Consider the following 57,671-nt stretch of genomic DNA (forward strand, 5'->3'; position numbering starts at 1 on the left):
CATGGTAAGACATTTTTCATACATAAATTTAGAAGTATGAAGGTAGATACTGAAAGAATGAGTCAACTAACCATTGGTGATGATGAAAGAATCACTCGTTCAGGAAAATTTATCCGTAAATATAAGCTTGATGAACTTGCTCAGCTTATCGATGTTTTGTATGGGGATATGAGCCTTGTTGGGCCAAGGCCTGAAGTACCTAAATATATGGAGAAATATCCACCTGAAACAAGAGAAATAATTCTATCTATTAAACCTGGAATTACTGACTTAGCATCAATCGCAATGATAAACGAAAATGATATTCTTGCTAAATATGCTGACCCACATCAAGCATATATCGATATTATCATGCCTATTAAAGCCCGCTATTATTTAGATTATGTTAAAAATAAATCAATAGTTTTAGATATTAAAATTATTTTTTTAACCATATTGAAAATATTCAAAAACTAAAGCTATCATTATGACAATGAGTAAACCAAGTACTAATAGACTTATAAAGTCAATTATTTTAATGTTTTTTGACATTACTATAATCTATTTTTCATATTGGGCAGCATTCTGGTTAAGACTCGATAGAGAAACGCCTATAACAAGTTATAGTCATTGGCTAGGGAAGTTGCGATTAAGTGGTCCGCAGCTCCCGATATGACGCCCCAAACCGTCCTTTATCGACGTCCTGTGGCTCAATTTTCCAATTTTCAGCCCAAAATCGTCTCTTCGTGGCTGATTTTGGCCCTGTTTCAGGCCAATTTCCTCATTTCAGGTAGATCTCGCCTGTGCCCGTATCAATTGGTCAACTCGAACCAGGTTCGCCAGGGTGAATAACATCGCCAGTTGACTGTCATTTTTAGCCAGCCCCTTGTACCTGGCTTTGACGAAACCAAACTGACATTTTACTATCCGAAATGGATGCTCAACCTTCGCTCGGATACTCGCTTTCAGGTATTCGTAACGGATGGCCAGCTTGTTCTTGCGCGGGTGTTGCTTCAATGCATTCACTTTGCCGGGACGCTTGGCGATAAGCCAGTCTGCGCTGACATCGCTGAGCTCATCGCGCTTTTCGGCCCCCTGATAACCAGCATCGGCTGAGATAAATTCCTCATCGCCATGCAGTAACTTGCCAACCTGATTGAGGTCGTGCTCGTTAGCCGCCGTGGTCACCAGACTGTGGGTCAGGCCACTTTTGGCGTCCACGCCAATGTGCGCTTTCATGCCGAAGTACCACTGGTTACCTTTCTTGGTCTGGTGCATGTCTTCATCACGGCTGTTGTGTTTGTTTTTGGTAGAGCTGGGGGCTTGAATGATGGTGGCATCCACCAAGGTGCCCTGGGTCATTAGAACGCCACACTCTGCTAGCCAGTGATTAACGGTACTGAAGATTTTGCGGGCCAGTTCATGCTGCTCCAGCAAATGCCGGAAATTCATGATGGTAGTGCGGTCTGGAATGGCTTTATCCAGTGACAGGCGAGCAAATTGGCGCATGGAGGCGATTTCATAGAGGGCATCTTCCATGGCCTCATCGCTCAGGTTGTACCATTGCTGCATGCAGTGAATACGCAGCATGGTTTCCAGCGGATAGGGCCTGCGACCATTACCGGCCTTGGGATACACAGGCTCGATAACGCCAAGTAATTTGTCCCAGGGAAGCAAGTCATCCATTCTGCCAAGGAAAACTTCTTTGCGGGTCTGGCGGCGTTTACTGGAAAACTCACTGTCGGCAAAAGTCAGTTGCTGGCTCATCCGGTTACTCATTCTGGGTTCAGGTTACAACACGATGATCTCACATCTCGGACTTATTCGCACCTTCCCTAGTAATTTCAGTTATTGCCTTTATTTCTATTTTATTTTTCATTCGCATTGGCTTTTATCGAGCAGTGATACGATATGTAAATATCAGCATATTACGATGGGCTATAATTGGTGCTTTTGCATCCTCATTTTTATTAATTATATTATCTTGGTATCACCAAGCCTTTTTACCGCGAACGGTTCCAATACTCTATTTTTTCCTCTTGGCTGTATTCTTGGCTGGATCACGTATATTTTATCGTAATTTTCTACATCATTTAAAAAATAAGGGAATCCCAATCATTATTTATGGTGCGGGTGAAACAGGACGGCAACTTGTTCCTATATTAAAAGAACATAAAGAATTAAACCCTGTTTGCTATATAGATGATGACCCTATAAAAAACAAACATATTATTCAAGGAATTAAAGTTTACTCATCCGAATCTATTGAGGAATTAATTGCTAAATATCATGTAAAAAAAATCTTACTCGCAATGCCTAGATTAAATTCCCATAGAAAAAAAGAAATTCTCCAAAGGCTAGAAGAGTCTAATTGTGAAATTCTAACGACGCCTGATTTCAATGATATTGTCAATGGTGTTGCTAAACTTAGCTCCCTCAAGCGAGTTTCAATAACTGACCTGCTAGGGCGAAAACAAGTATCTCCTATCCCTGAGTTACTAGAAAAAAACATCCATGGAAAAAATGTGTTAATCACAGGGGCTGGAGGCTCTATAGGCTCTGAACTTTGTAGGCAAATAAAGTCACAAAGTCCTCAATTAATGGTTCTTTATGAGATGTCTGAGTTTGCTTTATATTCTATACATAAAGAGCTATCAGCAGTGGTTAATCCAAATACCGTACTTATCCCTATTTTAGGTGATGTTAAAAATAAAAGTAAAATACGCCAGATAATTTCAAAGTATTGTATAAATACAATTTATCATGCTGCTGCATATAAACATGTCCCCTTGGTTGAATACAATATTATTGAAGGTATTAAAAATAATATTTTCGGTACCCTATCTGTTGCGGAAGCAGCGGATGAGTGCAACATAGAAAAATTTGTTCTAATATCAACCGATAAAGCCGTTCGACCTACAAATATTATGGGAGCAACTAAACGCTTTGCAGAATTGATATTACAAGCGTTGGCAAATCGAGGTTCCAATACTCAATTTTCAATGGTGCGATTTGGAAATGTTCTAGGTTCTTCTGGATCCGTTGTTCCTTTGTTTGAAAAGCAAATTGCTAACGGCGGCCCTATTACGCTAACTCATAGAGATATTACCCGATATTTTATGACTATTCCGGAAGCAGCATCACTCGTAATCCAAGCAGGAGCTATGGGTAAAAATGGTGATGTTTTTGTTCTTGATATGGGTGACCCTGTTAGAATTATTGATTTAGCAGCTAAAATGATCAAACTTTCAGGTCTTACTTTGAAGGATGAACTGCACCAAGACGGTGATATTGAAATTAAAATTACCGGATTACGACCGGGTGAAAAACTCTATGAGGAACTTTTAATCACCGATAATATACTCAAAACAACGCATCCATTAATCATGAGTGCAAATGAAAAATATTTAAAATGGAGTGACTTAGAGCAAATAATCAATGAATTATTTTCTCATTGTGAATCTAATAATTTAGTTGCTCTTAGAGATTTGTTAATCTCATCTCCTTTAGACTTTATACCTAAAGATGATATCTGTGATTTTCTAAAATAAATATCGTATTGGAATAAAAAATGAAATATCCCAGCGTTCTAGTCACCGGCGGTCTTGGCTATATTGGCAGCCATACCTGTGTACAAATGATCCAGCAAGGTATCCAACCAATTATTTTGGATAATCTGCATAATGCCAATCTTGAAGTACTTAACCGCATTGAAACTATCACGGGGACTAAACCTACGTTCTACCAAGGGGATGTTCGTGATAAAGCAATTTTGGATACCATTTTTGCCGAGCATCCGATTAGCTCAGTCATTCATTTTGCGGGTCTAAAAGCGGTTGGTGAGTCAGTTGAAAAGCCAATTGAATACTATGATGTGAATGTAAATGGCACCTTAGTTTTAGTTCAAAGCATGCAGCAAGCGGGGGTGAAAAGCTTAATTTTCAGCTCCTCAGCGACAGTATATGGAGAACCAGAACACACTCCGTTAACTGAAGAGTCCTCAGTTGGAAATACCAATAGTCCATATGGTACCAGTAAATATATGGTTGAACGTATTTTGACTGATCTCAGCATCTCCGATAGCTCTTGGTCAATCTCTTTACTACGTTACTTTAATCCTGTCGGTGCTCATAACTCAGGTTTGATGGGGGAAGATCCTAATGGCATACCTAATAACCTGACGCCATTTATTGCTCAAGTCGCTGTCGGCCGCCGTAAAGAGTTAGCTGTATTTGGTGGCGATTATGCAACTAAAGATGGTACTGGCGTACGTGATTATATCCATGTTATGGATCTAGCGGATGGTCATATTGCTGCTCTAAATCATATGAACAAAGGTACTGACCTCTATATTTATAATCTGGGTACTGGTACAGGTACCAGTGTACTGGAAGTCATCGCAGCATTTGAGAAAGCGGTCGGAAAACCAATCCCGTATAAAATCGTAGAACGTCGTTCTGGCGATATTGCTGAATATTGGTCTACGCCAGCGAAAGCGGAACGTGAACTTGGCTGGAAAGCAAAATATTCTATTCAAGATATGGCTGATGACGTCTGGCGTTGGCAGTCTATGAATCCGAATGGATATCAAAGTTAAGCGCATTTAAATATCTATCTGAATAGGCGAGCCACCAGCTCGCTTTTTTTATATCCCCCAACTCCCCGCCCCACGCAATGGATGCATATTGACAAAATTGCGCGTAAACTCTGCACCATCTTTTTATTCCGAAAAATATCTAATTAACGCTATGCCACATATTGTTTTATTCGAACCAGAGATCCCACCAAATACCGGGAATATCATCCGCTTATGCGCTAATACGGGTTTTAGTTTACACCTTATTCATCCACTTGGATTTACTTGGGATGATAAACGGCTACGTCGTGCAGGGCTGGATTACAGTGAATTTGCTGATATCAAGCACCATCATGACTACTATGCTTTTTTAGAAAGCGAAGGTTTAAATCCGGATAATAATCAGTCAGAAAGCGGTGCTCGCGTGTTTGCATTAACCACCAAAGGCAAACCGAGCCATAGTAATGTCAGCTATCGCGAAGATGACTATTTGATGTTTGGTCCAGAAACTCGAGGCTTACCGCCTTATGTGCTCGACAATATGCCGATGGAGCAGAAAATTCGCATTCCAATGCTGGCAGAAAGCCGCAGTATGAATTTATCGAACTCTGTTGCGGTAGTGGTTTTTGAGGCATGGCGCCAGTTGGGATATCCGGGCGCATTACTGAAAGATTAGAAAATAATAAAGGAGCTAATTAAGCTCCTTTAATTTATCTTCTGAATGGCCAATCTCTATAGGGCTAGCTTGGATGAAAATATCTGAATGGCTATTATATACATTGAGGTTTTCAAGTAAGGACACTTCAGTTATATACGATACTCTCTTGTGATTTATAGCAATATCACATTGCTGCAAAGACTCAATAATACATACTTTCTCTACCACTCTATCTCCTTACCTAAATCCCATCCCCATCTTCAAAACCATCAATGTTCCCATTAAAGTTTTGATCCATTTCCAGAGATGGCTTATCGCTGGTTGGTTTACCTACAATGCGAGCAGGGACTCCAGCAACGGTTGTATGAGGCGGAACTGGATGTAACACCACGGAGCCAGCACCAATTTTTGCGCCACGGCCGATTTCGATATTGCCTAAAATCTTTGCACCTGCACCAATCATGACCCCTTCACGCACTTTAGGATGACGATCGCCGCAAGTTTTACCGGTACCGCCGAGAGTGACCGACTGTAAAATCGAAACATCATTCTCAACAATCGCCGTTTCACCAATCACAATGCCCGTTGCATGGTCGAGCATAATGCCACAACCAATTTGGGCTGCGGGATGAATATCAACACCAAAAGAAACCGAAATTTGATTTTGCAGGTATACAGCTAACGCCTTACGCCCTTCGCCCCATAGCCAATGACCGATCCGATAAGCTTGTAAGGCATGAAAACCTTTTAAATACAGCAGTGGAGTGGAATATTTATCAACGGCGGGGTCACGCAGGCGAACAGCGGAAAGATCCATCGCAGCGGAGAAAATCATCTGCTCATCATTGCGATAAGCTTCCTCAACAATTTCACGCACTTCCATGGCAGGCATAATCGGCGAACTGAGTTTATTGGCTAACATATAGCTGAGAGCGCTGCCGAGGTTTTCATGTTTCAGCAGTGTCGCATTAAAAAAACTGGCAAGTAACGGTTCACAGTCAGCAAGCGCTTTGGCTTCTTCCTTTATATATCCCCAAATTCTATCCAGTTCTTCACGCGACATAATGGCTCTCTTCTATTTTTTATTTAGCTCGATAACTTAGGCATATCCGCAATTTCATCTTTTGTTGCACGCCCAAGCAGTGCTTGTGCGGCCTCTAACACATCTTTATGGCAATAGAGAATTTGATAAATTTGCTCAGTAATTGGCATCTCAACACCTGCACGCTCTGCTAGCGCTTTCACTTCTTTGGTATTGCGATAACCTTCAACCACTTGCCCAATGTCTTTTTCCGCATCTTCAACACTGACGCCATTACCGAGCATCATACCGAATCGACGGTTACGAGATTGGTTATCTGTGCAGGTTAACACTAAATCCCCTAGACCAGCCATACCCATAAATGTGGAAGGGTCTGCCCCGAGTGATACCCCTAGGCGGCTCATTTCAGCTAGCCCGCGGGTGATTAATGCTGTACGTGCATTCGCACCAAACCCCATGCCATCGGAGATACCCGCGCCAATCGCAATCACGTTTTTCACGGCACCACCAAGCTGAACACCAATCATGTCGGGGTTTTTATACACACGGAAACTTTTACCACAATGGAATAGCTTCTGTAAGTCATCACCAAATTGGCTATCAGATGCCGCCACAGAAATGGCGGTAGGCAAGCCTGCGGCTAGCTCTTTCGCAAATGTCGGTCCCGACAGTACCGCCAGAGGAATTTCGTTACCTAATACCTCACGCGCTACATCTTGCAATAAGCGCCCCGTATCTCTTTCCAAGCCTTTGGTTGCCCAAATAATACGGGAACCCGCCTGTAGATAAGGTTGGATTTGCTTGAGTACATCGCCAAATACATGGCTCGGTACGACTATCAAGATATTCAGACTCGCTTCGACGGCTTTTTTTAAGTCTGTCTCGAGAAATAAACTATCAGGGAAAGAAACGCCAGGCAAAAATGCCTGATTGCTACGTTCTTGGTTTAATTTCTGGATATGTGCAGGATCATGCCCCCACAACACCACCTCATGGCCATTACGCGCTAAAGTAATGGCTAAAGCGGTGCCGTACGAGCCGGCACCGATAACTGTCATTGAAGCAGTTTTCATTAAGAGACCTTATTGAACTTCAGGGGTCTGCTCTTGTTCACCTTGTTGCTGCTGTAAATAGTTCATGAACAGCGCATCAAAGTTAACTGGAGCTAAGTTCAATTGTGGGAAAGTACCACGACCCACCATGTTAGTAATGGCTTCACGCGCATATGGGAACAGGATGTTCGGGCAGTATGCACCTAAACAATGCGCCATTTGAGTCCCTTCGATGCCTTCAATTGAGAACACACCCGCTTGCTGAACTTCACACAGGAATGCAGTTTCTTCACCAAGAGTCGCGGTAGTGGTTACACGCAGAACAACTTCATAAACCCCTTCACCTAATTGAGTTGAAGACGTATCTAAATCCAGTTTGATCTCTGGTTGCCACTCTTTCTGAAAGATTTGTGGTGCATTAGGTGCTTCAAATGAAACGTCTTTTGCATAAATGCGTTGAATTTGAAATACCATTTCTGAGTTGTTTTGTTCTGACATAATAATTACCTTACTTCCATATTAGAGTTTCGAGATATATTCAATTGCCGACATATATTCAGTGACTGATGTAATGTCGAATAATTACTTCTTACCGCGAGCCAGTGGTAGGTTTTCACCTGCCCAACCAGCGATCCCTTCTTTCAGGACAAAGACTTTTTCAAAACCGTGTTGTGCAAGATGTTCAGCTGGTTTCCCAGATTCCATTCCACTTGCAGAAACGACAATAACAGGTTTCTGTTTATGTTTTTCCAGCTCACCTAAATTATTATCTTTAATTTCAGATGGTGTTAAGTTAATTGAATCAATGATGTGCCCTTTACGGAATTCTTCTCGTGAACGTAGGTCCACAACTACCGCGTCTTCTTTATTAATCATTGTAATCGCTTGAGAACGCACAATGACTTTAGTTTTAGACAATAGGCCTCTGAAGGTCATAACGATTACAGCAACAAATAACACTACCCAGGTCAGACTAACAAAGGTGTTACGACTGACAAATTGCATGATTTCTTGGATCATGGGGGGCAATTACTCCCGTTAGTTAAAAACGAATATCAAAGGGTTCAGAGTATACCTTTGTGTTGAGCTAATTACAGCCAATTAGCGCAAACTAGAATGTCTTTTTTGCGAAAAGACTCGCAGAGTTAACACCTTTTTACTGAAAAAAGGATTCTTTTCTCGAAGCTGTACGCAAACATTTTATCATAAACACGCTCAGACAAAGCTTTGACGGTAAATTAATTACTGGCGAAATCAGAAAAAGCACATCAAAACTAGCTATACGCCAAAAATCAGTAATAATACCCCCTGAAATTTAACTTAGTTGCATACGGTATAATAGTAACTCTCTTAATTTTTAAGGCTTTTAGTACTATTTTTAAGAGAGTACTGGAAAGCATGACTAGCAGATGAAATAATCAGTTATTGTATTTAATTGAGGTGATCTATCACAATGGCCCATACATCCAATCGAATAAAAACTCTTTTTGTTCGTCAGGCTATGATTCCCGCCCTGCTTGGTTTGGGATTATTTGCTTTTGTGCCCTACCCAACGGCACAAGCAAATCAGATCACTGAAAATAAAGGTCAGTTAAACGACCTTCTAAAAAGTATTGCTGAAAAAGAGAAAAGTGTTAGAGAACAACAAGCCCAAAAAAATAATCTTCTCGAACAACTCAAGCAGCAAGAACAAAGTATTTCAACGGCTAGCCGTGGGTTACACCAAACTCAAAATCAATTAAAACAACTAGAAAAAGAGATTTCATCCCTATCTGGCAATATCAGCCAATTAAAAAAGAAAAAAATTGAGCAAGAAAAATTACTCGCTGAACAACTTGATGCCGCTTTTCGCCTTGGAAAACATCAAGGTTTATCACTACTCTTAAAGGGTGAAGAAGGTCAGCGTGAAGAGCGAATTCTTGCCTATTACGGTTATCTGAACCAAGCCCGTGAAAAAACAATTATTGGTCTGGAAGAAACCACCCAAGAGTTACACCAACAAAAACAGTTAGAGCAACAAAAACAAGCTGAACAAAAAGCGGCGCTTGCACGACTGCAACAAGAAAAACAAAAACTGGATAATGCCAAAGCTTCTCGACAAAAAACACTCACCGCGTTAGACAGTGCGCTAAAAGAAGATCAAAAAAATCTGGCTGTACTGAGACAAAACGAATCAAGATTACGCGATAAAATTGCCAGAGCTGAACGTGAAGCAAAAGCTAGAGCGGAACGAGAAGCCCGGGAAGCTGCTAAGATTCGTGCTCAAGTGGCGGAAAAAGAACGCCAAGCGAAACAAAAAGGTTCCACTTATAAGCCATCAGACAGTGAGCAATCATTGATGTCCAGAACTGGAGGTTTAGGTCGTCCAGCAGGGCAAGCAATCTGGCCAGTGCGCGGTTCAACACTGCATAATTATGGGGATGTTATCTCCAGTGAGTTACGCTGGAAAGGCATGGTGATCGCGGCCAACGAAGGTACCCAAGTTAAAGCCATTGCTGACGGTCGAGTGTTACTTGCCGATTGGTTACAAGGCTATGGATTAGTGGTCGTCGTGGAACACGGTAAAGGGGATATGAGCCTTTACGGTTATAACCAGAGCGCATTAGTGAACGTCGGGCAAGAAGTCCGAGCAGGGCAGCCGATTGCTTTAGTGGGTAGCAGTGGCGGACAAGAGCGCCCATCCCTCTACTTTGAAATTCGCAGGCAAGGTAAAACTGTTAACCCTCGACCTTGGTTAGGCAAATAGCTGAGCCAAGGCACCAAAATGTTAGGAAAATAATTATGTTGAAGTGCTCGCCAATAAAATTTTTGACTAGTTTACTGCTGATAGTCATTTGCTCGCAGGCGAGTGCAGCAAAGCTGGCAATTGTGATTGATGACTTTGGTTACCGCGCAAAAGAAGATAACCAAATACTCGCAATGCCAGCAGCTATCAGTATTGCCATTCTTCCTAACTCGCCCCATGGCATAGAGGTTGCAACACAAGCCTATCAGCAAGGGCGGGATATTTTAATCCATATGCCAATGAAACCCTTGAGTAAACAACCTCTCGAAAAAGACACTCTGACTCCCTCCATGAGTTCAGAAGAAGTTGACCGAATCATTAAAAATGCGATCAGCCGCGTCCCCCACGCCAAAGGCATGAATAATCATATGGGAAGTGAGATGACCTCCAGCCTATCGGGTATGCGCAATGTGATGCGCTCGTTGTCTCAATCTAATTTATTTTTCTTGGATAGTGTGACCATCGGTAATACACAAGCACAAAATGCCGCTAAAGAATTTGGAGTACCATCCACAAAACGCAATATCTTCATTGATAACCACCAATCTGAAGAAGAAACTCGCGCTCAGCTTAATAAAGCGATTTCCTATGCTCGCAAGCATGGAAGTGCCGTTGCTATTGGCCACCCGCACCCATCCACAGTGCGAGCATTACAAAAATTTATTCCGCTTATCCCTGCGGATGTTGAGTTAGTGCCTGTCAGTACTTTAGTCAATAACCAACCAACAACCACTGAGCCACGTAAGCCACTAAGAATGCAGCCGGAAGGGATGAAACCTGCTAAACCGGAATCCCAAACGCCTGTTCAATTAGACACTAAGCCTGTTGAACCTATCAAGCCAACTGAGCCAGCGATCAGCGAACCAACGGCTCCTGAATCGGGAATTAACCAGCCAGAGCAGCCAGTTGAAATAGGTGTTTGTGATATTGAAGTCCCTCAAACTCGCTTACAAGGAATTGAGTTTTTGATGTCAGTCGTCGAGGCCATTTACCAAGACAAGACTCTGCAACCCTTACTCTCTGAGAAAAAATCATCTTAGAAGCAACGAATAATATCCAATCAAAAGGGTTCATCAACCATATGGTCATGAACCCTATTATGCGTAACTGTTTGTTTATTAATCCCAGTTCAGAATCACTTTTCCTGATTGACCGGAACGCATTACATCAAAACCTTTTTGGAAATCATCGATAGAAAACTGATGGGTGATAATCGGCGATAAATCGAGTCCAGACTGTATTAACGTTGCCATTTTGTACCAAGTTTCGAACATTTCTCGTCCATAAATACCCTTGATAAACAAACCTTTGAAAATAACTTGGCTCCAATCTGTTGCCATCGATGACGGGGGGATACCCAATAGCGCAATTCTTCCACCGTGGTTCATGGTATCCAACATGGTTTGGAATGCCGGTGGAGCGCCGGAAACTTCTAAAGCAACATCAAAACCTTCTTTCATTCCCAGCTCTTTCATCACATCTTTCAGGTTTTCACGGCTCACATTGACCGCTCGAGTCACGCCCATTTTTTTCGCTAACTCAAGGCGATAATCATTTACATCGGTGATGACCACATGACGCGCACCAACATGGCGACAAACGGCTGCCGCCATGATCCCAATCGGTCCCGCTCCCGAAACCAACACGTCCTCGCCCACTAAATCAAAAGAGAGCGCGGTATGAACCGCATTACCAAAGGGATCAAAAATAGCCGCGATTTCATCAGGAATATTGTCGGGAATTTTGAACGCATTAAATGCAGGGATCACGAGATATTCAGCAAAACAACCGGGACGATTGACTCCTACTCCGATGGTATTTCGGCACAAATGGGTTCGACCGCCGCGGCAATTTCGACAATGACCGCAAGTGATATGCCCTTCGCCAGAGACTCTATCACCAATTTTGAAACCCTTAACTTCCTGCCCAATTTCAACAATTTCCCCTATATATTCATGTCCTACCACCATAGGAACTGGGATAGTTTTCTGCGACCATTCATCCCAGTTGTAGATATGAACATCCGTACCACAAATAGCGGTTTTACGGATTTTGATCATCACATCATTGTGCCCCAATTCCGGTTTCGGAACGTCTGTCATCCATATACCTGGTTCTGCTTTTAATTTGGACAGTGCTTTCATAGGCGACCTTTTATTTAGTGGCTAGATTAATTGAAGCTTTTTGCCAATACGGGTGAATGCATCAACAGCGCGTAAAATATCCTCTTCACTGTGAGCCGCAGACATTTGCGTGCGAATTCGCGCCTGCCCTTGCGGAACAACCGGATAGAAAAATCCGGTGACATAAATACCTTCTTTCAATAATTCAGAAGCAAATTGTTGTGCTAGCTTAGCATCCCCTAACATCACAGGGATGATGGCATGGTCTGCTCCTGCGAGGGTAAACCCTGCCGCAGACATTTTTTCTCTAAATAGCACCGCGTTACGCCATAATTTTTCTCGGCGCGCTTTTCCTTCGGTCATCATATCGATAACTTTGATAGACGCCGCCACAATCGCGGGAGCAAGGGAATTAGAGAATAAATAAGGGCGAGAACGTTGGCGTAACCATTCGACAACCTCTTTTTTCGCTGCGGTATACCCACCCGATGCACCACCGAGCGCCTTTCCAAGCGTGCCTGTAATGATGTCGACGCGTCCCATCACGTTGCAATATTCATGGCTGCCACGGCCATTTTCACCGACAAAACCTACTGCATGGGAATCATCCACCATCACCAAAGCCTGATACTCATCCGCTAAATCACACACGGTTTTCAAATCAGCAATCACACCGTCCATTGAAAAAACACCATCTGTCGCAATCATAATATGCCGAGCACCTGCGGATTTTGCTTCTTCAAGCCGCTGTTTTAGCTCTACCATATTATTGTTGCTATAGCGGTAACGCTGAGCCTTACACAAACGCACCCCGTCAATAATTGAGGCGTGATTTAAGGCATCGGAAATAATGGCATCTTCAGGCCCCAGTAGCGTTTCAAATAAACCACCGTTAGCATCAAAACAGGAGGAATAGAGGATCGCGTCTTCCATTCCTAGAAAATCAGCCAATTTCTTTTCGAGTACTTTGTGACTGTCTTGGGTTCCACAAATGAAACGCACCGACGCCATCCCAAAACCGTGGCTATCCATTCCCTGCTTGGCTGCTTCAATCAGTGCCGGATGATTCGCTAGCCCTAAATAGTTATTGGCGCAGAAATTAATAACTCGCTGACCGCCTTGAATTTCAATATCCGCATCTTGCGAAGTCGTGATTATTCGTTCATTTTTAAACAAGCCATCAGCCTCTATTTGCACCAATTGTTGTTTTATCTGCTGGTAAAATTGATCTGACATGATTTGTTCCTGTATAGAATTCGTTTTCAGAGTTTAATAATAGTCTCTAGAACTAGCGACATCTGCCGGGTAAATAAGTTAAGTTTGTAGGCAAGATCACGATAATTGCCTCAATAGAGGTAGGATGACTAGGACAATTATCTAGTGGATATACTGTTGTCTACACCAAGAGGTGTTATTATAGGCGCCAATGTCTTATCCCATTTATTCTTAACCCACTTGAGGTATTCCCGATGATCGTAGTCACTGGCGGAGCTGGTTTTATTGGCAGCAATATTGTTAAAGCCCTAAATGATATGGGTCGCACTGATATTTTAGTGGTGGATAACCTGAAAGATGGTACTAAATTTGCCAATCTCGTCGATGTTGATATTGCTGATTATATGGATAAAGAAGACTTTATCGTTAGCGTAATTGCCGGTGATGATTTTGGCGATATCGATGCTGTTTTCCATGAAGGCGCTTGCTCATCCACTACCGAGTGGGATGGCAAATATATGATGGAAAATAACTATCAGTTCTCTAAGGAATTGCTCCATTACTGCCTTGAGCGTGAGATTCCATTCTTGTATGCCTCTTCTGCCGCCACTTACGGTGGACGCAGTGATAACTTTATCGAAGAGCGCGAGTTTGAAAAACCGCTGAATGTTTATGGCTATTCAAAGTTCCAATTCGACCAGTATGTACGCAGCATCCTGCCAGAAGCGCAATCGCAAGTCTGTGGCTTCCGTTATTTCAACGTTTATGGACCAAATGAGAATCATAAAGGCAGCATGGCGAGCGTTGCTTATCACCTGAATAAACAAATTAATGAAGGCCAAAGCCCAAAATTATTTGAAGGTAGCGAGACTTTCCGTCGTGACTTTATCTATGTGGGTGATGTTGCCGCAGTCAATTTATGGTTCTGGGAACACAATGTTTCTGGGATTTTTAACTGCGGAACTGGTCGCGCGGAATCGTTCCAAGCCGTTGCCGATGCCGTCACCGCATTCCATAAAGATAAAAATGTGGCTATCGAATACATTGAATTCCCTGAAAAATTGAAAGGTCGTTACCAAAGTTTCACCCAAGCGGATTTAACAAAATTACGCGCTGCTGGCTATACCGCACCGTTTAAAACCGTCGCTGAAGGTGTAACCGAGTATATGCAATGGCTGAATAAAGACGCGTAATCGTCATTTGTGAAAATATTGGTTATGAAAATATTAGTGATTGGCCCTTCATGGGTAGGGGATATGATGATGTCACAGAGCCTGTATCGTACGATTAAGGCTCAGCATCCTCATGCTCAAATTGATGTGATGGCGCCCGATTGGTGCCGTCCTTTATTAGCAAAGATGCCAGAAGTATCCCAAGCGATTTCAATGCCGCTAGGTCATGGGAAGCTGGCTATTTGCGAACGTCGCCAATTAGGTATCGATTTACGGAAAAGTGGCTACGATCAAGCAATTGTATTGCCTAATTCAATGAAGTCTGCGTTGATTCCTTTCTTTGCCAATATTGGTAAACGAACTGGATGGCGTGGGGAAATGCGTTATGGGCTACTCAATGATTTACGCCCATTAGATAAACAAGCATTTCCATTGATGGTGCAGCGCTATGTTGCACTGGCATACGATAAGCACACCATTAAATCTGCCAAAGATATCCCCGAACCTATTCTATGGCCTAAATTAGTCACTGATAAACAACAAGTTAACGATACTGTTAGTCAATTTAATATTGACCGTTCTCGCCCAATTATTGGCTTTTGCCCCGGCGCGGAATTCGGTCCCGCAAAACGTTGGCCACACTATCACTATGCCGCATTAGCCCAACGCTTAATCAGTGAGAAAGGCTATCAAGTTTTACTCTTTGGATCTCAAAAAGATCATGAAGCGGGCGAGGAAATTCGTCAAAGTTTAACGGATGAAGCCAGACAATATTGCCTAAATCTTGCAGGTAAAACCTCGCTAGAACAAGCAGTTAATCTTATTGACTCCTGCCAAGCAATTGTCAGTAATGACTCAGGGCTAATGCACGTTGCCGCAGCACTAGATAAGCCCCTCGTCGCATTATATGGGCCTAGTAGCCCAGATTTTACGCCACCATTATCCGATAAGGCCGAAGTGATTCGACTGATTACTGGCTACCATAAAGTACGTAAAGGTGATGGCGAAAGTGGCTATCATCAAAGTTTGATTGATATTCAGCCTCAGAGGGTGCTCGATGCCCTAACCCGTTTGAACATAGGTATTGAATAATGCGCGTGTTATTAGTAAAAACATCATCGATGGGAGATGTTTTGCATTCTCTACCTGCCTTAACCGATGCTCAGATGGCAATACCCAATATTCAATTTGATTGGGTGGTTGAAGAGGGATTTGCACAAATTCCAACTTGGCATAGTGCCGTCAATAACGTTATTCCCGTCGCCATTCGTCGCTGGCGAAAAAATTGGTTTTCAGCCCCGATCCGTGCCGAACGTGCAGAGTTTCGTCGCCAACTACAAGCTACCCACTATGATGCTGTCATTGATGCTCAAGGGTTACTTAAAAGCGCACTGTTAGTGACTCGATTAGCCCATGGTCCAAAATATGGCTATGATCGCCATAGCATTCGCGAACCTGTTGCGAGTTTTTTCTACGATCATCGTTATTCCATTAGTAAGCAGCAACATGCGGTAGAACGTATCCGTCAGCTATTTGCTAAAAGTTTGGGATATGATTGCCCTGAAACACAAGGAAACTACGCTATTGCTCAGCATTTTTCGCAATCAGCTAGCAACCAAGCTGCCCCTTATGTGGTATTTCTGCATTCAACAACCCGTGATGATAAACACTGGTCTGAAGCTCATTGGCGTGAGTTACTTACGTTGATGGCAGAAACTGGTATTCGCGTAAAATTACCATGGGGTGCGGAGCATGAGCATCAACGCGCACAGCGATTAGCTGAAGGATTTGATTTTGTGGAGGTTTTACCTAAACTTTCATTAGCAGATGTTGCTCAACAAATCGCCGCTGCAAAAGCCGTGGTTTCTGTGGACACCGGATTAAGCCATTTAACCGCTGCACTAGATAAGCCTAATTTCACGCTATTTGGCCCTACAGATCCGGGTTTAATTGGCGGCTATGGACAAGGTCAACATGTGATTAAATCTGCCAATAATGTAATGGATAACATTAGAGCTACTGAGGTATATCAACAATTAGCTCCTCTTCTGGCTCACTAGGCGATATTTAATACTATGAATCAATCAACAACGATCATCACTGCATATTTTGATATTGGTAGAGGAGAATGGAATAGCTCTCACGGATATTCAGATCGCTTAGAACGAACAACTGATACCTATTTCGATTACTTCAGTAAGTTGGCAAAACTTGATAATAAAATGATTGTTTTTACCTCTTCTAATTTTAAAGAAAAAGTATTAGAGATTAGAAAAGGAAAACCAACCCACGTTATTACTATTGATATTCATAAAAAATTTAAATACATCACAAAAAAAATTGCATCCATACAAAATAGTGAACAATTTAAAAAATTAATAAAACCGGAACAGCAAAAGAATCCGGAATACTGGTCATCAGAATATGTCCTAGTGACTAATCTTAAAGCCTATTTTGTCAATAAGGCGATTACTCTTGGTCTTGTCGATAATGAACGTATTGCATGGGTAGATTTCGGGTATATCCGTAAAGAAAAGACCCTTAATGGATTAACTGAATGGAATCATCCATTTGATAGAAAAAAAATTCATTTCTTTTCAATAAAAGAGGGTTTAGACCTGACAAATGAAGCAGAAGTCATGAAAAGGGTCATTGATAATGATACTTATGTTATCGGAGGCGTTATCGTCGGCACAAAAGAAAAGTGGGCTCGACTTTATCAGTTAGCAATTACTGTACAAAAAAATCTCTTGTTATCTAGTGTCATTGATGATGACCAGGGTATTTTTTTAATTTGTGCAAACAAGGAGCCCAATTTAGTTAAATTACACTATTTGGGTAATATGGAATGGTTTAACGTTTTTAAGTTATTTCATAAAGGCTCTAAAGTAAATAACCTGATCCGCCTTGCTATTTTATTGAAGCTCGTAAAATAAATAAGTGCCCATTCAAATCAATGGGCAACTCATATAACAAATTCAAATCACTTTTTACTGTAACTTCTCTGGTGCAATAAAGCCAAAGCACATGGTTTTTGGTTCAGCATCTGGCTCAGAACGATAAACCACATCTTCTTTCTCAATCGTGAATTGCGGCCAGTATTTACGTACTTTCGCAAAATCTTCATGGGCGCAGTCATCATATTTACGACCTAATAAAATCGCACCATGCTGACGAATTTCTGCTTCAGTAATTTCACGGTTATACACATTTGGCGGCATATGATTTTCCAATGTCCATGGCTGGATCACATGAGGTCGGTCTTGCGCATAGATAATAAACCATTGATGCAAATTATCTTCACCGCCAACATATTTTACTGGTGTTCCGTAGCGTTGGTACCAGCGTTGTTCACCTTCAGCAATTAAGGTTTTTACACCAATAAATTTTTGCCCTGCGCCTCGAATATTACCGGCTTGAACAACCAAATAACCTAGCACAACCAAAACACCAAAAATGGCTAACCCTATTAATGGTTTTTTCAGTGATTTTTTCGGCATTACCGTAATGGAACCAACAAATAATGGTGCACAAACCATCATAAAAGGCTGTAGCCACTCAGTAATTCGTCCACCATCATGAAAAGAGAACCAACCGTAAATAACCGCTAATGGGAATAAAATAATAAAGTTTGCCATACGATTAGATAACGATTTTGGCCAACCTATTTTTCCACCACAGCAATACAGAATAATCGTAGCAATAATCAGCGGATAAAAGACGCTTAATGCCGCTTCTGTCGTATGCAAATTGAAGCCAGGGTCAATCTGTGAACCCACCCACTTAAATGCAGAAAAATCACTCGCCATCAACCAGAAAAAGTTAGGTAAAACGAGAGCAAACCACAAGGCAATGGCAAGGTAAAAAACGGGATATCGATAGCTTTGACGTGCTTGTTTAACAAACAACGTTAGCAAGAAAACGGAGCCAACCAAGGCAAGCGTTGAATATTTCCCCATGGTTGCCAGCCCAGCAAACAGAGCAAAAGGCATCCACCATAATGGATTATCTTCCACCGCACGTAGATATAAATAGATCACCCACGGCCAGAGCGTAACAAGAATATAGTTATCATTGTAAGGAATGATATCGAAATTAATCACTCCGGATAAATTCATCATCAACATCGCAAACCATGCAAGATCGCGACGATCCGTCAGTCGATAGGCTAATTTCCAAACACCCAATAAACCAAAAGCAATACCGACAAAATGGATAAAATACCAATAAAAGCTGTAGGAAATTCCAAGGTGTATCGCTGGCCACATTAATGTCCCGACAAACCATGGATTTTTAGGGGATCCCCACTCGCCATTCATTCCCCAATTGACAGCTTCGACAGTGTCGTAAGGAACCGTTGGGTCAAAAAAGAAGCTCGCAAGTATCCATGCAATGGCGTAGCCAATGATCCAAAGATACAAGTACTTATTTGAAATTGATTGGTTAGTTATTGGCATTCTATTTTGGCAAAATTTATTTAAAAAATTAAAGGGAATAGCCCATCAACCTAACCAATATAGGTAGCAGATAACCATACATTCAGGGAATGGGCAAAGAATTGACTGTGGAGTCTACTACAGTTTATACAAAAAAAACAAAGATGAGAGAAATTGTCATTACTCATTACAGTAATATTCAAGTTCAATCATTTTTAGATGAATAATTAATTAGATTATTGTTCTCTAGGGGGTAAATAAGGCTGTAGCAATTTTAATAAACGCTGTAACGCGCCTTGATTTTCGTGCAGAACTTCAGCTGCATGCCGGCCATAGTATAAACGGTAATCTTCATCAGAAAGTAAGCTGGTCACTTCCTGAACCAGTGATTCGCAATCTGTGACCGTAATTAAACCATCTGCTTGAGTTAATTTTGCACAAATATCTTTGAAGTTAAAGGTGTGCGGCCCCATTAAAACCGGTAATGCATGAGCGGCAGCTTCCAATGGATTATGCCCACCGGTTTCAACGAGGCTTCCGCCAACAAAGGCAATATCTGCGATTCCGTATAGCAGCATTAACTCGCCCATGGTATCGCCAATAACCACTTGGGTTTCGGCTGTGGGGATCGTACCACTACTACGGCGAATATAACTTAGCCCAGCTTTTTGAGTTAACTCTTCGGCTTTCGTAAAGCGTTCAGGATGGCGAGGTACTAAGATTAATAATAGGTTAGGAAATTTATTGAGCAATTGCCGATGGGCATCCAAAACAATGGATTCTTCACCTTCATGGGTGCTTGTCGCAATCCATACAGGTCGATGAGCAGCCCATTGCCGGCGTAATGTAATCGCTTTTACCGCAAGCTCTGGGGTAACTGAAATATCAAACTTCAAACTTCCTGTCACTTCCAACTGCTTACGTCTTAACCCTAATTGAACAAAACGCTCACCATCTTCTTGGTGCTGCGCAGCTACCATTGTGACGTTTTGCAGCATGCGTTTCACAAAATTACCGAGTTTTTGATAACCCGCCGCTGAGCGTTCTGACAAACGCGCATTCGCAATCACCAAGGGGATATTGCGTTTATGCAGTTGATTGATCATATTTGGCCATAACTCCGTCTCCATAATAATCACTAATTTAGGATCAACATGATTAAGGAAACGGCTCATTGAGCCTGGTAAGTCATAAGGTAGGTAAACATGATTAACATCATCACCAAAGGCTGACAAGACACGCTCGGAACCTGTTGGTGTCATCGTGGTGACAGTAATCGGTAGTGATGGATAGTGATGGCGCAATGCGCGAACTAGGGGTACGGCGGCAAGGGTTTCGCCGACAGAAACAGAATGCAATAAGATACCTTGTGGGACAACTTTACCCGCACAAAAGCCATAGCGCTCTCCCCACCGTTTACGATACGCAGGCGCTTTACGGCTACGCAGTAATAAGCGTATCCAGATTAATGGTTGGATAAGATAAAGAAGTACCTGATATAAACGCAATAACATTCGATCTGATTCACTTACCAAAATTGGCGCTATCTTACCATAAACCATTACTGAAAGTGTGTAGAATCTGTGCCTAAAATTAAACTTAAAATGGACTCATCCCTATCAATCTATGTTGCAAGGGCATCCAATTGCCGCTAATGTGGATTTAACCGTCGCTTATTCATCGTGCTGTTTTAGAATAAGTAATTACAAACAATGAGATAGCATCATCATGATACATAAAGCTATTTATCCCGGAACTTTTGACCCCATCACTTCTGGGCACGTTGATATTGTCACCCGTGCGGCGGCGATGTTTGACCATGTATTATTGGCGATTGCCAATAGCCAGCGTAAAAGCCCGATGTTCAATCTTGAAGAACGTGTTGAGTTAGCAAGACAGGTTACCTCTCACTTAGATAATGTCGAAGTCGTTGGTTTTTCTGAGTTGATGGCAAGCTTTGCCCAAAAACACGGAGCAAATATTTTGATTCGTGGCGTGCGTTCTGTCGCTGATTTCGAGTACGAATGGCAATTAGCTAATATGAATCGCCACTTTGTTCCGGATCTAGAAACCGTCTTTTTGCTCCCATCACAGAGCCTTTCTTTTGTATCGTCCTCTTTAATCAAAGACGTTGCGCTCCATGATGGTGACATTTCATCGTTTTTACCACCGATTGTGGCTGAAGCGATGCTAAAAAAGCTCAATAAAGCCTAAGTCTTATTTTTGGCATTGAGGACAATAAAATGTTGTCCTCTGCCCTTGCTTGATGCTTTCAATGGGCGTGCCGCACATCGAACAAGGCTCACCTTTTTTACCATAAACAAATAACTCTTGTGCAAAATATCCCGGTTTTCCATCTGATTGTAAAAAATCCTTCAAGGTCGTTCCGCCCTGCTCAATCGAACGTTGTAAAACCTTTTTGATCTGTTTCACTAACTCAGTGATGTCTGCCAAAGTCAGCTGGTTGACCATTTTTTCTGGCGAAATTTTTGATGCAAATAAGGCTTCGTTTGCATAAATATTCCCAACACCGACGACAACTTTGTTGTCCATTAACCAAGGTTTCACCGCCACTTTTCTTTTCTTTGCTAAATCAAATAGGTATTGAGGATTAAATTCATCAGAGAGAGGTTCTGGACCTAAATGCGCCAGTACAGAGCTGGTGTCGAGATCTTCACACCATAGCCATGCCCCAAAACGGCGAGGATCGGTATAACGTAGCACTTTGCCATCACCAAGAATCAAATCAACATGGTCATGTTTCTCTTCAGGTAACTCTTCCGTCAAAATTCGTACGCTACCAGACATTCCCAAGTGAACAATAATCCATCCCTTATTCAGCTCAATTAGCAGGTATTTTGCCCGCCGCTGCACGCTCAGCACCTTTTCATCGGCTAAGCTTTTAATTTGTTCACTTACTGGCCAACGTAAGCGACTATTACGAACGATCGTATAAGCAATTGTGTTGCCGACCAAGTGAGGCTCGATGCCTCGACGACTGGTTTCAACTTCGGGAAGTTCTGGCATGATAAGACTCTATATCTCTATGTATTATGAATACCATTTCTGGATAACACTTTGGAGCTCTGCTGTGACAATTTCCCACGTAAAGTTATTGTATGCATGCTCTCTCGCATTAGTGGCTATTTTCAAGCGGTCAGGATGATTTAACGCACTTTGAATATCCTCCGCCATACTCTGTGGTGAAAGCGGCTCCCTAAAAATAAAACCCGTTTCATTATGTGTAATAAATTCAACCATAGCCCCACGCTGACTCGCAATAACTGGACGACCGGAAGCCATGGCTTCAAGTGCAACCATGCAAAATGCTTCATCTGCTATTGAAGGTGTTGCAATAATATCAGCGATTGAATAATAGTGTCTGATCTTATCAGGATGGACACCACCAACAAATATACATTGCGCCCCTAAATACTCTGCAAAATCTTTTACTTCATTCTGATAATCTGCTAATTCACCTTTTTTAGCCGCGTTAGGATCACCGACAATCACTAATTTATAATCATTATTATCTTTAAAAAAGGTATTACATGCCTGCATTAACTCAAGAAGTCCTTTATCTCTAGCAATTCTTCCTGCAAATAAAATAACTTTATCTGATTTATCTAAATTAAAATCTTCACGTTTTACTTCTGGTGATTGAGCATATATATCACCATCAAAGCCATTTCTTACAATTTCAATATGTGCATTGGGTAAGCGTTCTCTGAACCAATTCTTCATAATGTGGCTAGGAACAATAAGCTTTATATCCGATGGAATACCGTTCGGTTCAAAAAAATTATGCATATGAAGGGCAACATTTTTATGCCCTTCTTTTTTTATTATTTTTTTAAATAACTTAATATTATTATGCACAAACATAATACTTTCGTTCGGATTCTGTGCAAAATCTCTTTTTAATTTTACAATTCTATCTGCATAAGAATATGGATCTAATCGGGTCCATTTTTTAAATAGCCGTGTGTATATTTTTCCAAATTTGATACGGTCTATTGCACAATTTTTGTTAACCACTGAATGTGCCGAATACCCGTCATTCTGTATACAAATAATGCGGCTTTCTATATCTAATCTCTTAGCTACGTTGTACATCCATGACTCTACAGCAGCTGCGCTTTTAGGCGGTATAGAGAATATAGGCGTTACTGTAAATATTGCTTTTTTAATCATGCTATTATCTTTTTTTAGTATCGAGTTTTTGAAGTAGATATTTAATACCAGAGATACAACCAGTAACAATAGCGCCCTGCTTCAATAAATGTTTATATTCTTTCTTTTTCTCTGCAAATTTAGTTGCTGGCTTTAAATCTTTTTTAGTCCAAGGGGAGGATGCTAAAGCCTCATAAAATGGCGTTGCAGAAGAGTAATTAGCCCACGTATGCCAAGGTTTTGTCACACCCGTATAATGGATTAAGGCCGTATCCGCTGTAATGATATTCTTATACTTTTGATGTGTGGAATCATTTAGCTCATTTTTGAGGGTATAAATAGTATTAAACCGCCTAGGTAATAATACGAGTTTCTCCCTTAAGATTAAATTCAAAACATCTTGGTCAGGGTACTTATATAACTCTTTTGCATTAGATTGAGAAAGAAGCTCAAAACATTTTTTTGTCACTTGGTTGTGATGCCACGCTTTAAGGTTCACAAACATCACCCCCGAATTAAAATAGGTTTCATTTAATTCTGGTACGTGTAATCTCTCTCCGCTCTTTGCCCTTACACCGATATCATCGGGTACTACACCAGCGATAACATTAGCGATAGTATCGGTTGATAGGTTTAGTGAGCTTTTGCAAATAACATCAGCATCTAAGTAAAGAGCATAATCATAATCATTCGATAGGTATTCAAATGCGATCAAGCGGAAATACATCGCTGATGACCAGACCTCTGATGCGGGTAAAGTTTTGAGTAATGAATTATCCAGCTCATAAACATTAAATTCGACAGAAAACTGTTCAGCAATTAAACGTAACTTATCTAAAAATTCAGGTTTAACAATATCTAAAAATAGATGAAACCTAAAAAATGTTGATGGATTATTTGATAATAATGAAACGGCAGAAACCCCTACACCAAACTGATAATTTTCATCAGAGCCATAAATTACGTTAAAGGCTTCAGATAAAGAGTTCATCTCACTACCCATTATCTGATACTTTTTCATAATTAAATTGTTCATTATTTTTGATCCATACGTTTTGTAAAATCAGCATTAGTCATCGCAATCAAGAGCCCAAGAATCAGCCCTAATGGTTTTAAATCTACTTGCTCAAACATGCCTCTAACAAGGTAAAAGCTAATTAAACTGATGAATAACGCTAAATATGCAAAATAAATCATCTGGTTTTCTCTGTTTGTAAAAACGCTTTTACAGGAGGTATAACCAGCAGAGAAAACAAGTAGGGAAAAAGAAACTAAACCTAAGATTCCAGCACCAAACCAAATCAATAGCCAAATATTATGAGGGCCTATTGATGATCTATATGTCCAATTTGGGTGCTGCTCAACAACACTATTGTACTTTTCATGGAAAACTTTATCACCAGGGCCATAGCCAATTAGTGGATTTTCCATAATTAACTCAAATGCCGTTCCTTGCGTCCCGTTAGTATAACGATGAGAACTATCGGTTTGTTCTAACTTGAAAAAAAGCGTATTTGTGGCATCTGGATATATCATCTTTAGCGAGACTAATCCAATCGCAACGATACCAAAAGAAACAGCCATGAGTTTCCAAGGTCGCTTAAAACATAAAAATAATATTCCTGAAGCTGCAACAGCGAGCCATGCACCTCTTGAAAGAGTACCTAGTAAAACAAATAAAAATACGATACATAAGGCATAAAAATATATTAATTTTGACTTTGGCAACATATACCAAAGAATAGGTATAATAGGGAAGAAAAAAGTCAGTGAATCAGAAACTGATCTAAAGTTATAGGTTGTAAATGGCATTATACCATTCTGGTAAGCTATGATATAACGAACTAATTCAATAGCTAAAAGTAAAACTAACGCTGAGACATAGCTAGTTATGATTAATTTTGAAATATTCTTTACGTTCTCTCTATAAAGAATAATGGGGAATAAAATAGCTAATGACAAAATACCATAATTCAATAAGTTATTATTAACAAACTTTAAAGAATCCTTTGTTAAACTCGAATACGTTACAGATAAATAGAATGCTAAAGAAAGTAGCACTACAAAATAAAATTCTTTATTTTTCAATTTACTGATGACTTTTTTCGTGTCAGAAAATATATAAAATAACGCAGTTGCTATCATAATGTAAAAAAGAATGTGTTTATACCTAGTCACATTCTCAACAAAAAATAAAGTTATAAACAGAAAAATGAGGATTCTGTTATATTTAGATATAAAGCTTGCGTGTTTATCTAAAAAAGACATGATTTTCTCTACCATCTAAAATGTATTATTATTTTGTGATTTTCACTAAGAAATATTGAATTTGAGACTTAATTCCAAGCCAATATAACCCTTGTTTAAATAAATGCTTTGCGCTATATCTCAAATGATTACTACTTTTCGCTTTCAGTAAAGGAATATTTTTCCACGGCGATGCATTTTTAGCCTCTAAAAAAGGTTTCGCCGTTGGGTAATTAGCCCAATCATGCCATGGTTTAGTTGGACCGATATAATGAATAAGTATTGTTTTATTTGTGATCGGATTCTCTTTCTTTCCGTTTTGCAGTTCATAATTTAGACTATATTGCGTGTTATACTTTTGGTCTAAATAAATAACTTTTCCGGTTAATAGCATATTCAAAATATCTTGATCAAGATAAGAAATCTTCGACTTAACCTCATCTTGAGATAAAAGATCCATCGCCTTTAACGAAATATCATTTTTCTTCCAGCTTGCTAAATTTAAAACTAAAAAGCCCGCATTAAAATATCCCTTCTCAATACTTGGAATTCCTAATGCATTTGCTCTTTTTTTCCACCACTCACTATCTCTTTCAGGAACAACTGCGGCAATCTCATCATGTGAAAATTGGATGTCCAAGATCTCTTTTAACGAACCTTGGCACATGATATCAGCATCCATATAGATAATACGCTCAAGTTGATCAGAAAAGTAATCTGCAATAATAAATCTAAAATAAGTCGCATAAGACCAATTTTTTGTACTGGGTAATGTTTTTAACTGCTCACAATCAACTAAATATATTTTTATCTTTGTTTTATATTGTAAAGCCAGTTGGTTAAACAGTTTCGCTTGCGCATCATCAAAAAAATCAGTAAAAATATGAAAAGAAAAAGATATATCTGGATTGTTTTTTAATAATGATGCAATTGAAATACCACAACCATATAAAAAATTACGATCGATACCATAAGACACATGCAAGCAGCCACTAGTTATTGCTTCAGTAGAAGATAAATCAATCTGCTTACTAATTGCACTTTCTTTATTAAAAAACATTCTTTTCTCTCTTTTTATCAAATTACAGCGACTTTCTTACAGTTCGTTCTTTAATTTTTTCTGATCTTTTCTGAGCAATATCCAGTAATCTTTGCTCTTGCCTTAAAATATCCTTTAACGGCAATTCAAAGTAAGTCTTCATAAACCGAAAAATATCGCGTTGGGTTAAACCAATTTCAGCTGAAGAAAAGTATAGCCCAATCAAATCTTTGTTTCGCCAACGCATCGGCACTGATTTTCTTAATTGTGCGCGATGTAAATCAATCACTGAAATTTTTAAATTTTGCTGATCTTCTGTGAAAGGTAGATGCAGTAAAAAATGGCAAATATAACAGTCTCGGTGATTAATGCCTGCACCGTGCATCTTGCGAACCATTTCAGCCACACGCTGGATAATCATCTGTTTGGTTTTAAATTTTGGAGGTTCTTTCGCCCAGTTTGCGCAAAAATCTTCTAAGCTCACCGTCGGCGTCAAATCTTCAGTAATGATAAAAGAGTGGCGACGTAAAGGATTGAAACCTTTCTGACCAAATGCTCGGCCATTCATGGTGTCAACACCGACCTGAGTCAGTGTATGAATGGCATTCCATTCCCTATCCGCCCCTAAGACAGGTAAACGGAACGATATTAAATTTTTCAGTACTTCTTTTAGCGTCGTGCCATAGTGGATTTTAATAAAATAACTTTTGTCATCGAGCTGAAAACGTAGTGTCTTACGGGTTTCTAAGGCACGAAACACCTCACCCTGCAACTTATCAGCCTCAACAAATGGGTCTTTATCTTTCCATAGCTCATTAAAAGGAGCTTTTAACTCAACCATTCGAGCATCCTAAAATAATGTCTGCGGCTTTTTCCGGTAAACTATACAGATCTTCTGTATCAGCAAAGTATTTAGCATTGTTTGCCCATTGCTCACGTTGCTGAGTATTTTGCAAACTCTCTGATAGCACGTTATTCAATATTTCTTGGTCAAACGGCTCTTGAATCACCATGCCACATTGGGCTTGGTTGATAAAAGGCGCATAGCCACAAACTTCAGTCACAATGATGGGTAAACCCGCAACAATTGCCTCAAGAAGCACGATACCGGCAGCCTCTTGATAAGCCGGGTGCATCAGTATATCTGCGGCCGCCATCAGCTCAGCAACATCATTACGTCCACTAAAAAATGATACTTGCGGCTCTATACCTAGTTGCTGCGCTAAGCGCTGATATTTAGCCGGTTTATCCTGTCCAACTACCATTAATCGTGTCTTGCTCCTGATCGATTCAGGTAGTGCCGCCATCGCCTTCAGTGTTCTATCCACGCCTTTGCGTTTAAAATCAGAGCCCACTTGGAGTAACAAAAATGCAGAGTCTGGGATTTGATTTTTCTCTCGATAGATACGTTTCGCGTCGGCTATCTGCTGATCATATTTTCTATCCAGAGCAATGCCTGGCGGTAACATATGAAAACGTTCGGGCTCCGTTGAATAATGCGTTTTAAAATGGGCAATCTGATGAGGCGTTAACATCATTAATTGAGTCGGTTTTCCCATTTGAAAAACAGCTTTTTCAAATGCCGCATAGTGCTTATAACGTGGGGTTAATTTATAGAAAAAGCCTTTTTCTTCCGCCACCTTTTGCGCATAGCAAACATCCGCGGCAAAATAGACATCTAATCCCGGCATTTTATTAAAACCAACAACGCGATCCACAGGATGTTGCTTTAAGTGGTTTATAACCCACTCACAATATTGTGAATTACGCCCATGATTGGTATTAGAGGTGACAGGAACAATGATAATTTCAAAATGTTCCGGACGTTCGCCTTCCCATGACTGAGTATAAACTCGAATATGATGGCCACGAGCTTGGCAAGCTGTTGCAATGCGAAGAAAATCTCGCTGTAACCCACCAAATGGGAAATATTTATACAGACAGAATGCCAAAACCATAATTAATACCTTCCCATCATTGAGCGCATATTCATGGGTAACATCTGTTCAGTAGCTTTAATCACATCCGAAGCAGGGATCACAGAAAGATACTTTTTATTTCTGTCCAGATCATCACGCAGAGGCATGTTTTCATAATCTCCAGCCCAGAATTTCACCACGTTATCACTCCATGGACGCCAGAAAATATGGTTGGTTGCACCAAATAGACACACAATTGGAGTTTTGACTGCGGCAGCAATGTGCATCGGAGCTGAATCTACACCAATAAATAATGCGGCATGGGCAATTAGCGCACCTAATTCAGGGAATGAGGTTTTACCTGCTAATTCAGTAATAGGCCTTGTTTTACAGCCATCCGCAATGTGATTCACACAGTCTAAATCGTCTTTACTTGGACCTGATGTTAGAACTACCTGATATCCACGAGATTGCAGTGCATCAATCACTGCCGAGAATTTTTCGTCATCCCAGCATTTAAAAATTTGGCGAGCTGTCGGTTGGATAACGACGTAGCTACTGTGAACACCAAGGTCCAATAGTTTTTGATCAATATTTTTCCAATCTTGTTCAGCATACGACATCGTCAGATCAGTATTTAACTCTTTAAGTTCTAAAGGTTTAAGAACCGATAAGTTATTTAATACCACATGCTCCCCTTGTGGAGGGGTGAGATGGGTAAAACTGTTACGCCAATATTGGGAATCTCGGTGTTCGAATTGATGAGAAATTTTCATTTCTGCGGGAATGGCTCTTACCAATAGAGAAACCATCCACTGGTCTGCGAGGTTAACGACCAAATCATACTTATTGCTACGCAATTTAAACAACAAGCTTAAGAAATTACAGGCTTTACTTAAACCACCACTTTTCTTTCCTTTCATGCCATATAAAGCATGAATATCGGTATTTTCAGACAAAATAGGAATGGTGTCCTGATAAAGTAAAACATCAATTTGGGCATCAGGATAATTTTGCTTCAATGAGCTGATAACAGGCGTTGTCAGTAACATGTCACCATGAAACCGCATCTTGATTACAAGAATTTTTTTAAACTGTTTTTTCACCAGGCGCTCTTAATCAGGTCTATATGTAAATTGATATGGATTTGACAATAAATAACGTTATTAATTCAATGAATACTGAATATGTTACTACGTTCAGAATAATGGTTATAGTTTTTAATCAATATCCCTTTTGGAACGCTATTTTTTCTGTGATTTTGGCAATTTTAGACATAAAAAAACCCAGCCTAAGCTGGGTTCTTCGTACGCAGAAAGCAAAATTACTTGATTTTTGCTTCTTTGTAGATCACATGCTTACGAACAACTGGATCGAATTTTTTCAGTTCCAGTTTTTCCGGCATTGTGCGCTTGTTCTTCGTAGTGGTATAGAAGTGACCTGTACCTTCAGAAGAAACCAGCTTGATTTTCTCGCGAATACCTTTAGCCATTTTTTAGCTCCTTAGTACTTCTCACCACGGGTACGCAGTTCAGCTAGAACAGCATCAATACCCTTTTTATCGATAACACGCATACCTTTAGCAGATACACGCAGTGTTACGAAACGTTTCTCAGACTCAACCCAGAAACGGTGAGAGTGCAGGTTTGGCAAAAAACGACGTTTGGTCGCGTTTAATGCGTGTGAACGGTTGTTACCGCTCATTGGACGCTTGCCGGTAACTTGGCAGACTCGTGACATGTCTATTCTCCAAAAATCTAATCAGCTCGAGCTTTTTTGTTCTGGGCTTGACTGCCTCGTCAGGCTTTGGAGCCCATCTCAGCAAACTTTTAAGTGATCAACAAAATATATTTATCTTAGCAAAAAAATTTACTGAGATAGGCTCTTCTCGTCAAACCCGAGATCCTTAAAGGTGGCGTAGTATACGCTTTCAATCGTTTTCACTCAAGCCCAACAGAGCAAAAGTTGTCATTTTTTAGCCAAAAAAATAATTTTATAGCCATCCGCGCTCCACAAACGAGATACAATGTTTGTGTCCGACGACAAAATGGTCAAGTAATTTAATCCCCATAATCGAGCATGCGCTATGAATACGTTCAGTCATTTGCTTATCTGCAATACTCGGTTCTGGGTTACCTGATGGGTGATTATGCGCCAAAATAATGCTGCTAGCATTCATTTTCATGGCAAACCGCAAAATTTCTCTCGGATGTACTTCAACTCGGTTCACCGTTCCTTTAAACATCTCTTCGTGGCAGATGATTTGATTCTGATTATTCAAAAATATCACCATAAAAACTTCTCTTTCTTGCCCTGCAAATAGCTCCATTAATCTATTTTTAAGCATTTCAGGGCTAGTCATGTTGTCTTCATAGAGAAATTGGGCTGAAAAACAGCGCCTTGCCAGCTCACTGGCCGCCTGTAACTGAGTAAACTTACAGTCTCCCATTCCTTTACACTTCGTGAGCTTTGCATGATCGGCTTGAATTAAGAGATACAATGAACCAAATTCCCTTAATAATCGTTCAGAGAACTGTAAAACAGGCTCTCCACGACTGCCTGTTCGTAGAAATATTGCCAGTAACTCAGCATCAGATAACGAAGCTGCACCATATGCCAACATTTTTTCCCGTGGTTGCAGCGCAATAAATTCATCCATAATTATACCTTTCTCCCCATAGGCGCCCTTTTTAACCAAAGAAAAAAAGACCAACAACAACTTCAGTAATCCTTTGCGTAGCGCTTCGCAAAAATAGTATGGAGATGCAAAATCGAGTATCTCAACTACTCTATTGATATGGTAAGATGCCCTTCATGTTGACTAAACCGGATAAAGCCATGAATCAACAACTTTCAGATAACCCATTATCAGGTAAGAGAATTGTTCTCGGTATCAGTGGTGGGATCGCCGCGTATAAAATACCAGAGCTCACTCGCCGGTTACGTGATGAAGGGGCATCTGTACGTGTTGTAATGACCTCAGCCGCAAAAGCATTTATCACCCCATTAACCTTGCAAGCGGTTTCTGGGCACCCAGTTTCCGATGATTTATTAGATCCGGCGGCCGAGGCTGCAATGGGTCACATTGAATTGGCTAAATGGGCTGACATAATTATTCTCGCGCCGGCAACCGCTGATTTAATAGCTCGATTGAGTTCAGGTATGGCAAATGATTTGCTCACAACGGTTTGTCTTGCATCTGCTGCACCCATTGCAGTTGCGCCTGCAATGAATCAACAAATGTATCGAGCCTCCGTCACACAAGAGAATTTAATCAGACTGCAACAACGCCAGTTTATGATTTGGGGACCTGATGAAGGTAGCCAAGCTTGCGGTGATATTGGTCCAGGTCGCATGATTGCCCCCTTAGAGATTGTACACTTAGTAAGTAATTACTTTCGTGGATGTACAGACTTGCAAGGGATCTCAATGATGATTACCGCAGGCCCAACACGAGAAGATTTAGACCCTGTGCGTTTTATTAGTAATCATAGTTCTGGGAAAATGGGATTTGCTATCGCCCAAGCAGCCAGTGCTCGTGGAGCCAAAGTGACCTTAATTGCGGGTCCAGTCAGTCTCGCAACACCTGAAGGTGTCGAACGCATTAATGTGACCAGTGCTCTCGATATGTATGAGCACGTCCATCAGTCCATTGCCCAGCAAGATATTTTTATTGGTTGTGCAGCTGTTGCAGATTATCGAGCAAAAACCGTTGCTGAGAATAAAATCAAAAAGCAAGGCGACGAAATTTCTATTACACTCGTGAAAAATCCAGATATCGTCGCGAGTGTCGGTCAATTAAAACAAAATCGACCTTATGTTGTTGGATTTGCGGCAGAAACTCAAAATGTAGAAGAGTATGCCCAACAAAAACGCCTACAAAAGCAATTAGATTTAATTTGTGCTAATGATGTTTCCCTCGCAGATAACGGTTTTAATAGTGATAACAATGCACTACACCTGTTTGATGCTGATGGTGATGTTCGTTTACCACATTGCAGTAAAATTGAATTAAGCCACCATTTACTTGACGAGATACTTCAACGTTATGAAAAAAATCGATCTAAAAATTCTTGATGCCCGTATTGGGACTGAGTTTCCACTGCCAACTTATGCAACGACTGGCTCCGCGGGTTTAGATTTACGTGCATGTATTAGTGCACCTATCGATTTGGCGCCGGGTCAAACAGAATTAGTCCCGACGGGTTTAGCTATCCATATCGCTGATGAACAACTCGCCGCGGTGATCTTGCCTCGTTCAGGATTAGGCCACAAACACGGTGTAGTCTTAGGTAACCTAGTGGGTCTGATTGATTCAGATTACCAAGGTCCATTAATGGTATCTGTATGGAACCGTGGAGATAAAGTTTTCACTATTGAGCCAGGTGAACGTATGGCACAAATGGTCTTTGTCCCAGTCGTTCAAGCTGAATTTAATATTGTTGATAATTTTGATGCAACAGAGCGCGGAGAAGGCGGTTTCGGTCATTCTGGTCGCCAGTAAATTTAGCTCGGTAACCTTTAAGCACAATATAGGCGTTAAGAAAGCGCCTATATTAATGAATAAAGATAGTCATTACAGTGCCTACCTCTCACGTAAATTGTGCAGATTTGGTTATAATCTCTACATATTTTAAATCGCTTTTGTACTGAGTGTGACTTTACTCAGAGCGAAATTTTGGATAGTTTGTCTTGCTGTTTTAGCAGGGGTCTTATCAGACATGGCAGAGAATACAACAACACAAAAACGTAACAGACAAGATGAGATTTTGCAGTCTCTCGCGTTAATGTTAGAAAGTAGCGATGGCAGTCAACGAATTACCACGGCAAAACTTGCCGCTAAAGTTGGTGTCTCAGAAGCTGCGTTATATCGTCATTTTCCAAGCAAAATGAAGATGTTTGATAGCCTGATTGAGTTTATTGAAGATTCACTGGTTTCACGCATCAACCAAATTTTAGCGGACGAAAAAGATACCACCATTAGAATTAAGTTGATTTTAGCGTTGATTTTGGGCTTTTCAGAAAAAAACCCTGGCTTAACGCGTATAATGACAGGACATGCGCTTATGTTTGAGCAGGACCGGCTGCAAGGGCGTATTAACCAACTATTTGAACGTATAGAATCACAGCTACGACAAGTCCTTAAAGAGAAAAAGATCCGTAATGGTCATGGTTTTGTTCACGATGAATCATTACTGGCTTCTCAGCTATTAGCCTTCTGTGAAGGTATGTTGTCGCGCTTTGTACGTTCAGAGTTTCGTTACCGACCTACCGTCGAATTCGAAGCTCGCTGGCCTTTAATTTTGGCTCAGTTACAATAAGCACTTATTTATACTACTCACCCCGCCCGTTATTGGGCGAGGGCTTTTTTTACATCATTAGATTCCGTACTGCTCACGATAGGCTTTCATTGCTGCAAGGTGTTCTTGCATATCCGCTTTATCCGCTAAGTAAGCAATTAAATCACTCATTGTGATGATCGAATGGACTTTGCATCCATAGTCACGCTCAATTTCTTGAACCGCAGAAATTTCACCTTTCCCTTTTTCTTGGCGGTCTAAACATAGCAATACACCATTTAAAATCGCATTCTGCTGTTTAATAATTTCCATTGATTCACGGATCGCCGTTCCTGCAGTAATGACATCATCAACCACAACGACACGCCCTTGTAATGGGCTACCTACTAACGTACCGCCTTCCCCATGGTCTTTTGCTTCTTTACGGTTAAAGCAATACGGCATATCGATATCATGATGCTCTGCTAACGCCACTGCGGTAGTTGTCGCAATCGGAATCCCTTTATAAGCAGGTCCAAAAATTACATCACATTCAATTGCGCTTTCTTGTAATGCCTGCGCATAGAAACGACCCACGAGAGCCAAGTCACGCCCTGTATTAAATAAGCCCGCATTAAAAAAATAGGGGCTTTTACGACCTGATTTCAGCGTAAACTCACCAAATTTCAGTACCTGTTTTTTCATGGCAAGTTCAATAAAATCGCGCTGATAGGCTTTCATTGGTCATTCTCCTCACTAGTTAATATTCATCTATTTTTATTGGGTATTACTTCTGTGGTTTATCTAAAGCAGTAAACCGCAGACATAAAAAAGGCGACTTCTCAGCCGCCTATTTAATTATTAATCTATTTCAGCGCTTCTCGCTGAGCTTCGAAAATGGTGTCTAACCCCGTTTTCGCCAATGCAAGAAGTTCTAAAAGTTCTTCATGGCTAAATGGTTCACCTTCTGCGGTGCCTTGCACTTCGATCATGCGGCCATCGTCCATCATGACGACGTTCATATCCGTTTCTGCAGCAGAATCTTCGACATACTCTAGGTCACACAATGCTTCTTGCTTAACGATACCAACAGAAACCGCTGCGACCATTGCCTTCAGTGGGCTTTTTGTGATTTTCCCCTGAGCGATCATATTATTCAGCGCATCTACCAGTGCAACACATGCCCCAGAAATAGATGCTGTACGCGTACCGCCATCGGCTTGGATAACATCGCAGTCTAATGTAATGGTATATTCACCGAGTTTTTTCAGGTCAACCGCTGCGCGTAATGAACGTGCAATCAGTCGTTGAATTTCCATAGTACGACCGGTTTGTTTCCCTTTCGCAGCTTCACGCTGATTACGAGAATTTGTCGCACGAGGTAACATACCGTATTCCGCCGTTACCCAACCTTGACCTTGTCCTTTGAGAAAACGAGGAACACCGTCCTCAACGGTCGCGGTACATAACACTTTAGTGTCGCCAAACTCAATAAGAACAGAGCCTTCTGCGTGCTTTGTATAATTACGCGTGATCTTTATAGGGCGCATTTGGTCTGCTAATCTACCTGCTGGGCGCATGGTGTTATCTCCGTTATTCACTCAAATTGGCACGTATTATACGTTGTTAATCAGATAATGCCTATCCTGTCATCCGTCATAGCGCTATAATCCCATTAATTTACAAATAATAAGGTAGGAACGAATTATGATCCGTAGTATGACCGCTTTTGCTCGCCGTGATATCAAGGGTGAATGGGGGAATGCGGCTTGGGAGCTGCGTTCCGTAAACCAACGTTATTTAGAAACTTATATCCGTTTACCTGAGCAATTTCGCAGCTTAGAGCCCGTTATCCGTGAACGTCTACGTTCTCGTCTCACCCGCGGAAAGGTAGAGTGTAACTTACGCATAGAGTTAGATAGCGCGCAGCGTGGAGAACTGATCTTAAATGAAGGTCTGGCTCGTCAGCTCATCAGCGCGGCAAATTGGGTCAAAAACTACAGCCATGAAGGCGAGATTAATCCGCTAGAAATTTTGCGTTGGCCGGGTGTGATGTCTGCGGGCGAACAAGATCTCGATGCCATTAGTGAACAGCTGATGGCCGGCTTAGATGAAACAATTGATGCCTTTATTCAAAGCCGTGAAGCCGAAGGAGCTGCTCTACATAGCCTTATCGAGCAGCGTTTAGACGGTGTCCTTGTTGAAGTCGCTAAAGTGCGCCAACATATGCCAGAAATTTTACAGTGGCAGCGTGATCGTCTACAAAGCAAACTCGAAGAAGCTCAAATTCAGGTGGATAATAACCGTTTAGAGCAAGAGCTGATTATGTTGACCCAGCGTATTGATGTGGCCGAAGAGTTAGATAGACTTGAAGCTCACGTTAAAGAGACCCGTAATATTCTGAAGAAAAAAGAAGCCAGTGGTCGCCGCCTTGATTTTATGATGCAAGAATTTAACCGCGAGTCGAATACTCTCGCGTCGAAATCCATTAATAGTGAAGTCACTAACTCCGCCGTCGAGCTCAAAGTATTAATTGAACAAATGCGCGAGCAAATTCAGAACATCGAATAAGTTTTCTATTTTTCAGAACAACTCCAAACCAGCTTATACCTTGTATTTGCTGGTTTTTTATTATCTGTAGATTATTGAGTGGCTCTCAATAGAACATGACTAGGATAGACTTAAAAACAACCATTCAACGGTAAGATTTCACTCGGTGCGATAATCACACATTCTCAGAGTGATGGATATCTAACCAACTGTTGGTTAACACTAATCTACCCTACAAATATAAAGTCTTTTAACGCTTAATAAAAAGGAGTTATATATGGAACATCAGAGCCAACCTTTCGAAAAAATAAAATTACTCTCAGATGATGGTTTCGAGTATTAGTCTGCAAGGGAGTTAGCTCCATTATTAGATTACAAAGATTGGAGAAACTTTCAGAAAGTTTTACATAAGGCAATTCAAGCCTGTGAATCAAGTCATCAAGAATCTTCATACCATTTCGTTGAAGCCAACAAAATGGTTATTCTAGGCTCTGGGGCAAAACGAGAAATAGATGATTTAAACTTATCCCGTTACGCTTGCTACCTTGTTGTTCAAAATGGCGACCCAAGCAAACCCGTTATTGCAGCAGGACAAACCTATTTTGCCATTCAAACAAGACGACAAGAATTAGCTGATGATGACGTATTCAAAAAATTACGTGAAGATGAAAAACGTCTATTTCTTCATAACGAATTGAAAGAACATAATAAACAGTTAGTTGAAACCGCTCAACAAGCCGGCGTTGAGACAAATATTGATTTTGCGATATTCCAAAACCATGGATACAAAGGTTTATACGGTGGATTAGACCAAAAAGGCATCCATCAACATAAAGGCTTAAAAAAATCACAAAAAATTTTAGACCATATGGGGTCGACAGAACTCGCTGCTAACTTATTTAGATCCACACAAGCAGAAGAAAAACTCAGACGAGACAATGTACAAAGTAAAACGCATGCAAATCAAACACACTTTGATGTAGGAAGTAAGGTTCGAGATACGATTCGTGAACTTGGTGGAACCATGCCAGAAGATTTGCCGTCACCAGAAAAAAGTATTAAGCAGTTAGAAACTGCAGAAAAGAAAAAACTGAATCAATAGCCTTAAATCATGACAGAAACGCTCCAGTTAAAAAACAGCTGATAAAAAGAAGGCAATATGTCCACAGTAGAACAATTTGATCCGACTACCCAAACTTTAGTTTTACAGCAACTCCAACAAAACTCGCCCTTGCTCCACTGCATGACTAATGATGTCGTGCAAACCTTTACCGCAAATGTCTTATTAGCATTGGGCTGCTCACCCGCGATGGTCATTGAAGCAGAAGAAGCGGAGCAATTTGCTGCCATTGCTAGCAGCTTACTGATTAATGTTGGCACCTTAACTACAGAGCGACAAAATGCGATGTACTTAGCAGTGAAAAGTGCCAATGTGGCTCAAAAGCCGTGGGTACTCGACCCCGTCGCCGTCGGTGCATTAAAATTTAGAACTCAGTTTTGCCACAAATTACTCTTCTTACAACCCAGTGCAATTCGTGGAAATGCATCTGAAATCATGGCGCTCGTTGGTGCTAGTCAAGGGGGAAAAGGCGTAGATTCATTGAATTCGACGGATGATGCGCTCCCCGCTGCTAAATTGTTAGCCAAACAGGTTAATACGATTGTTGCGATTAGCGGGGAAGTAGATTACATCACTGATGGGGAACGCGTTATCGCCGTACAGGGTGGAAACCCTCTGATGACTCGAGTGGTAGGAACAGGCTGCGCGTTATCTGCGGTGGTTGCTGCATGTTGTGCGCTTCCCGGAGATAAGCTGACCAATGTCGCCAGTGCATGTGCCATCATGAAGCGAGCTGGTGAAGCTGCCTCTCAACGCTGCCGTGGAACGGGAAGCTTTATTCCAGAATTTTTAGATGCGTTATCTCGCCCCTAAAAAGCAAATTGCCCCAACTAAGTGGGGCAATCAATAGTAACTGTTAATAATTAATCATTACCAAACAGGTCGCGGGTATACACTTTATCCACTACATCTTCCAACTCTGGTACCATGCGGTTAGTCAGAATAATGTCGCTTTCCGCTTTAAAGGCATCTAAGTCACGGATCACTTTAGAGCGGAAGAATTCATCTTCTTTTAAAACGGGTTCGTAGACGATAACTTCAATGCCTTTGGCTTTAATACGTTTCATCACCCCTTGCACTGCAGAGGAGCGGAAATTATCGGAGCCCGCTTTCATGACTAAGCGATACACGCCCACTTTACGTGGCGCTTTAGCAATAATCGCATCCGAGATAAAGTCTTTGCGGGTACGGTTTGATTCTACGATGGCATTAATTAGGGTATTTGGCACATCATCGTAGTTTGCCAGTAGCTGCTTGGTGTCTTTCGGTAAGCAATAACCACCATAACCAAAGGATGGGTTATTGTAATGGCTGCCAATACGTGGGTCTAAAGAAACACCCTCGATAATTTGGCGGGCATTCAAACCACGGCTTTCGGCATAAGTATCTAATTCATTGAAATAGGCGACGCGCATCGCTAAATAGGTGTTTGCGAACAGCTTGATAGCTTCGGCTTCAGTGCCATCAGTAAACAACACTGGAACGTCTTTTTTAATCGCGCCTTCGAGTAACAGGTTAGCAAAAATTTGTGCACGTTCAGAGCGCTCGCCCACCACAATACGGGAAGGATATAAGTTATCCCACAGCGCACGACCTTCACGTAAAAATTCCGGGGAGAAAATCACATTGGTGTAACCAAACTCATCACGCAGACGCGCGGTAAAGCCCACGGGAATGGTGGATTTCACGATAATAGTCGCATCTGGATTCAGTGTGTTCACATCGTGAATGACAGATTCCACTGAATTGGTGTTGAAGTAGTTGGTTTTTGGGTCGTAATCTGTCGGCGTCGCCACAATCACATATTGTGCACCCGTATAGGCTTCAACTTTGTCTTGTGTTGCGCGAAAGTTTAGCGTTTTTTCGGTTAAAAACCGCTCGATTTCAGTATCGATAATCGGCGATTGCTTGTTATTCAGCATGGCCACTTTTTCAGGGATGATATCGACCGCCACCACTTCGTGGTGCTGAGACAGTAACATGGCGTTAGACAGACCGACATAGCCGGTACCTGCGATTGCTATTTTCACAGTAAACCTCTAATCAATAAATTATTAAATTTTGTAGTATGACTTATACCAGTCGACAAACGCCTGTACACCTTGTTCTATGGTAACGTGAGGGCGGTAGCCCGTTGCCTTAAAGAGGTCTTCGGTATCAGCCCATGTCGTGTAAACATCCCCGGCTTGCATCGGTAAAAAGTTTTTGATGGCTTCTTTGCCTAATGCTTTTTCCAGCGCTGAAATAAATTCAATTAATTTAACCGGCTGACCATTACCAATATTATAAATACGGTAAGGCGCACTGCTTTCAGCGGGAGAATCCGAACGGTTTTGCGGGTCTGCTTGTGGAATGATATCTGAAATACGGATCACTCCCTCGACAATATCATCAATGAAAGTGAAATCACGGCTCAGATCGCCGTTATTATAAACATCGATGGGTTCACCCGCTAAGATAGCCTTAGTGAACTTAAACAGTGCCATGTCCGGGCGACCCCATGGACCATAAACGGTGAAAAAGCGCAGTCCCGTCGTCGGCAGCTGATAGAGATGTGAATAGGAGTGAGCCATCAATTCATTGGCTTTTTTGGTTGCCGCATACAATGAAATAGGATGATCCGTTGGCATATCGGTAGTGAATGGCATTTTATCGGTCACACCATACACTGAGCTCGATGAGGCATATACCAAGTGCTTCACTTTTGCTTGGCGGCAGCCTTCTAAAATAGCCAAATGCCCATTGAGATTGCTGTCTGCATAGGCAAAAGGATTTTGTAATGAATAACGCACTCCAGCTTGCGCAGCAAGATGGATAACACGGTCAAAATTTTCTTGGGTACACAGCACCAACACTTTTTCGCGGTCTGTAATATCAAGAGGAATAAAACGGAACTGTGGATATTGCTCAAGAATATGCAATCGAGACTGTTTTAATCCCTGATCATAATAGGCATTCATATTATCGATACCGATAACTTCATGCCCACTTTCTAGCAGTCGTTGGCACAATCTAAATCCAATAAAACCGGCACTTCCCGTGACCAAATATTTCATATTCGTTATCTTCTTGCGTTAATCAAGTTGTGGCTTATCCGCATTCTAGCATTATTTATGCATGACTACTTTGCCGCATCTTTGTTGGCAACATTTAATACGTTGTAAATATAATGGCGATAACCATCCAATAACTGCTTATCTTCACAGTCATTCAGTTTACCATCACATAAGTGACGCATTTTAATGTTCGCTTCATAAAATGGCGAAATTTTCAGGTTTGCCCGCTCTAATAAAATGCCACCAAGGAAAGAGATATCGGTTAACTCACCCACGTTAATTGGTGTGGCAGCTTTAAGATTATCCCTGAGAGTAAACTGCGTAAGATAAGCTGGCGTCGGGAATGTTGATTTATACTGGTTTAAGCTAATTCCCGGTTGGTGATCCCCAAAATATAAGAACATCAGCGGACGCTGGCGTTTTTCCATGAAGGAGACAAAATCACGGATAGAGGCATCTGAGTGAACGATTTTCTCCATATAATGGCTAAATTCACCCGCAGCCTCTTTATTGTCTAATTTATCTTTGATTCCATAATCATCACTGTGCCCCTCTTTATAAGGGCCGTGCTCATACATGGTTAACGAGAAAATAAACACGGGCTTATCTGTTTCTTTCTCCAAAATTTTTTTCACGTACTTCAGCATATCTTCTGTGCTGATCGTCCATAAATTATCTTGTAATTTACCCGGATACCCCAACTCTTGAGGTTGGATAATGCGGTCTACACCGAGGGTTTCATAAGCATGTCCAGAGTGATATGCCCCTTTATTAAAGGGTGTCAGTACCACGGTATAATAACCGTTGGCTTTCATCTCTTTAAACAAACCGTGGTTTAAATGGTCGACAACAAAATAGAAAACACCGCTTTTTTGTGAGCCAAAGTCATCACTGTTTAAGCCCGTTAATGCAGAAAACTCAGATAACCACGTTCCCCCACCAAAGGTTTGAACACGCATTGGGCTATGTGCAACAACGTTTGCATCTTGCTGGAACATAAATAATTCCGGCAATTTAACGCCTTCAGGTAAATCATAGACTTTGGGATCAACAGAGGATTCTTGCAGTAACAGAACGATATCTGGCTTTTCTGATTCGCCTTGATTGTTAAGAACCACATCCGCCGCTTTTTTCTCAAAATAGCTTGAGTCACCGACAAAATGAGGGGATTTATATTTGGCATTATTTGCCGACATCACTAAGTTAGTGACCGTACCACGCCCTTTTGGCAACGTTTGAGACCATCGATCGTAATAATGAGCACTGGCCCAATCGGCGCCAAAATAACCCGCAACCACCATGAGTATACTCACTACCCGAGAAATCCATCGTTTGCACGGTGTGGATAAACGCCAACTAATGATTCCGTTAATGATTAAGACGATAAATAACCCGATTACCGCCAAACCCGCTAACCAATAGTGACCTAAAGTGCCCAAGTTGGAGGTATCGGTCATCAAATTAATATCAGTGAAAAAAAGCTGCTCTTTGTAATAATGAACTTTTAACTGATTAAATATTTTGATAATGATAAATAGTGTACTGGTTACAATCGCGGAGAATAGCCAGCGAGCTGTCAGGGTGAATAAGACACCAAAGATAATGGCGAAGACACTGACGGAAATCAGCGCTGGATATATTACGCTACTTTTTTCAAAAACAAGAAAAAGGGAGCCTATAAAAATGAGCGCCAGATAAATACTCGCAATGATCTTTTTATTCATTCGACTTACCAAAATTCCAATGTGATGTACTAAGTTGGATAACGTTAGGGTTGATAAAAACTGGCGGTATTATACTGGGGGAAACCACACAATTTACTCAACAAAAATGCCTTTGTCTCGTAAATAATGACCATCCTCTTTACGTCGAGTAAATCCACTTTTATCAAAAAATTCTAGAATTTGAATCGCTAATTTACGGCCGATCCCTAATTCATTACGGAAATCTGCTGCAAAAATAGCATCATGTTCGGCACAATAGCGCAGAATTAATGCAGCAAATTGGCGAATTTGTTCACTGCTATAATAGCGGTCACGTACAATCGCAACAATCAGTCCCATCTGAGCCGCTTTTTTCAATGTTCGACGCGTAGTATCTTCATCCTGACCGATTTCTATTGCGATATCGCGAACCCACCAGGCTTCTGGCGTCGTAAACAGCCCTTCAATTTGCTGCCAAATATGCTGCTGCTGGGCATCAAATACTAACCCATGTTGTGGCATATGCAGCCAACCACGGGTTTGCTTGATGGTTCCATCAGTAATCAAATCATTAATCAGTTTGAAAACCAAAGGCTCACTCATCGTTGGTAAAGCCATACGTTTTAAGCGAGCCTTACCGACACCGATTTGGTCACTATGAACTTCATTAAAACTTTCAAGAGATTGAGTTAGCTTGTCTTTTGCAATCTGCGCTTTGAATTCCGATAAGACAACATCGCCCACTCGAACTACATTGACCTGAGCCAATAAACTTTCAAGTGCCGCCGATGTTAACTGACGCGCCCAACGATAACTGTTTAAGTCTAGCTCACCGCTGGGTAATTGCAGATTAAGCTGAGTAAGTTCATCATTCGCTGCACACAAATGCGCCAACCAATCGAGGAATTCAGGCTGTCTCTTTCCTCTTCGTGGAGAAACTAAGCGGATCACTCTTGCCCCCGCTAACGTTTGTCGAGCGCTAATATCACGAATAATTAATCGGTCATTATCCACCAGCCAGAGCGGTGTATCTAAGATTAACTCGGCAAGGACAGGGGTTTCACCAGACTCTGTCAATAACGAAACTCGCCCTGTGATATGGCTTGCGCCATGGTATAAATGCACAGGTTGCCAATGTTTTATCGGTAAGTCACATTCCAATTCCACAATCACGCGAGTTGCAACAAACGCAGGTTGTTCGGCAAGCAGCCAATCTCCCCGCGTGATCGATTCTTTATCAATATTACCCGTTAAATTTAGTGCAACTCGGTCACCAGCCTGAGCAAACTCTGCCACTTGATTTTGGCGATGAATTCCTCTGACTCTGACGGGAGTCTCAGCGCCAGTCACCCACAATGATTCACCGATATTAACCCGACCCGCTAACGCCGTTCCGGTCACCACAACCCCTGCACCTTTAACATGGAAGATACGGTCAATGGCTAAACGGAAACGATGTTGGAGATTAACCTGATTGTCTTGTTGCTGGTGAAGTTGTTGAAGATAGCGGCGCAAAGCATCAATACCCAGCCCACTATTGGCAGACGTAATGAATAACGCCGATTCTGTCCAACCTTGGCGACGTAATTCGGACTGAATTTGTTGAGTCACCTCGTCTATCCGTGCCGTATCCACCCTATCCGCTTTGGTAAGGACCACACTGATATTTTGGCAACCTGCAAGTCTTAAAATTGCAAGATGCTCAAGGGTTTGCGCCATTACGCCATCATCACAAGCCACCACCAGTAAAGCATGATTGATCCCACCGATACCCGCCAACATATTCGCGAGGAATTTTTCGTGTCCAGGAACATCAATAAAACCGATGGAGCTACCATCTGACTGCGGCCAATACGCATAGCCGAGGTCAATCGTCATTCCACGTTTTTTTTCTTCAGGAAGGTGTGCGGTATTCACACCCGTAATGGCCTGAATAAGGGAGGTTTTGCCATGGTCAACATGGCCAGCAGTTGCGAAAATCATGACAATAAAGCCTGTACTAATCCATGTTCATCATCGAGACAACGTAGGTCTAGCCACAGTTTGCCTTCTTTCAAACGGCCAATCACTGGCTGAGGTAACTGGCGCCAACGTGCCGCTAAGCGTTCCAAACCACTACCTTTGCCGTCTAAAGGTGCGAACGTAATGGCATAGCTTGGTAATCGGTCAATAGGTAATGAACCGCTTCCAATTTGAGATAAGCAAGGTTCGACTTCAACAACGAAATGATCACCGTAGTAAGCCTGCATTTTGACTAAAATATTTTCGGCACTGCGCCTGATCTCTTCTGGAGATCGCGTTAACCAACGCAAGGTCGGTAATTCTGTGGTTAATTTTTCAGGCGTTAAATAGAGTTTTAGCGTCGCTTCCAGCGCAGCTAGGATCATTTTATCAACACGTAAAGCGCGCTTTAGAGGGTGTTTTTGAATGGCATCAATCCATTTTTTCTTCCCTAAAATAATCCCTGCTTGGGGACCTCCGAGAAGCTTATCTCCAGAAATGGAAACTAAATCAATACCTTGTGATAAGTAAGTTTGCGGCATAGGCTCCGCAGGCAGACCATAAGCGGTCATGTCGATCATCGAGCCGCTACCTAAATCAATGGCTGTCGGTAATTGGTACTTTTTACCCAGCTCCGCCAGCGCTTCGCCATCCACTTCGGCGGTAAAGCCTTCAATACTGTAGTTACTGGTATGAACCTTCATTAATAAGGCCGTATCCTCATTAATGGCTTTTTCATAATCCCGCAAATGGGTACGGTTAGTGGTACCAACTTCGACTAACTGGCATCCCGCTTGCTCCATCACATCCGGCACACGAAAAGCCCCACCAATTTCGACTAACTCACCGCGGGAGACAATCACTTGCTGATTTGGTGCGACGGTTGCGAGTAAGAGTAGAACAGCGGCAGCATTGTTATTCACAATACACGCATCTTCCGCTCCCGTCAGTTGACAGAGTAAGTCAGCAATCGCACGGTCACGATGTCCGCGCATTGCGCCATCCAGAGAGTATTCTAACGTCACGGGGGAACTCATGACCTGCGTCACGGCAGTAATCGCCGATTTGGACATGACAGAACGCCCCAGATTGGTATGCAAAACTGTACCCGTTAAATTGAATACATTTTTTAATGCGCTTTGTCCGAATGCATGATGTCGTCTGGATAATTCGGCTAACCAGTCATTATGCCAATCCGGTAATCGTCCTTCATCCGCAATACAAGTTCGAGCTTGTGCCTGCATTTCACGCAAACATTCCGTTACCCAGTGCAGACCCGACTGCTCGACCAAAATTTGGGCTTCATCGAATTGCAGTAACTTATCGATAGCGGGAAGTTGGCGATACAAAGTCGGTTCAGCCATAGTCTCTACTCTCTTTGCTTACTCTGTTACCGGTCGATTATTTTTCGCCGGGAAACAAAAATGGGTTAATGCTGCTGCGAGCAAAACCTTCTTCTTCCATACGCGCATCTAAAATAATCGACGCTAAATCATCGGCGACCGGTTCAACTTTAGACTCTTTCTCTTGGTATAGCACTTTGAGATAGCTGCCACAATCGCCACAACTCTCTGCTTTTACAGCTGCATTTTCATCATCTAATGACCAATAATTGAGGTCACGAGTTTGCTCGCAGTTACTGCATTTCACACGTACCATATGCCACTCGGTTTCACACAAGGTGCAGTGTAAATAACGTAAACCTTGGCTAGAACCAATTTGAACAATGCTAGAGACTGGCATGCTGTTACACACTGGGCAGAAATGACGATGGTCACCATGTTCAGCACGGGCTTTACCCGGAATGTTTGCTGCCATTTGTGCCCAATAAACCGATAATGCCGCCCAAATAAACATTGATTTGTCTGCTGGGACTTTTTCAAAATGTTCATTTAGCAACGCCGTTGCCATCTCTTCCAATTCTGATTCAGAGGCTTTTTCTAGATTTTCTAATGCTGTACGCACTGAGTCAGGGACGATTGGCATTAACTCTGCGATGATCGAGCTTAATAATTTGTGCCAATGATTCGTACGAGGAAATGTTTTTGCATCTAACGGTGGCGTATTCGTTACGGTTGAACGCGCCAGTACTTCAGCCATGTCCATTTCTAATGGGTTGTCATGCTGCGCATTATTTTGTGCCGTTGCCACTTCCGCAGCAAAATTCAGATAATCTGCAAAAGGATGTTCGCCCACGCCAAGTTCTTTTAATCGTTCCGCGCGACGCTGATAAAGGTTTTTTAAATTCGGGAACAGAACAGGTGGAATAAACCCAATTCCTTTTTCTTTCAATCTTTCTTGCCCTAATTCTTCTTTAGGGACGATACGAATACCCATTGCATTCTCTCTTTTATATTTTTTATCATAACTCACTTCGAGAAAGTGCTTATTCGCATTCACTCGAAAGCATCTCAGAAAATATTCGATTAGCTAGCAAGTCTTGCTATCGTTCCCGTCAGGATAAAACAAAAGTCACTGATAGGCTACTGTAGCCCTCGAATATTCGTGGTTATTAACCCTTTCTATTTCAGGGGAATAACAAATTCATGTTAGCGATTTTTTATTTGATATAAATGCCATTCTTTCACTGATGTGAAGCTAATTGATACGTATAATGGTTCAAAATTTATCCGCAAAAAAGGTAAAAAATGATACCGTTATTTAAATTTGAACCACAGTCTCACATACCTTTTGTCCTATTGCTTACCTTTATTGGCGGATTTGTCGATGCCTGTTCATTTGTTATTTTTGAAGTTTTTACTGGGCACCTAACCGGAAACAGTATTTTAAGCATGATATACCTCGCCAAAATGGATATTTCCATGTTGCTACTTTCTGTGATTTCCATCTTGGGATTTTTTGTAGGTACATTTTTTGGTTCATGGGTTCGGCTAAAGCATAGCGCACTGGTGGTATATCGCTTTGTTCTAGGTCTGGTATTTTTGATTTTTAGCTGCGTATTTTTACTTTATTTCTTTGCTCAAACTTTCTATTCCCCAGATTTGGCTATTTTTATGATCAGCTTTTCTATGGGGATTCAAAATGGTTATTTTAATAAAGCGGGCACCGTCGATGTTCACTCCACTTATGTGACAGGAATGACCACATCATGTATTAATGCTTTTTTGAAAAATATTCCGGGGGATGACAGCAAAAAAGTATTACTGCTGGCAGTACTCTCATTTATTTCGGGTGGATTAGCGGGCGGAATTTTATCTGTCAATTACCACTTTATCGCTTTTTCAGTGGTATTAATCTTATTAGCCTGTGCATTCTTTTATAGCTTAACCCTTTGTGATGCACCAAGAAAAAACCCACAATAAAAATTGTGGGTTCAATAGACAGAGATTAAAAACCAGTTAGTTTTTATCTTGCTGCTCTTGTTGCTGTTTCTCTTTGGCAACAATTTCACGGTACCAACGTGGGTGGTGCTTTCTCGCCCAACCACGGGTTACCCATCCTTCCACCATCGCACGAACTGAGCCTTTCACCCAGATTGCCGCATAGGCATGTACGATAATCATCAGAATCAAACCAATCGCCGACAGTGAGTGAATGATAATCGCTGCACGGTACACTGGAATTGGGAAATAATCAGCAAAGAATGGACGCCACATAATCACGCCGCTCACGACCAAAGCCAATAAGCAGATAGTGACAACCCAATACACCCCTTTTTGACCGAGGTTATATTGACCAACGTCGCCAGCTTCTTCGTTTTTCAAGACCTTACCGATATTTTTTGCCCACTTAATATCATCTTTATTGATGAAGTTATGGTGGAAATAACGGAAGAACATGAAGACGAATAGCAAGAACATCGCCGTGCCCACGAAGGGATGCAAAATTCGAGACAATTGTGGTGTGCCTAAAATGTTCATGAACCAGTTCAAGGATGGGAAGAAAAAGCCCAATCCGCTGATAGCAGTGAACAAGAAGCAAATCACAACCGCCCAATGATTGATCCTTTCAATCGGCTTATGACGAATAATTTTGTCATTATCATCTGGCATCATTTCTGATCCTCCCCTTCTTTTGATTTTGAAGAGTCAGATGACGTTGCGTTATGCAAATCTTCTAAAGCTTCTTCTTCATCTTTTTTGGAGACGCGGTTCGGACCAATACCCACATAGTGGAAGATGGCCGCCGCAAATGTTGCAGCAAAACCAACCGCTGCCATCGGCTTCCAGATACCTTTCCAGAAGGTGACTGTTGGGCTGATGGTCGGATTTTCTGGTAGCCCATGATACAGCTGAGGTTTATCCGCATGGTGTAAAACGTACATAACGTGCGTACCGCCCACACCTTCAGGATCGTATAAACCTGCGTTTGCGTAACCGCGGGTTTTCAGCTCTTCAACACGGTCACCAGCCATGTTAATCATGTCTTCTTTGGTACCAAAGTGAATCGCACCCGTTGGACATGTTTTCACACACGCAGGTTCTTGACCCACTTCAACACGGTCAACACACAGCGTACATTTGTATGCACGGTTATCGTCTTTGTTAATACGTGGTACGTCGAACGGGCAACCCGCGATACAGTAACCACAACCAATACAATGTTCTGATTGGAAATCAACGATACCATTTTTGTACTGAACGATTGCGCCTTCTGCCGGACATGCTTTCAGGCAGCCAGGATCAGCACAGTGCATACAGCCATCTTTACGAATCAGCCATTCAAATCTATCGTTCTCTTCAACTTCAGAGAAACGCATAACTGTCCATGACTTGGCGGTTAAATCCGTCGGGTTATCATACACCCCAACGTTAGTACCGATTTTGTCGCGAATATCGTTCCATTCGGAACACGCAACCTGACAAGCTTTACAGCCAATACAGGTTGTGACGTCGATTAGCTTTGCAACCTCTTCCTTATAATCCCGCACCTGAGGTGCGGGAGTCAGGGAATTGGTGGCAGAGCGACGAATAATGTCCTGTGATTGCATTGACATAATTTATCTCCTTACACCTTTTCCACATTGACAAGGAATGATTTAAATTCCGGCGTCTGAGTATTCGCATCACCCACGTATGGCGTTAGCGTATTGGTAAGAAAGCCTTTAACTGCTAAACCTTCAAAGCCCCAGTGAATTGGAATACCGATAGTATCGATATCTTTACCATGCACCTTCAGCGTATGAATACGTTTCGTGACAACGGCTTTCGCTTTGATGTAACCCCGTTTAGAGCTCACTTTAACCATATCGCCCTGTTCGATGCCTTTCTCTTTCGCTAAACGCTCACCGATTTCGATGAACTGCTGCGGCTGAATAATGGCATTTAACAGTGCATGCTTGGTCCAGTAGTGGAAATGCTCGGTCAAACGATAAGTAGTACCCACGTATGGGAACTCTGTCGCTTTACCCATTTGCGCCCAGTCATCTTTGAACACACGAGCCGCAGGGTTTGACACCACATTTGGATGCAGAGGGTTAGTATCCAGCGGCGTTTCGATTGGTTCGTAATGCTCAGGGAATGGACCTTCCGCCATTTTATCCAGAGCAAACAGGCGCCCCATACCTTCAGGCTGCATGATAAATGGACCTACACCGCTACCCGGCGCTGCATTGCTGTAGTCAGGAATATCCATTCCCACCCACTTGCTACCATTCCATTCAAGAATTTGGCGCTTCGGATCCCATGGTTTACCCATTGGGTCAGCAGATGCACGGTTATAAATAACTCGGCGGTTCAATGGCCATGCCCATGCCCAACCTAATGTGTTACCCAGACCCGTTGGGTCAGAGTTGTCACGGTTAGCCATTTGGTTACCTTTCGGTGTCCAGCTACCAGCGAAAATCCAGCAACCACTCGCCGTTGTACCGTCATCGCGTAATTGAGCAAACGAACTAAGCAGTTCGCCTTTTTTCACGATTACGTTGCCATCAGCATCTTTTAAATCTTCTAATGCATAACCGTTGCTTTCTTGTGCCACTTCTTCCGGTGTTGGGTTATCACGGTCGAGGTAGTTCCAAGTCATACTCAGCACCTGTTCAGGAGCTGCGCCGCCTTCGGTTTCATACAGTTGACGCAGGCGATGATAGATACCTGACAGGATTTCACCATCACTGATAGCTTCGCCCGGGGCATCCGCACCTTTCCAGTGCCACTGTAACCAACGCGCTGAGTTAACAATTGAACCATTTTCTTCAGCAAAGCAGCAAGATGGCAGACGGAACACGGTAGTTTGGATCTCTTCCGGTTTCACATCATTCATTTCGCCATGGTTTTGCCAGAAGTTTGCAGTTTCTGTGTTCAGCGGGTCGATAGTAATTAAGAATTTCAGTTTAGAAAGTGACTTCGAGACTTTGTTCTTGTTCGGGAATGAGGCTAATGGGTTAAAGCCTTGGCAGATATAGCCATTAACTTCACCCTTATCCATCATTTCGAAATAACGCAGTACGTCGTAACCCTGATCCCATTTAGGTAACAGGTCAAAGCCCCAGTTATTTTCTTTCTGCGCTTTGTCACCATAGAAAGTCTTCATCATGCTGACAAAGAATTTCGGGTAGTTACTCCAGTAGTTAACTTGTCCCGCTACCGTCGCTTTTGGCGTATTGGCCGCTAAGTAACTTTCTAGCGTAGTTTGTTTCTCTGACGGCAAAGTCAGATAACCAGGCAAGCTTTGAGATAACAAACCTAGGTCAGTCAGGCCTTGGATATTCGAGTGACCACGCAGTGCGTTAACGCCACCGCCTAACATCCCCATATTACCCAGCAGTAACTGGATCATCGCCATGGTACGAATATTTTGCGCACCAACGGTGTGTTGGGTCCAACCCAGCGCATACAAGAATGACGCTGTTTTGTCTTTTGCACTCGTTTCTGCAAGGTACTCACAGACTTGCAGGAAGTCTTTGATTGGCGTACCGCAAATGTTGTTAACCACTTCTGGGGTATAACGGCTGACGTGTTCTTTCAATAAGTTAAGGACACAACGCGGGTGTTTCAGAGTCGGATCGCGCAGCGCTAAGCCGTTCTCATCCATCTCGTAGTTCCACGTGGTCTTATCATATTGGCGTTTTTCAGCATCGTAACCTGTGAACAGACCGTCATCAAAACCGTAATCTTCACGGATAACTAAGCTGGCGTTAGTGTACGCCTCAACGTATTCACGTTGAATTTTCTCGTTATCCAGTAAGTATTTGATCACACCCGACAGGAACGCAATATCAGTACCAGAACGGATAGGCGTGTAAAAATCCGCCACAGCTGCAGTACGGGTAAAGCGAGGATCGATAACAATAAGTTTGGCTTTATTATGGATTTTTGCTTCCATCGCCCAGCGGAAACCAACTGGATGCGCTTCTGCGGCATTACCACCCATAACAACAACCAGGTTTGCGTTTTTAATGTCAACCCAGTGGTTGGTCATCGCACCGCGACCAAATGTTGGAGCAAGACTTGCTACCGTTGGTCCGTGTCAGACACGCGCTTGGTTATCCACGGCAAGCATGCCGAGGGCGCGACTAAATTTTTGGGTTACAAAACCTGTTTCATTACTTGCCGCTGATGCACACAGCATACCGGTGGTTAACCAACGGTTGACAGTTACACCATCTTTATTCTGTTTAATGAAGTTAGCATCACGATCTTCTTTCATTAACTTGGCGATGCGGTCGAAGGCTTCGTTCCAAGAAATGCGTTTCCACTCGTTAGTGCCTGGTTCGCGAACTTCTGGATATTTCAGGCGACTTTCACTGTGAATGAAGTCGATTAATCCTGCACCTTTAGGACAAAGTGCGCCACGGTTTACCGGATGATCCGGGTCCCCTTCAATATGAAAAATACTTTCTTTTGCATTTTTCGCGCCATCACCGAGGCTGTACATTAACAGCCCACAGCCGACAGAACAGTAGGTACAGGTATTTCGAGTCTCTTTCGCTCGCAGTAATTTATACTGACGAGTCGATGCAAGTGCGGTGGCTGGAATAAAACCCAGAGCCGCTGCCGTTGTACCTGCCATACCGCCAGCGCAGATCTTAAAGAACTGTCTTCTGCTGACTTGCATGGGGGATCTCCTCATATACATTGCTCATGTTTACCTAACTTCGTTACATAAATTGAGGTAAACTGTTCTTATTCAACGTCATCCTTACGTATTCAGGTTCATTGCCTGATTAATGGTGTAAATTCTTTTTACCCATATCGAATATTATGTATCATTAGTGATAGGAATTCATCTAATGTATGAAACAAATACTACAAATAACTCCAAATTATCTAAAATGATCGGCGTTAATCACACAACCGTGCAACAAAAAAACAACCTAGGATTATTGGTTAATGATTATGTTGCAGAAGAAATTCCTGTTGCACTTGTATACAACGGAATATCTCACGTCGTAATGATGGCAACGCCAAAAGATTTGAGTGATTTTGCTGTCGGATTTTCATTATCCGAGGGAATTATACAATCCCGAGATGAAATCCGTGGAATTGATATTGTACAGGGCTGCCATCGAGGCATTGAAGTACAGATTGAATTATCCAACCGCCGTTTTATGGAACTCAAAGAGCGTAGACGTAACCTAACGGGTCGTACTGGCTGTGGTATTTGTGGCACAGAACAGCTCGACGAGATTTTCAAACCTCTCACACCGCTGCCATTCACTCAAACCTTCTCTCTATCATACCTCGATAATGCGCTTAATGAACTAAAAAAAGTCCAAGAAATTGGGGCGTTAACAGGTTGTACCCATGCTGCCGCGTGGATTTCCCCTGAAGGTTTATTAGTCGGTGGTTGTGAAGATGTGGGTCGCCATGTGGCGCTTGATAAGCTATTGGGCATGAAAAGCCGCTCAGATTGGCAGCAAGGGGCAATTTTAGTTTCTAGCCGTGCCAGCTATGAAATGGTTCAAAAAGCGGCTAGCTGTGGTGCGGAGATTTTATTTGCGGTCTCTGCTGCAACAGCTCTTGCCATTGAAGTTGCCGAAAAAGCCAATTTGACGCTGGTCGGATTCTGCCGCCAAGGTAAAGCGACCGTATTTACTCATCCGAGTCGGGTGAGGGATTGATAACGAAAATTTAATCCCAGCCTTTTTTTAATCGCTCAGCTTTGTGATGTAACCCCGATAAAATTGAGTTTGCAATGTGTTCAGGAAAATCAAGTGGAAGTTGCTTCCTAACTTTCTTAATGACACTGTCCATTTTTTCATCAAACTCAATTAAGATTTTTTCCATCTCAGCTCGAGCAAATCCAACTGCTTTTGCTGTTGCAAAAAAGTGTCTTGGGAAAATTTGTTCTATTTCGTATTTAATCCCTTTTTTTCCTTTCAATCCCATTGCAAGTTTTGCATCTCTAGGATGGATTTCTCTACCACCATAACTGGGATACATCGATAAAATATCGTAGAAGGGCGTCAATCGGTAACGCCCCTCCGATTCAATAAACAATGAAAAATTTTTAGCATGTCCATCGGTCGCAGCGAGTAACCAAAACAAGACTTGGCTCTTCATAAATTGATATCTATCTTTCTCAACATTGATTGAACCCAGTAAGTAATCCATAATTTCCTGAATACCTGGTCCACCATGACTTTGATATTTTCTTGCCGGTGAAACATTCAGGGTTTGACAAAAATCTTCCTGTGGTAAGCGCATAATCCACGTATCGTCAGAGGAATATTTACGGTCAAAATGTTCAACCACTAACGCCTTTATCTCTCCGATATTTAAAATAAAACTATGGGGTACATCGAGACCAAACTCTTTTGCTATCAGTAAACACAAATACTCATTTTCTACACTTTCAGACAAATCAATCGAGTATGAATGACTTTCTATTTTACCAATAGGGAGTTTAATAATATGGGTTGTTGGCGTAGCATTCAGTGGCAAATACCAATGTCCATCTAAATTGAGTAGTGCCGTTTTTTCCTGAGCTCCAGCAATCGAGATCCTAAAATCATCCACTTCGTCAATCATACCTAATGGAATATTCGCTCTATATCCAGTTAAGATTTTTTCTAATTTTTTAGTGGATAAACGTTTATATTCGATTTGTTTTACATTACTGACTGTTTGCTCAGCAGGAACCAGTTGTAAAGCTCCCACACTATCCTGCCCAATTTTAGATAATAAATCGAAAGGTTGATTTGAATCCACCTGATGGCGGCTAACAACTCGATTTCGTATTTCAATATTATCAGGGAGAAGGTTATCAAAAAAATTATAAACTTCATCCCCTTTGTATTCTTGATGTTGAAGAGGCATTGATAAAGAAATTGGACGCGCTCCCGGCGTTTCTAGCCAGTGACTATCATATTTAAATTGGTGTGCTCCAGTACTCGAACGAATAAATTCCCCAACAAGATAACCATTCATGTACACATACAAAGTCGCCATTACCACTCCTCTTTCCATCCGGAGTCTGTATTTGATGAGCCACTTTCATTTCTGGGTTTAATATCGAGTTCAAGATTTAACGCGGATAGAATCTTAAAAAAGGTTTCTAATTTTGTAGAGTCTGGAGAGAGTTCAAAACTGGAGACGGTATCTTGCCGAATACCCACTTTACTCGCGACTTTGCTTTGAGATAATTTGTTGGTTTCTCTGACATCTTTCATGTAAGCACTAAGTTGTCGAGTATTGGTGACTTTCATTGGGATACCTACCTTGCTTGAGTCCAATAACATTACACTCTATAACCGGTAAATATTAGATTACACGCTGAAGCAGGTAAAATCAACATTACACCCTATAGCAGGTAAATATCACTCTACACGGTCTAGCATGTAGAGTGATAACCATCATGCAAAATGATTACTTCCCAATACAGAAACTCGAGAAAATACGTCCTAATAAATCATCGGACGTAAATTCGCCCGTGATCTCGCTGAGTTCAAGCTGAGCTAAGCGTAACTCTTCAGCCAATAACTCACCGGAGCGAGCATTCACTAACTGGTCATAACCTTGTGCTAGGTGGGTTGCTGCATTATTCAGTGCTTGTAAGTGACGACGGCGTGCTAAGAAGCCCCCCTCCGTATTGCCACTAAAACCCATGGTTTCTTTGAGATGATCGCGCAGCAAATCGATGCCTTTCTCTTCGCGAGCAGATAACCGGATTAATGGGTAACGCGCATCTGCGACAAACTCAATCGACTCTCCGGTTTTATCCGCTTTATTACGAATGACGGTAACAGGCAACGTTTCTGGTAGGCGCGCCATAAATTCAGGCCAAATTTCTTGCGGCTCGGTGGCGTCTGTCGTCGTGCTATCCACCATAAATAATACACGGTCAGCTTGTTCAATCTCTTTCCAAGCGCGTTCTATACCGATGCGCTCAACTTCATCACTGGCTTCGCGTAAGCCCGCGGTATCAATAATATGCAGTGGCATACCATCGATATGGATATGCTCACGCAGTACGTCACGGGTGGTTCCTGCAATATCGGTGACAATCGCCGCTTCACGTCCCGCCAATGCATTCAACAAGCTGGATTTACCCGCATTTGGACGACCGGCAATCACCACTTTCATTCCTTCACGCAGTAAACTGCCTTGTCGAGCTTGAGAGCGAACCTGCTCCAAATCATCAACCACTTCATTCAGTTTGGCTTCAATTTTGCCGTCAGACAGGAAATCAATTTCCTCATCAGGAAAATCAATGGCTGCCTCGACATAGATACGCAAGTGAGTGAGTGCTTCCACTAACTGGTGGATATGGGATGAAAAAGCCCCTTGCAAAGAGTTCATTGCAGAACGAGCAGCTTGTTCAGAGCTGGCATCAATCAAATCGGCGATAGCTTCGGCCTGTGCCAAATCCAGTTTGTCATTTAAAAATGCGCGCTCAGAAAACTCGCCCGGATTCGCAATACGAATTGCGCCAATCGTCAAAATTCTTCTGAGTAGTAAATCGAGGATAACCGGACCACCGTGCCCTTGTAATTCAAGAACATCTTCACCCGTGAAAGAGTTCGGTCCTGGGAAATAAATTGCAATCCCTTGGTCAAGAACAGAGCCATCCACATCACGAAATGGCAAATACTCGGCATAACGCGGCTTTGGTAACTTTCCAAGTACCGTTTCAGCCACTAAGGCTGCCTTTGGACCGGATACACGTAAAATTCCCACTCCACCACGACCGGGAGCTGTTGCCTGTGCGACGATAGTATCGTTGATTTGCATGATGTTTCTCTGTCTCTGCGTAAAAAAATTGAGGCGCTCCGAACTGGAACGCCTCAATGTTACTATAGAATCTGGCTTTGTGAAGCCTTCTAAACTCGTTAAGAATCTAGATTACTTTTTCTCTTTCTTATCGCGACTATGTAGACCACGTTTTTCCAGACCACGATAAATAATCTGCTGCTGGATAATGGTGACTAAGTTACTCACGATATAGTACAGAACCAGACCTGATGGGAACCACAGGAAGAACACGGTAAACACGACTGGCATGTATGTCATGATCTTCTGCTGCATTGGGTCAGTCACAGCTGTTGGTGACATTTTCTGGATAACAAACATCGTCACACCCATCAGAACTGGCAGGATGTAGTACGGGTCTTGTGCAGACAAGTCTTGGATCCAACCAAAGAATGGTGCATGACGCAGTTCAACAGAACCCATCAACATGTAGTAAAGTGCAAGGAAGATTGGCATTTGAATCAGCAGAGGTAAACAACCACCCAGTGGGTTTACTTTTTCTGCTTTGTACATCGCCATCATTTCTTGGCTCATACGTTGTTTGTCATCACCAATACGCTCACGCATTGCAGCCAATTTTGGTTGCAGTAAACGCATTTTCGCCATTGAGGTGTACTGCGCTTTGGTCAGCGGGTACATGATACCACGGACGATAAAGGTAATAACGATGATGGCAATACCCCAGTTACCGACAAAACCGTGAATGAATTTCAACAGTTTGAACAGTGGCTGAGAAATAAACCATAACCAACCGTAATCTACGGTTAAATCTAAGTGAGGAGCAACTTCTGCCATTTCTGACTGAATTTCAGGTCCAATCCACAGTGTCGATGAATAAGTACCTGCACCATTCGCCGCGATAGTGACTGGCTCGCTCTTATAACCAACGATAGCCGATTTTTTATCGAGATCAATGGTGTAGAAAGTGCTTTGTTCTGTCGCTTCTGGAACCCACGCCGTTGCAAAATATTGTTGCAACATTGCGACCCAGCCGCCTTTCGTAGTCAGGCTTAAGTTTTTATCTTCGATGTCACTGAAACTATATTTTTTATAGTTGTTTTCATCAGAAGAATAAGCCGCACCACGGTATGTATGCAGAGCAAAGTTATTGCTTCCTGTATCACGCTGTTCTGGCAGTGCAATGGTCTGTTTTAACTGACCGAAGAAAGCAAGGCTCAGTGGCTGTGCTGTTGGGTTTTGAATACTGTATTCAACTTCAACAGTATATTTACCACGTTTCAGAATATACGTTTTCTGATAGACAACACCGTTGTTATCGGTGAAAGACATCGGAACACGTAATTCATCTTGACCCGCTTGTAGCTCAAAGCTTGCCGAGTCTGCGGTATAAAGAGGACGTTGACCGTTATTGTTCGCTGGGTTGTCTGGACCAT

Annotated in this window: 54 protein-coding genes and 1 pseudogene (2 of these 55 cut by a window edge); 19 read left to right on the forward strand and 36 right to left on the reverse strand. The window is 41.9% G+C overall.

All coding sequences use genetic code 11. The features are described 5' to 3' along the window. Window positions 1-456, forward strand: partial view of a sugar transferase gene (locus tag EL244_RS17570; RefSeq protein WP_126462593.1) — the 3' portion only. Its footprint begins 156 nt before the window's first position; the window shows 456 of its 612 coding nt (coding positions 157-612); its start codon lies off the left edge, out of view; the stop codon is at window positions 454-456. A 309-nt stretch (window positions 457-765) separates the two neighbouring features. Here the strand turns inward: EL244_RS17570 and EL244_RS17575 are convergent, their stop codons facing one another. Further along, window positions 766-1,746: an IS5-like element ISEc68 family transposase gene (locus EL244_RS17575; RefSeq protein WP_000082736.1), complete on the reverse strand. Its 981-nt coding sequence runs from the start codon at window positions 1,744-1,746 to the stop codon at window positions 766-768. 134 nt (window positions 1,747-1,880) lie between these two features. Between EL244_RS17575 and EL244_RS17580 the strand changes: the two genes are divergently transcribed. From EL244_RS17580 to trmL, 3 genes are all read left to right on the forward strand, one after another. Beyond that, window positions 1,881-3,530: a polysaccharide biosynthesis protein gene (locus EL244_RS17580; RefSeq protein ID WP_232004557.1), complete on the forward strand. Its 1,650-nt coding sequence runs from the start codon at window positions 1,881-1,883 to the stop codon at window positions 3,528-3,530. A gap of 20 nt (window positions 3,531-3,550) precedes the next feature. Beyond that, complete coding sequence (gene galE, locus EL244_RS17585; RefSeq protein ID WP_126462599.1) at window positions 3,551-4,576, forward strand: UDP-glucose 4-epimerase GalE; 1,026 nt, start codon at window positions 3,551-3,553, stop codon at window positions 4,574-4,576. Window positions 4,577-4,727: 151 nt separating this feature from the next. Further along, the gene (gene trmL, locus EL244_RS17590; RefSeq protein ID WP_112837587.1) at window positions 4,728-5,231 is read left to right on the forward strand and encodes a tRNA (uridine(34)/cytosine(34)/5-carboxymethylaminomethyluridine(34)-2'-O)-methyltransferase TrmL; all 504 of its coding nucleotides are present in this window, start codon (window positions 4,728-4,730) and stop codon (window positions 5,229-5,231) included. A gap of 15 nt (window positions 5,232-5,246) precedes the next feature. Here trmL and EL244_RS17595 read toward each other — a convergent pair whose 3' ends face one another. From EL244_RS17595 to EL244_RS17615, 5 genes are all read right to left on the reverse strand, one after another. Next, on the reverse strand, window positions 5,247-5,441 hold the full coding sequence (locus EL244_RS17595) for a hypothetical protein (RefSeq protein WP_126462602.1): 195 nt from the start codon (window positions 5,439-5,441) through the stop codon (window positions 5,247-5,249). Window positions 5,442-5,454: 13 nt separating this feature from the next. Beyond that, entirely contained in the window at window positions 5,455-6,276 is an 822-nt protein-coding gene (cysE, locus tag EL244_RS17600; protein ID WP_006816200.1) for a serine O-acetyltransferase, read from the reverse strand. Between the two features lie 23 nt (window positions 6,277-6,299). Then, on the reverse strand, window positions 6,300-7,328 hold the full coding sequence (gpsA, locus tag EL244_RS17605) for an NAD(P)H-dependent glycerol-3-phosphate dehydrogenase (RefSeq protein ID WP_006816199.1): 1,029 nt from the start codon (window positions 7,326-7,328) through the stop codon (window positions 6,300-6,302). 9 nt (window positions 7,329-7,337) lie between these two features. Then, window positions 7,338-7,805, reverse strand: a complete 468-nt coding sequence (gene secB, locus EL244_RS17610; protein WP_006816198.1) for a protein-export chaperone SecB — start codon at window positions 7,803-7,805, stop codon at window positions 7,338-7,340. An 84-nt stretch (window positions 7,806-7,889) separates the two neighbouring features. Next, window positions 7,890-8,327 carry a rhodanese-like domain-containing protein gene (locus tag EL244_RS17615; RefSeq protein ID WP_006816197.1) on the reverse strand — a complete coding sequence of 146 codons (438 nt, stop codon included), beginning with the start codon at window positions 8,325-8,327 and terminating at the stop codon, window positions 7,890-7,892. A 433-nt stretch (window positions 8,328-8,760) separates the two neighbouring features. Between EL244_RS17615 and envC the strand changes: the two genes are divergently transcribed. Both envC and EL244_RS17625 read left to right on the forward strand, forming a co-directional pair. Beyond that, window positions 8,761-10,053 carry a murein hydrolase activator EnvC gene (gene envC / locus EL244_RS17620; protein ID WP_126462605.1) on the forward strand — a complete coding sequence of 431 codons (1,293 nt, stop codon included), beginning with the start codon at window positions 8,761-8,763 and terminating at the stop codon, window positions 10,051-10,053. A gap of 35 nt (window positions 10,054-10,088) precedes the next feature. Next, entirely contained in the window at window positions 10,089-11,132 is a 1,044-nt protein-coding gene (locus EL244_RS17625; RefSeq protein ID WP_126462608.1) for a divergent polysaccharide deacetylase family protein, read from the forward strand. Window positions 11,133-11,210: 78 nt separating this feature from the next. Here EL244_RS17625 and tdh read toward each other — a convergent pair whose 3' ends face one another. Together tdh and EL244_RS17635 are read right to left on the reverse strand one after the other, a co-directional pair. Continuing rightward, on the reverse strand, window positions 11,211-12,236 hold the full coding sequence (gene tdh, locus EL244_RS17630) for an L-threonine 3-dehydrogenase (protein WP_006816194.1): 1,026 nt from the start codon (window positions 12,234-12,236) through the stop codon (window positions 11,211-11,213). A gap of 21 nt (window positions 12,237-12,257) precedes the next feature. After that, window positions 12,258-13,451, reverse strand: coding sequence for a glycine C-acetyltransferase (locus EL244_RS17635; RefSeq protein WP_126462611.1), 1,194 nt, complete (start codon window positions 13,449-13,451; stop codon window positions 12,258-12,260). 233 nt (window positions 13,452-13,684) lie between these two features. Between EL244_RS17635 and rfaD the strand changes: the two genes are divergently transcribed. Genes rfaD through yibB form a run of 4 tightly spaced genes read left to right on the forward strand, consistent with a single transcriptional unit; the run spans window position 13,685 to window position 17,538 of the window. Further along, window positions 13,685-14,623, forward strand: coding sequence for an ADP-glyceromanno-heptose 6-epimerase (gene rfaD / locus EL244_RS17640; protein ID WP_006816192.1), 939 nt, complete (start codon window positions 13,685-13,687; stop codon window positions 14,621-14,623). 24 nt (window positions 14,624-14,647) lie between these two features. Further along, window positions 14,648-15,694, forward strand: coding sequence for an ADP-heptose--LPS heptosyltransferase RfaF (gene rfaF, locus EL244_RS17645; RefSeq protein ID WP_126462615.1), 1,047 nt, complete (start codon window positions 14,648-14,650; stop codon window positions 15,692-15,694). Next, window positions 15,694-16,662 (forward strand): lipopolysaccharide heptosyltransferase RfaC, encoded by a 969-nt coding sequence (gene rfaC, locus EL244_RS17650; RefSeq protein ID WP_126462618.1) that lies wholly within the window; start codon window positions 15,694-15,696, stop codon window positions 16,660-16,662. The genes rfaF and rfaC overlap by 1 nt, the downstream gene beginning before the upstream one ends. Before the next feature lie 15 nt (window positions 16,663-16,677). Then, complete coding sequence (yibB, locus tag EL244_RS17655; protein ID WP_126462621.1) at window positions 16,678-17,538, forward strand: protein YibB; 861 nt, start codon at window positions 16,678-16,680, stop codon at window positions 17,536-17,538. A gap of 54 nt (window positions 17,539-17,592) precedes the next feature. On the opposite strand, the gene EL244_RS17660 is transcribed toward yibB, so the two are convergent. Beyond that, the gene (locus EL244_RS17660; RefSeq protein ID WP_126462624.1) at window positions 17,593-19,059 is read right to left on the reverse strand and encodes an ArnT family glycosyltransferase; all 1,467 of its coding nucleotides are present in this window, start codon (window positions 19,057-19,059) and stop codon (window positions 17,593-17,595) included. A gap of 215 nt (window positions 19,060-19,274) precedes the next feature. Next, entirely contained in the window at window positions 19,275-20,552 is a 1,278-nt protein-coding gene (gene waaA, locus EL244_RS17665; protein ID WP_039855892.1) for a lipid IV(A) 3-deoxy-D-manno-octulosonic acid transferase, read from the reverse strand. 214 nt (window positions 20,553-20,766) lie between these two features. Here waaA and coaD point away from each other — a divergent pair, with 214 nt between their 5' ends. Continuing rightward, window positions 20,767-21,252 (forward strand): pantetheine-phosphate adenylyltransferase, encoded by a 486-nt coding sequence (coaD, locus tag EL244_RS17670; RefSeq protein WP_006816187.1) that lies wholly within the window; start codon window positions 20,767-20,769, stop codon window positions 21,250-21,252. Window positions 21,253-21,255: 3 nt separating this feature from the next. On the opposite strand, the gene mutM is transcribed toward coaD, so the two are convergent. The 11 genes from mutM to radC form a co-directional block, all read right to left on the reverse strand. After that, the gene (gene mutM, locus EL244_RS17675) at window positions 21,256-22,065 is read right to left on the reverse strand and encodes a bifunctional DNA-formamidopyrimidine glycosylase/DNA-(apurinic or apyrimidinic site) lyase (RefSeq protein WP_115164813.1); all 810 of its coding nucleotides are present in this window, start codon (window positions 22,063-22,065) and stop codon (window positions 21,256-21,258) included. A 24-nt stretch (window positions 22,066-22,089) separates the two neighbouring features. Continuing rightward, window positions 22,090-23,232, reverse strand: coding sequence for a glycosyltransferase (locus EL244_RS17680; protein ID WP_126462627.1), 1,143 nt, complete (start codon window positions 23,230-23,232; stop codon window positions 22,090-22,092). Window positions 23,233-23,236: 4 nt separating this feature from the next. Then, a complete protein-coding gene (locus EL244_RS17685; protein WP_126462630.1) occupies window positions 23,237-24,247 on the reverse strand; it encodes a glycosyltransferase family 8 protein in 1,011 nt (336 codons plus the stop codon). Continuing rightward, on the reverse strand, window positions 24,247-25,479 hold the full coding sequence (gene rfaL, locus EL244_RS17690) for an O-antigen ligase RfaL (RefSeq protein ID WP_126462632.1): 1,233 nt from the start codon (window positions 25,477-25,479) through the stop codon (window positions 24,247-24,249). The genes EL244_RS17685 and rfaL overlap by 1 nt, the downstream gene beginning before the upstream one ends. Before the next feature lie 28 nt (window positions 25,480-25,507). Next, a complete protein-coding gene (gene waaO, locus EL244_RS17695; protein ID WP_126462635.1) occupies window positions 25,508-26,518 on the reverse strand; it encodes a lipopolysaccharide 3-alpha-galactosyltransferase in 1,011 nt (336 codons plus the stop codon). Window positions 26,519-26,540: 22 nt separating this feature from the next. Beyond that, a complete protein-coding gene (rfaP, locus tag EL244_RS17700) occupies window positions 26,541-27,338 on the reverse strand; it encodes a lipopolysaccharide core heptose(I) kinase RfaP (protein WP_126462637.1) in 798 nt (265 codons plus the stop codon). Beyond that, window positions 27,331-28,455: a glycosyltransferase family 4 protein gene (locus EL244_RS17705; RefSeq protein WP_126462640.1), complete on the reverse strand. Its 1,125-nt coding sequence runs from the start codon at window positions 28,453-28,455 to the stop codon at window positions 27,331-27,333. Before EL244_RS17705 ends, rfaP begins: the two co-directional genes overlap by 8 nt. 2 nt (window positions 28,456-28,457) lie before the next feature. After that, window positions 28,458-29,522 (reverse strand): lipopolysaccharide core heptosyltransferase RfaQ, encoded by a 1,065-nt coding sequence (gene rfaQ / locus EL244_RS17710; RefSeq protein WP_006816178.1) that lies wholly within the window; start codon window positions 29,520-29,522, stop codon window positions 28,458-28,460. Between the two features lie 218 nt (window positions 29,523-29,740). Beyond that, window positions 29,741-29,908, reverse strand: coding sequence for a 50S ribosomal protein L33 (gene rpmG / locus EL244_RS17715; protein ID WP_004265124.1), 168 nt, complete (start codon window positions 29,906-29,908; stop codon window positions 29,741-29,743). Between the two features lie 11 nt (window positions 29,909-29,919). After that, window positions 29,920-30,156, reverse strand: a complete 237-nt coding sequence (gene rpmB, locus EL244_RS17720; protein ID WP_004265123.1) for a 50S ribosomal protein L28 — start codon at window positions 30,154-30,156, stop codon at window positions 29,920-29,922. Between the two features lie 253 nt (window positions 30,157-30,409). Further along, the gene (gene radC / locus EL244_RS17730) at window positions 30,410-31,075 is read right to left on the reverse strand and encodes a RadC family protein (RefSeq protein WP_126462643.1); all 666 of its coding nucleotides are present in this window, start codon (window positions 31,073-31,075) and stop codon (window positions 30,410-30,412) included. A 179-nt stretch (window positions 31,076-31,254) separates the two neighbouring features. Between radC and coaBC the strand changes: the two genes are divergently transcribed. The 3 genes from coaBC (at window position 31,255) to slmA (ending at window position 33,737) form a co-directional block, all read left to right on the forward strand. Then, window positions 31,255-32,493, forward strand: a complete 1,239-nt coding sequence (coaBC, locus tag EL244_RS17735; protein WP_126462914.1) for a bifunctional phosphopantothenoylcysteine decarboxylase/phosphopantothenate--cysteine ligase CoaBC — start codon at window positions 31,255-31,257, stop codon at window positions 32,491-32,493. Next, entirely contained in the window at window positions 32,465-32,920 is a 456-nt protein-coding gene (dut, locus tag EL244_RS17740; protein WP_126462646.1) for a dUTP diphosphatase, read from the forward strand. The genes coaBC and dut overlap by 29 nt, the downstream gene beginning before the upstream one ends. A 217-nt stretch (window positions 32,921-33,137) precedes the next feature. Beyond that, complete coding sequence (gene slmA / locus EL244_RS17745; RefSeq protein WP_039855863.1) at window positions 33,138-33,737, forward strand: nucleoid occlusion factor SlmA; 600 nt, start codon at window positions 33,138-33,140, stop codon at window positions 33,735-33,737. Between the two features lie 57 nt (window positions 33,738-33,794). Here the strand turns inward: slmA and pyrE are convergent, their stop codons facing one another. Beyond that, entirely contained in the window at window positions 33,795-34,436 is a 642-nt protein-coding gene (gene pyrE, locus EL244_RS17750; protein ID WP_006816173.1) for an orotate phosphoribosyltransferase, read from the reverse strand. 125 nt (window positions 34,437-34,561) lie between these two features. Next, window positions 34,562-35,275 carry a ribonuclease PH gene (gene rph, locus EL244_RS17755; protein WP_006816172.1) on the reverse strand — a complete coding sequence of 238 codons (714 nt, stop codon included), beginning with the start codon at window positions 35,273-35,275 and terminating at the stop codon, window positions 34,562-34,564. Between the two features lie 127 nt (window positions 35,276-35,402). Here rph and EL244_RS17760 point away from each other — a divergent pair, with 127 nt between their 5' ends. From EL244_RS17760 to thiM, 3 genes and pseudogenes are all read left to right on the forward strand, one after another. Continuing rightward, window positions 35,403-36,266 (forward strand): YicC/YloC family endoribonuclease, encoded by an 864-nt coding sequence (locus tag EL244_RS17760; RefSeq protein WP_039855860.1) that lies wholly within the window; start codon window positions 35,403-35,405, stop codon window positions 36,264-36,266. Window positions 36,267-36,522: 256 nt separating this feature from the next. Further along, window positions 36,523-37,347, forward strand: a pseudogene (gene dinD / locus EL244_RS17765) (DNA damage-inducible protein D). A gap of 57 nt (window positions 37,348-37,404) precedes the next feature. Then, window positions 37,405-38,178, forward strand: coding sequence for a hydroxyethylthiazole kinase (gene thiM, locus EL244_RS17770; protein WP_126462650.1), 774 nt, complete (start codon window positions 37,405-37,407; stop codon window positions 38,176-38,178). A 50-nt stretch (window positions 38,179-38,228) separates the two neighbouring features. Here the strand turns inward: thiM and EL244_RS17775 are convergent, their stop codons facing one another. The 6 genes from EL244_RS17775 to fdhE all read right to left on the reverse strand — a co-directional run bounded on the left by EL244_RS17775 (window position 38,229) and on the right by fdhE (window position 46,462). Then, complete coding sequence (locus tag EL244_RS17775; protein ID WP_126462654.1) at window positions 38,229-39,395, reverse strand: nucleotide sugar dehydrogenase; 1,167 nt, start codon at window positions 39,393-39,395, stop codon at window positions 38,229-38,231. Between the two features lie 24 nt (window positions 39,396-39,419). Next, window positions 39,420-40,421, reverse strand: coding sequence for an NAD-dependent epimerase (locus tag EL244_RS17780; protein WP_006816166.1), 1,002 nt, complete (start codon window positions 40,419-40,421; stop codon window positions 39,420-39,422). A 65-nt stretch (window positions 40,422-40,486) separates the two neighbouring features. Beyond that, complete coding sequence (locus tag EL244_RS17785) at window positions 40,487-42,145, reverse strand: LTA synthase family protein (RefSeq protein ID WP_126462657.1); 1,659 nt, start codon at window positions 42,143-42,145, stop codon at window positions 40,487-40,489. Window positions 42,146-42,238: 93 nt separating this feature from the next. Next, on the reverse strand, window positions 42,239-44,107 hold the full coding sequence (selB, locus tag EL244_RS17790) for a selenocysteine-specific translation elongation factor (RefSeq protein WP_126462660.1): 1,869 nt from the start codon (window positions 44,105-44,107) through the stop codon (window positions 42,239-42,241). Beyond that, entirely contained in the window at window positions 44,104-45,489 is a 1,386-nt protein-coding gene (gene selA / locus EL244_RS17795) for an L-seryl-tRNA(Sec) selenium transferase (protein WP_126462663.1), read from the reverse strand. The genes selB and selA overlap by 4 nt, the downstream gene beginning before the upstream one ends. A 37-nt stretch (window positions 45,490-45,526) precedes the next feature. After that, window positions 45,527-46,462, reverse strand: a complete 936-nt coding sequence (gene fdhE / locus EL244_RS17800) for a formate dehydrogenase accessory protein FdhE (protein WP_039855856.1) — start codon at window positions 46,460-46,462, stop codon at window positions 45,527-45,529. A 311-nt stretch (window positions 46,463-46,773) separates the two neighbouring features. Between fdhE and EL244_RS17805 the strand changes: the two genes are divergently transcribed. Continuing rightward, window positions 46,774-47,448, forward strand: coding sequence for a YoaK family protein (locus EL244_RS17805; protein WP_126462666.1), 675 nt, complete (start codon window positions 46,774-46,776; stop codon window positions 47,446-47,448). A gap of 36 nt (window positions 47,449-47,484) precedes the next feature. Here EL244_RS17805 and fdoI read toward each other — a convergent pair whose 3' ends face one another. From fdoI to fdnG, 3 genes are read right to left on the reverse strand one after another with little or no spacing between them, the layout of a single operon-like run. Beyond that, a complete protein-coding gene (gene fdoI, locus EL244_RS17810; RefSeq protein WP_006816161.1) occupies window positions 47,485-48,141 on the reverse strand; it encodes a formate dehydrogenase cytochrome b556 subunit in 657 nt (218 codons plus the stop codon). After that, window positions 48,138-49,082 (reverse strand): formate dehydrogenase subunit beta, encoded by a 945-nt coding sequence (gene fdxH / locus EL244_RS17815; RefSeq protein WP_126462668.1) that lies wholly within the window; start codon window positions 49,080-49,082, stop codon window positions 48,138-48,140. The genes fdoI and fdxH overlap by 4 nt, the downstream gene beginning before the upstream one ends. An 11-nt stretch (window positions 49,083-49,093) precedes the next feature. Next, on the reverse strand, window positions 49,094-52,141 hold the full coding sequence (gene fdnG, locus EL244_RS17820; protein ID WP_126462671.1) for a formate dehydrogenase-N subunit alpha: 3,048 nt from the start codon (window positions 52,139-52,141) through the stop codon (window positions 49,094-49,096). Window positions 52,142-52,316: 175 nt separating this feature from the next. Here fdnG and fdhD point away from each other — a divergent pair, with 175 nt between their 5' ends. After that, complete coding sequence (gene fdhD / locus EL244_RS17825; RefSeq protein WP_126462674.1) at window positions 52,317-53,147, forward strand: formate dehydrogenase accessory sulfurtransferase FdhD; 831 nt, start codon at window positions 52,317-52,319, stop codon at window positions 53,145-53,147. 10 nt (window positions 53,148-53,157) lie between these two features. On the opposite strand, the gene EL244_RS17830 is transcribed toward fdhD, so the two are convergent. From EL244_RS17830 to yidC, 4 genes are all read right to left on the reverse strand, one after another. Then, window positions 53,158-54,477, reverse strand: coding sequence for a type II toxin-antitoxin system HipA family toxin (locus EL244_RS17830; protein ID WP_126462677.1), 1,320 nt, complete (start codon window positions 54,475-54,477; stop codon window positions 53,158-53,160). Next, window positions 54,477-54,734, reverse strand: coding sequence for a helix-turn-helix domain-containing protein (locus EL244_RS17835; protein ID WP_039855850.1), 258 nt, complete (start codon window positions 54,732-54,734; stop codon window positions 54,477-54,479). The genes EL244_RS17830 and EL244_RS17835 overlap by 1 nt, the downstream gene beginning before the upstream one ends. 160 nt (window positions 54,735-54,894) lie before the next feature. Further along, window positions 54,895-56,259 (reverse strand): tRNA uridine-5-carboxymethylaminomethyl(34) synthesis GTPase MnmE, encoded by a 1,365-nt coding sequence (mnmE, locus tag EL244_RS17840; protein WP_126462681.1) that lies wholly within the window; start codon window positions 56,257-56,259, stop codon window positions 54,895-54,897. Window positions 56,260-56,370: 111 nt separating this feature from the next. After that, window positions 56,371-57,671: the 3' portion of a membrane protein insertase YidC gene (gene yidC / locus EL244_RS17845; RefSeq protein WP_006816153.1), read on the reverse strand. 352 nt of this gene lie beyond the right edge of the window; 1,301 of the gene's 1,653 nt are visible here — the last part of the coding sequence; the start codon falls outside the window, past its right edge; its stop codon occupies window positions 56,371-56,373.

It is taken from the genome of Providencia rustigianii (assembly GCF_900637755.1).
Taxonomy (GTDB): domain Bacteria; phylum Pseudomonadota; class Gammaproteobacteria; order Enterobacterales; family Enterobacteriaceae; genus Providencia; species Providencia rustigianii.

Excerpts from the sequence above, each read along its gene's own strand:
- EL244_RS17685 (WP_126462630.1), bottom strand. The coding sequence starts at position 24,247 with ATGAACAATTTAATTATGAAAAAGTATCAGATAATGGGTAGTGAGATG.
- radC (WP_126462643.1), bottom strand. The coding sequence starts at position 31,075 with ATGGATGAATTTATTGCGCTGCAACCACGGGAAAAAATGTTGGCATAT.
- yibB (WP_126462621.1), top strand. The coding sequence starts at position 16,678 with ATGAATCAATCAACAACGATCATCACTGCATATTTTGATATTGGTAGA.
- rfaC (WP_126462618.1), top strand. The coding sequence starts at position 15,694 with ATGCGCGTGTTATTAGTAAAAACATCATCGATGGGAGATGTTTTGCAT.
- rfaL (WP_126462632.1), bottom strand. The coding sequence starts at position 25,479 with ATGTCTTTTTTAGATAAACACGCAAGCTTTATATCTAAATATAACAGA.
- EL244_RS17625 (WP_126462608.1), top strand. The coding sequence starts at position 10,089 with ATGTTGAAGTGCTCGCCAATAAAATTTTTGACTAGTTTACTGCTGATA.
- pyrE (WP_006816173.1), bottom strand. The coding sequence starts at position 34,436 with ATGAAAGCCTATCAGCGCGATTTTATTGAACTTGCCATGAAAAAACAG.
- thiM (WP_126462650.1), top strand. The coding sequence starts at position 37,405 with ATGTCCACAGTAGAACAATTTGATCCGACTACCCAAACTTTAGTTTTA.
- rfaP (WP_126462637.1), bottom strand. The coding sequence starts at position 27,338 with ATGGTTGAGTTAAAAGCTCCTTTTAATGAGCTATGGAAAGATAAAGAC.
- EL244_RS17835 (WP_039855850.1), bottom strand. The coding sequence starts at position 54,734 with ATGAAAGTCACCAATACTCGACAACTTAGTGCTTACATGAAAGATGTC.
- fdxH (WP_126462668.1), bottom strand. The coding sequence starts at position 49,082 with ATGTCAATGCAATCACAGGACATTATTCGTCGCTCTGCCACCAATTCC.
- trmL (WP_112837587.1), top strand. The coding sequence starts at position 4,728 with ATGCCACATATTGTTTTATTCGAACCAGAGATCCCACCAAATACCGGG.
- galE (WP_126462599.1), top strand. The coding sequence starts at position 3,551 with ATGAAATATCCCAGCGTTCTAGTCACCGGCGGTCTTGGCTATATTGGC.
- fdhD (WP_126462674.1), top strand. The coding sequence starts at position 52,317 with ATGTATGAAACAAATACTACAAATAACTCCAAATTATCTAAAATGATC.
- rfaF (WP_126462615.1), top strand. The coding sequence starts at position 14,648 with ATGAAAATATTAGTGATTGGCCCTTCATGGGTAGGGGATATGATGATG.
- rpmB (WP_004265123.1), bottom strand. The coding sequence starts at position 30,156 with ATGTCACGAGTCTGCCAAGTTACCGGCAAGCGTCCAATGAGCGGTAAC.
- slmA (WP_039855863.1), top strand. The coding sequence starts at position 33,138 with ATGGCAGAGAATACAACAACACAAAAACGTAACAGACAAGATGAGATT.
- dut (WP_126462646.1), top strand. The coding sequence starts at position 32,465 with ATGAAAAAAATCGATCTAAAAATTCTTGATGCCCGTATTGGGACTGAG.
- envC (WP_126462605.1), top strand. The coding sequence starts at position 8,761 with ATGGCCCATACATCCAATCGAATAAAAACTCTTTTTGTTCGTCAGGCT.
- EL244_RS17575 (WP_000082736.1), bottom strand. The coding sequence starts at position 1,746 with ATGAGCCAGCAACTGACTTTTGCCGACAGTGAGTTTTCCAGTAAACGC.
- selB (WP_126462660.1), bottom strand. The coding sequence starts at position 44,107 with ATGATTTTCGCAACTGCTGGCCATGTTGACCATGGCAAAACCTCCCTT.
- EL244_RS17680 (WP_126462627.1), bottom strand. The coding sequence starts at position 23,232 with ATGATTAAAAAAGCAATATTTACAGTAACGCCTATATTCTCTATACCG.
- rfaD (WP_006816192.1), top strand. The coding sequence starts at position 13,685 with ATGATCGTAGTCACTGGCGGAGCTGGTTTTATTGGCAGCAATATTGTT.
- waaO (WP_126462635.1), bottom strand. The coding sequence starts at position 26,518 with ATGTTTTTTAATAAAGAAAGTGCAATTAGTAAGCAGATTGATTTATCT.
- cysE (WP_006816200.1), bottom strand. The coding sequence starts at position 6,276 with ATGTCGCGTGAAGAACTGGATAGAATTTGGGGATATATAAAGGAAGAA.
- mnmE (WP_126462681.1), bottom strand. The coding sequence starts at position 56,259 with ATGCAAATCAACGATACTATCGTCGCACAGGCAACAGCTCCCGGTCGT.
- EL244_RS17615 (WP_006816197.1), bottom strand. The coding sequence starts at position 8,327 with ATGATCCAAGAAATCATGCAATTTGTCAGTCGTAACACCTTTGTTAGT.
- coaBC (WP_126462914.1), top strand. The coding sequence starts at position 31,255 with ATGAATCAACAACTTTCAGATAACCCATTATCAGGTAAGAGAATTGTT.
- fdhE (WP_039855856.1), bottom strand. The coding sequence starts at position 46,462 with ATGGGTATTCGTATCGTCCCTAAAGAAGAATTAGGGCAAGAAAGATTG.
- EL244_RS17830 (WP_126462677.1), bottom strand. The coding sequence starts at position 54,477 with ATGGCGACTTTGTATGTGTACATGAATGGTTATCTTGTTGGGGAATTT.
- secB (WP_006816198.1), bottom strand. The coding sequence starts at position 7,805 with ATGTCAGAACAAAACAACTCAGAAATGGTATTTCAAATTCAACGCATT.
- coaD (WP_006816187.1), top strand. The coding sequence starts at position 20,767 with ATGATACATAAAGCTATTTATCCCGGAACTTTTGACCCCATCACTTCT.
- EL244_RS17785 (WP_126462657.1), bottom strand. The coding sequence starts at position 42,145 with ATGAATAAAAAGATCATTGCGAGTATTTATCTGGCGCTCATTTTTATA.
- tdh (WP_006816194.1), bottom strand. The coding sequence starts at position 12,236 with ATGAAAGCACTGTCCAAATTAAAAGCAGAACCAGGTATATGGATGACA.
- EL244_RS17705 (WP_126462640.1), bottom strand. The coding sequence starts at position 28,455 with ATGGTTTTGGCATTCTGTCTGTATAAATATTTCCCATTTGGTGGGTTA.
- rph (WP_006816172.1), bottom strand. The coding sequence starts at position 35,275 with ATGCGCCCAGCAGGTAGATTAGCAGACCAAATGCGCCCTATAAAGATC.
- EL244_RS17805 (WP_126462666.1), top strand. The coding sequence starts at position 46,774 with ATGATACCGTTATTTAAATTTGAACCACAGTCTCACATACCTTTTGTC.
- EL244_RS17760 (WP_039855860.1), top strand. The coding sequence starts at position 35,403 with ATGATCCGTAGTATGACCGCTTTTGCTCGCCGTGATATCAAGGGTGAA.
- gpsA (WP_006816199.1), bottom strand. The coding sequence starts at position 7,328 with ATGAAAACTGCTTCAATGACAGTTATCGGTGCCGGCTCGTACGGCACC.
- mutM (WP_115164813.1), bottom strand. The coding sequence starts at position 22,065 with ATGCCAGAACTTCCCGAAGTTGAAACCAGTCGTCGAGGCATCGAGCCT.
- EL244_RS17660 (WP_126462624.1), bottom strand. The coding sequence starts at position 19,059 with ATGCCAATAACTAACCAATCAATTTCAAATAAGTACTTGTATCTTTGG.
- fdoI (WP_006816161.1), bottom strand. The coding sequence starts at position 48,141 with ATGATGCCAGATGATAATGACAAAATTATTCGTCATAAGCCGATTGAA.
- rpmG (WP_004265124.1), bottom strand. The coding sequence starts at position 29,908 with ATGGCTAAAGGTATTCGCGAGAAAATCAAGCTGGTTTCTTCTGAAGGT.
- EL244_RS17780 (WP_006816166.1), bottom strand. The coding sequence starts at position 40,421 with ATGAAATATTTGGTCACGGGAAGTGCCGGTTTTATTGGATTTAGATTG.
- selA (WP_126462663.1), bottom strand. The coding sequence starts at position 45,489 with ATGGCTGAACCGACTTTGTATCGCCAACTTCCCGCTATCGATAAGTTA.
- waaA (WP_039855892.1), bottom strand. The coding sequence starts at position 20,552 with ATGTTATTGCGTTTATATCAGGTACTTCTTTATCTTATCCAACCATTA.
- EL244_RS17635 (WP_126462611.1), bottom strand. The coding sequence starts at position 13,451 with ATGTCAGATCAATTTTACCAGCAGATAAAACAACAATTGGTGCAAATA.